The sequence below is a fragment of the Vagococcus sp. WN89Y genome, assembly GCF_052220145.1.
Classification (GTDB): domain Bacteria; phylum Pseudomonadota; class Gammaproteobacteria; order Enterobacterales; family Enterobacteriaceae; genus Kosakonia.
Genome location: NZ_JBQPOM010000061.1, coordinates 1 through 56,711, shown reverse-complemented (window position 1 = coordinate 56,711; position 56,711 = coordinate 1). Strand labels below are relative to the sequence as shown.

The 56,711-nt window shown below is 53.2% G+C and carries 56 protein-coding genes, 1 pseudogene and 1 riboswitch; of the genes and pseudogenes, 26 read left to right on the top strand and 31 right to left on the bottom strand.

What is annotated here, in order from left to right; genetic code table 11:
• Nucleotides 1-84: 84 nt before the first annotated feature.
• Together ACTU3N_RS17370 and ACTU3N_RS17365 are read right to left on the bottom strand one after the other, a co-directional pair.
• Nucleotides 85-744: a fumarylacetoacetate hydrolase family protein gene (locus tag ACTU3N_RS17370; protein ID WP_443087374.1), complete on the bottom strand. Its 660-nt coding sequence runs from the start codon at nt 742-744 to the stop codon at nt 85-87.
• Nucleotides 745-875: 131 nt separating this feature from the next.
• On the bottom strand, nt 876-1,151 hold the full coding sequence (locus ACTU3N_RS17365) for a YcgL domain-containing protein (RefSeq protein WP_443087373.1): 276 nt from the start codon (nt 1,149-1,151) through the stop codon (nt 876-878).
• Between the two features lie 107 nt (nt 1,152-1,258).
• On the opposite strand from ACTU3N_RS17365, the gene minC reads away from it, so the two are divergent.
• The 5 genes from minC to lanM all read left to right on the top strand — a co-directional run bounded on the left by minC (nt 1,259) and on the right by lanM (nt 6,391).
• On the top strand, nt 1,259-1,957 hold the full coding sequence (minC, locus tag ACTU3N_RS17360; protein ID WP_443087372.1) for a septum site-determining protein MinC: 699 nt from the start codon (nt 1,259-1,261) through the stop codon (nt 1,955-1,957).
• Between the two features lie 22 nt (nt 1,958-1,979).
• Entirely contained in the window at nt 1,980-2,792 is an 813-nt protein-coding gene (minD, locus tag ACTU3N_RS17355; RefSeq protein WP_443087371.1) for a septum site-determining protein MinD, read from the top strand.
• A 3-nt stretch (nt 2,793-2,795) separates the two neighbouring features.
• Complete coding sequence (gene minE / locus ACTU3N_RS17350) at nt 2,796-3,062, top strand: cell division topological specificity factor MinE (RefSeq protein WP_443087370.1); 267 nt, start codon at nt 2,796-2,798, stop codon at nt 3,060-3,062.
• A gap of 247 nt (nt 3,063-3,309) precedes the next feature.
• A complete protein-coding gene (locus tag ACTU3N_RS17345) occupies nt 3,310-3,495 on the top strand; it encodes a hypothetical protein (protein WP_443087369.1) in 186 nt (61 codons plus the stop codon).
• 115 nt (nt 3,496-3,610) lie between these two features.
• Entirely contained in the window at nt 3,611-6,391 is a 2,781-nt protein-coding gene (gene lanM, locus ACTU3N_RS17340) for a type 2 lanthipeptide synthetase LanM (RefSeq protein WP_443087368.1), read from the top strand.
• A gap of 39 nt (nt 6,392-6,430) precedes the next feature.
• Here the strand turns inward: lanM and rnd are convergent, their stop codons facing one another.
• From rnd to ACTU3N_RS17315, 5 genes are all read right to left on the bottom strand, one after another.
• Nucleotides 6,431-7,639 carry a ribonuclease D gene (gene rnd, locus ACTU3N_RS17335; RefSeq protein ID WP_443087367.1) on the bottom strand — a complete coding sequence of 403 codons (1,209 nt, stop codon included), beginning with the start codon at nt 7,637-7,639 and terminating at the stop codon, nt 6,431-6,433.
• Entirely contained in the window at nt 7,632-9,317 is a 1,686-nt protein-coding gene (gene fadD, locus ACTU3N_RS17330; protein ID WP_443087366.1) for a long-chain-fatty-acid--CoA ligase FadD, read from the bottom strand. The genes rnd and fadD overlap by 8 nt, the downstream gene beginning before the upstream one ends.
• Nucleotides 9,318-9,522: 205 nt before the next feature.
• The gene (locus tag ACTU3N_RS17325) at nt 9,523-10,104 is read right to left on the bottom strand and encodes a Slp/YeaY family lipoprotein (RefSeq protein ID WP_443087365.1); all 582 of its coding nucleotides are present in this window, start codon (nt 10,102-10,104) and stop codon (nt 9,523-9,525) included.
• 38 nt (nt 10,105-10,142) lie between these two features.
• The gene (gene tsaB, locus ACTU3N_RS17320; protein WP_443087364.1) at nt 10,143-10,838 is read right to left on the bottom strand and encodes a tRNA (adenosine(37)-N6)-threonylcarbamoyltransferase complex dimerization subunit type 1 TsaB; all 696 of its coding nucleotides are present in this window, start codon (nt 10,836-10,838) and stop codon (nt 10,143-10,145) included.
• 59 nt (nt 10,839-10,897) lie between these two features.
• On the bottom strand, nt 10,898-12,805 hold the full coding sequence (locus ACTU3N_RS17315; protein WP_443087363.1) for an ATP-dependent DNA helicase: 1,908 nt from the start codon (nt 12,803-12,805) through the stop codon (nt 10,898-10,900).
• A gap of 140 nt (nt 12,806-12,945) precedes the next feature.
• On the opposite strand from ACTU3N_RS17315, the gene ACTU3N_RS17310 reads away from it, so the two are divergent.
• The gene (locus tag ACTU3N_RS17310; protein WP_443087362.1) at nt 12,946-13,290 is read left to right on the top strand and encodes a RidA family protein; all 345 of its coding nucleotides are present in this window, start codon (nt 12,946-12,948) and stop codon (nt 13,288-13,290) included.
• Here the strand turns inward: ACTU3N_RS17310 and ACTU3N_RS17305 are convergent, their stop codons facing one another.
• Nucleotides 13,291-13,470 (bottom strand): YoaH family protein, encoded by a 180-nt coding sequence (locus ACTU3N_RS17305; RefSeq protein WP_443087361.1) that lies wholly within the window; start codon nt 13,468-13,470, stop codon nt 13,291-13,293. It abuts the gene before it with no gap.
• A gap of 83 nt (nt 13,471-13,553) precedes the next feature.
• Between ACTU3N_RS17305 and pabB the strand changes: the two genes are divergently transcribed.
• From pabB to sdaA, 3 genes are all read left to right on the top strand, one after another.
• Nucleotides 13,554-14,912, top strand: coding sequence for an aminodeoxychorismate synthase component 1 (gene pabB / locus ACTU3N_RS17300; RefSeq protein ID WP_443087360.1), 1,359 nt, complete (start codon nt 13,554-13,556; stop codon nt 14,910-14,912).
• Entirely contained in the window at nt 14,909-15,487 is a 579-nt protein-coding gene (locus ACTU3N_RS17295; RefSeq protein WP_443087359.1) for a CoA pyrophosphatase, read from the top strand. Before pabB ends, ACTU3N_RS17295 begins: the two co-directional genes overlap by 4 nt.
• A 220-nt stretch (nt 15,488-15,707) precedes the next feature.
• Entirely contained in the window at nt 15,708-17,072 is a 1,365-nt protein-coding gene (sdaA, locus tag ACTU3N_RS17290; RefSeq protein ID WP_443087358.1) for an L-serine ammonia-lyase, read from the top strand.
• A gap of 295 nt (nt 17,073-17,367) precedes the next feature.
• Here the strand turns inward: sdaA and yoaE are convergent, their stop codons facing one another.
• Nucleotides 17,368-18,930 carry a CNNM family cation transport protein YoaE gene (gene yoaE, locus ACTU3N_RS17285; protein ID WP_443087357.1) on the bottom strand — a complete coding sequence of 521 codons (1,563 nt, stop codon included), beginning with the start codon at nt 18,928-18,930 and terminating at the stop codon, nt 17,368-17,370.
• A 438-nt stretch (nt 18,931-19,368) separates the two neighbouring features.
• Between yoaE and manX the strand changes: the two genes are divergently transcribed.
• The 5 genes from manX to mntP all read left to right on the top strand — a co-directional run bounded on the left by manX (nt 19,369) and on the right by mntP (nt 23,525).
• Nucleotides 19,369-20,340, top strand: coding sequence for a PTS mannose transporter subunit IIAB (gene manX / locus ACTU3N_RS17280; protein WP_443087356.1), 972 nt, complete (start codon nt 19,369-19,371; stop codon nt 20,338-20,340).
• A 63-nt stretch (nt 20,341-20,403) separates the two neighbouring features.
• The gene (gene manY / locus ACTU3N_RS17275) at nt 20,404-21,204 is read left to right on the top strand and encodes a PTS mannose transporter subunit IIC (protein ID WP_443087355.1); all 801 of its coding nucleotides are present in this window, start codon (nt 20,404-20,406) and stop codon (nt 21,202-21,204) included.
• Between the two features lie 12 nt (nt 21,205-21,216).
• The gene (locus ACTU3N_RS17270; protein ID WP_443087354.1) at nt 21,217-22,068 is read left to right on the top strand and encodes a PTS mannose transporter subunit IID; all 852 of its coding nucleotides are present in this window, start codon (nt 21,217-21,219) and stop codon (nt 22,066-22,068) included.
• 57 nt (nt 22,069-22,125) lie between these two features.
• Nucleotides 22,126-22,584, top strand: coding sequence for a DUF986 family protein (locus tag ACTU3N_RS17265; protein WP_443087353.1), 459 nt, complete (start codon nt 22,126-22,128; stop codon nt 22,582-22,584).
• 197 nt (nt 22,585-22,781) lie between these two features.
• Nucleotides 22,782-22,955, top strand: a riboswitch (yybP-ykoY riboswitch).
• A 6-nt stretch (nt 22,956-22,961) separates the two neighbouring features.
• Nucleotides 22,962-23,525, top strand: coding sequence for a manganese efflux pump MntP (mntP, locus tag ACTU3N_RS17260; RefSeq protein ID WP_443087352.1), 564 nt, complete (start codon nt 22,962-22,964; stop codon nt 23,523-23,525).
• Here the strand turns inward: mntP and rlmA are convergent.
• The 5 genes and pseudogenes from rlmA to mgrB form a co-directional block, all read right to left on the bottom strand.
• A complete protein-coding gene (gene rlmA / locus ACTU3N_RS17255; protein WP_443087351.1) occupies nt 23,522-24,337 on the bottom strand; it encodes a 23S rRNA (guanine(745)-N(1))-methyltransferase in 816 nt (271 codons plus the stop codon). The two genes, mntP and rlmA, sit on opposite strands and share 4 nt — an antisense overlap.
• Nucleotides 24,338-24,479: 142 nt before the next feature.
• Nucleotides 24,480-24,689 (bottom strand): transcription antiterminator/RNA stability regulator CspE, encoded by a 210-nt coding sequence (gene cspE / locus ACTU3N_RS17250; RefSeq protein WP_443087350.1) that lies wholly within the window; start codon nt 24,687-24,689, stop codon nt 24,480-24,482.
• 56 nt (nt 24,690-24,745) lie between these two features.
• Nucleotides 24,746-24,843 (bottom strand): annotated as a pseudogene (locus ACTU3N_RS17245) (DUF2627 domain-containing protein); the annotation flags it as partial.
• A 727-nt stretch (nt 24,844-25,570) separates the two neighbouring features.
• Nucleotides 25,571-25,858 (bottom strand): YebO family protein, encoded by a 288-nt coding sequence (locus tag ACTU3N_RS17240; protein WP_443087349.1) that lies wholly within the window; start codon nt 25,856-25,858, stop codon nt 25,571-25,573.
• A gap of 71 nt (nt 25,859-25,929) precedes the next feature.
• On the bottom strand, nt 25,930-26,073 hold the full coding sequence (gene mgrB / locus ACTU3N_RS17235; protein WP_443087348.1) for a PhoP/PhoQ regulator MgrB: 144 nt from the start codon (nt 26,071-26,073) through the stop codon (nt 25,930-25,932).
• Nucleotides 26,074-26,233: 160 nt separating this feature from the next.
• On the opposite strand from mgrB, the gene ACTU3N_RS17230 reads away from it, so the two are divergent.
• Nucleotides 26,234-26,473, top strand: coding sequence for a YobH family protein (locus tag ACTU3N_RS17230; protein WP_443087347.1), 240 nt, complete (start codon nt 26,234-26,236; stop codon nt 26,471-26,473).
• A 61-nt stretch (nt 26,474-26,534) separates the two neighbouring features.
• Here the strand turns inward: ACTU3N_RS17230 and kdgR are convergent, their stop codons facing one another.
• Entirely contained in the window at nt 26,535-27,326 is a 792-nt protein-coding gene (kdgR, locus tag ACTU3N_RS17225; protein ID WP_443087346.1) for a DNA-binding transcriptional regulator KdgR, read from the bottom strand.
• 176 nt (nt 27,327-27,502) lie between these two features.
• On the opposite strand from kdgR, the gene ACTU3N_RS17220 reads away from it, so the two are divergent.
• A complete protein-coding gene (locus tag ACTU3N_RS17220) occupies nt 27,503-28,873 on the top strand; it encodes an MFS transporter (RefSeq protein WP_443087345.1) in 1,371 nt (456 codons plus the stop codon).
• 43 nt (nt 28,874-28,916) lie between these two features.
• Here ACTU3N_RS17220 and htpX read toward each other — a convergent pair whose 3' ends face one another.
• The 4 genes from htpX to ACTU3N_RS17200 all read right to left on the bottom strand — a co-directional run bounded on the left by htpX (nt 28,917) and on the right by ACTU3N_RS17200 (nt 33,355).
• Entirely contained in the window at nt 28,917-29,798 is an 882-nt protein-coding gene (htpX, locus tag ACTU3N_RS17215) for a protease HtpX (protein WP_443087344.1), read from the bottom strand.
• Between the two features lie 204 nt (nt 29,799-30,002).
• Nucleotides 30,003-32,054: a carboxy terminal-processing peptidase gene (prc, locus tag ACTU3N_RS17210; RefSeq protein WP_443087343.1), complete on the bottom strand. Its 2,052-nt coding sequence runs from the start codon at nt 32,052-32,054 to the stop codon at nt 30,003-30,005.
• A gap of 19 nt (nt 32,055-32,073) precedes the next feature.
• Nucleotides 32,074-32,760 (bottom strand): RNA chaperone ProQ, encoded by a 687-nt coding sequence (proQ, locus tag ACTU3N_RS17205; protein ID WP_443087342.1) that lies wholly within the window; start codon nt 32,758-32,760, stop codon nt 32,074-32,076.
• Between the two features lie 97 nt (nt 32,761-32,857).
• Nucleotides 32,858-33,355: a GAF domain-containing protein gene (locus tag ACTU3N_RS17200; RefSeq protein ID WP_443087341.1), complete on the bottom strand. Its 498-nt coding sequence runs from the start codon at nt 33,353-33,355 to the stop codon at nt 32,858-32,860.
• A 132-nt stretch (nt 33,356-33,487) separates the two neighbouring features.
• On the opposite strand from ACTU3N_RS17200, the gene yebS reads away from it, so the two are divergent.
• The 5 genes from yebS (at nt 33,488) to ACTU3N_RS17175 (ending at nt 39,541) form a co-directional block, all read left to right on the top strand.
• Complete coding sequence (gene yebS, locus ACTU3N_RS17195; RefSeq protein WP_443087340.1) at nt 33,488-34,771, top strand: membrane integrity lipid transport subunit YebS; 1,284 nt, start codon at nt 33,488-33,490, stop codon at nt 34,769-34,771.
• Entirely contained in the window at nt 34,740-37,373 is a 2,634-nt protein-coding gene (locus ACTU3N_RS17190; RefSeq protein ID WP_443087339.1) for an MlaD family protein, read from the top strand. The genes yebS and ACTU3N_RS17190 overlap by 32 nt, the downstream gene beginning before the upstream one ends.
• A gap of 78 nt (nt 37,374-37,451) precedes the next feature.
• Nucleotides 37,452-38,891 carry a 16S rRNA (cytosine(1407)-C(5))-methyltransferase RsmF gene (rsmF, locus tag ACTU3N_RS17185; protein WP_443087338.1) on the top strand — a complete coding sequence of 480 codons (1,440 nt, stop codon included), beginning with the start codon at nt 37,452-37,454 and terminating at the stop codon, nt 38,889-38,891.
• 113 nt (nt 38,892-39,004) lie between these two features.
• Entirely contained in the window at nt 39,005-39,244 is a 240-nt protein-coding gene (locus ACTU3N_RS17180; RefSeq protein ID WP_443087337.1) for a YebV family protein, read from the top strand.
• 105 nt (nt 39,245-39,349) lie between these two features.
• Nucleotides 39,350-39,541 carry a YebW family protein gene (locus tag ACTU3N_RS17175; RefSeq protein ID WP_443087336.1) on the top strand — a complete coding sequence of 64 codons (192 nt, stop codon included), beginning with the start codon at nt 39,350-39,352 and terminating at the stop codon, nt 39,539-39,541.
• On the opposite strand, the gene pphA is transcribed toward ACTU3N_RS17175, so the two are convergent.
• The 5 genes from pphA to yobA all read right to left on the bottom strand — a co-directional run bounded on the left by pphA (nt 39,542) and on the right by yobA (nt 43,542).
• A complete protein-coding gene (pphA, locus tag ACTU3N_RS17170) occupies nt 39,542-40,186 on the bottom strand; it encodes a protein-serine/threonine phosphatase (RefSeq protein WP_443087335.1) in 645 nt (214 codons plus the stop codon). It lies immediately after the preceding gene.
• Nucleotides 40,187-40,416: 230 nt separating this feature from the next.
• Nucleotides 40,417-41,226, bottom strand: a complete 810-nt coding sequence (locus tag ACTU3N_RS17165; RefSeq protein WP_443087334.1) for a CatB-related O-acetyltransferase — start codon at nt 41,224-41,226, stop codon at nt 40,417-40,419.
• Between the two features lie 712 nt (nt 41,227-41,938).
• Entirely contained in the window at nt 41,939-42,277 is a 339-nt protein-coding gene (locus ACTU3N_RS17160; protein WP_443087333.1) for a YebY family protein, read from the bottom strand.
• An 18-nt stretch (nt 42,278-42,295) separates the two neighbouring features.
• Nucleotides 42,296-43,165, bottom strand: coding sequence for a copper homeostasis membrane protein CopD (gene copD, locus ACTU3N_RS17155; protein ID WP_443087332.1), 870 nt, complete (start codon nt 43,163-43,165; stop codon nt 42,296-42,298).
• A gap of 2 nt (nt 43,166-43,167) precedes the next feature.
• Nucleotides 43,168-43,542 carry a CopC domain-containing protein YobA gene (yobA, locus tag ACTU3N_RS17150; protein ID WP_443087331.1) on the bottom strand — a complete coding sequence of 125 codons (375 nt, stop codon included), beginning with the start codon at nt 43,540-43,542 and terminating at the stop codon, nt 43,168-43,170.
• A 137-nt stretch (nt 43,543-43,679) separates the two neighbouring features.
• Between yobA and ACTU3N_RS17145 the strand changes: the two genes are divergently transcribed.
• Complete coding sequence (locus ACTU3N_RS17145) at nt 43,680-43,910, top strand: DNA polymerase III subunit theta (RefSeq protein WP_443087330.1); 231 nt, start codon at nt 43,680-43,682, stop codon at nt 43,908-43,910.
• A 2-nt stretch (nt 43,911-43,912) separates the two neighbouring features.
• On the top strand, nt 43,913-44,575 hold the full coding sequence (gene exoX, locus ACTU3N_RS17140) for an exodeoxyribonuclease X (RefSeq protein WP_443087329.1): 663 nt from the start codon (nt 43,913-43,915) through the stop codon (nt 44,573-44,575).
• Here exoX and ptrB read toward each other — a convergent pair.
• From ptrB to ACTU3N_RS17120, 4 genes are all read right to left on the bottom strand, one after another.
• Nucleotides 44,572-46,632: an oligopeptidase B gene (gene ptrB, locus ACTU3N_RS17135; RefSeq protein WP_443087328.1), complete on the bottom strand. Its 2,061-nt coding sequence runs from the start codon at nt 46,630-46,632 to the stop codon at nt 44,572-44,574. The two genes, exoX and ptrB, sit on opposite strands and share 4 nt — an antisense overlap.
• 77 nt (nt 46,633-46,709) lie before the next feature.
• Nucleotides 46,710-47,363, bottom strand: a complete 654-nt coding sequence (locus tag ACTU3N_RS17130; protein WP_443087327.1) for a tellurite resistance TerB family protein — start codon at nt 47,361-47,363, stop codon at nt 46,710-46,712.
• Nucleotides 47,364-47,452: 89 nt separating this feature from the next.
• Nucleotides 47,453-47,803, bottom strand: a complete 351-nt coding sequence (gene yebF / locus ACTU3N_RS17125; protein WP_443087326.1) for a protein YebF — start codon at nt 47,801-47,803, stop codon at nt 47,453-47,455.
• A 60-nt stretch (nt 47,804-47,863) separates the two neighbouring features.
• Nucleotides 47,864-48,196 carry a YebG family protein gene (locus ACTU3N_RS17120; protein WP_443087325.1) on the bottom strand — a complete coding sequence of 111 codons (333 nt, stop codon included), beginning with the start codon at nt 48,194-48,196 and terminating at the stop codon, nt 47,864-47,866.
• A 135-nt stretch (nt 48,197-48,331) separates the two neighbouring features.
• Between ACTU3N_RS17120 and purT the strand changes: the two genes are divergently transcribed.
• Nucleotides 48,332-49,510, top strand: coding sequence for a formate-dependent phosphoribosylglycinamide formyltransferase (gene purT, locus ACTU3N_RS17115; protein WP_443087324.1), 1,179 nt, complete (start codon nt 48,332-48,334; stop codon nt 49,508-49,510).
• A 46-nt stretch (nt 49,511-49,556) separates the two neighbouring features.
• Here purT and kdgA read toward each other — a convergent pair whose 3' ends face one another.
• The 3 genes from kdgA to zwf all read right to left on the bottom strand — a co-directional run bounded on the left by kdgA (nt 49,557) and on the right by zwf (nt 53,748).
• Entirely contained in the window at nt 49,557-50,198 is a 642-nt protein-coding gene (gene kdgA, locus ACTU3N_RS17110; RefSeq protein ID WP_443087323.1) for a bifunctional 4-hydroxy-2-oxoglutarate aldolase/2-dehydro-3-deoxy-phosphogluconate aldolase, read from the bottom strand.
• Nucleotides 50,199-50,235: 37 nt separating this feature from the next.
• Nucleotides 50,236-52,047 carry a phosphogluconate dehydratase gene (gene edd / locus ACTU3N_RS17105; RefSeq protein ID WP_443087322.1) on the bottom strand — a complete coding sequence of 604 codons (1,812 nt, stop codon included), beginning with the start codon at nt 52,045-52,047 and terminating at the stop codon, nt 50,236-50,238.
• Nucleotides 52,048-52,272: 225 nt separating this feature from the next.
• A complete protein-coding gene (zwf, locus tag ACTU3N_RS17100; RefSeq protein WP_443087321.1) occupies nt 52,273-53,748 on the bottom strand; it encodes a glucose-6-phosphate dehydrogenase in 1,476 nt (491 codons plus the stop codon).
• Nucleotides 53,749-54,090: 342 nt separating this feature from the next.
• On the opposite strand from zwf, the gene ACTU3N_RS17095 reads away from it, so the two are divergent.
• Nucleotides 54,091-54,960, top strand: a complete 870-nt coding sequence (locus ACTU3N_RS17095) for a MurR/RpiR family transcriptional regulator (protein WP_443087386.1) — start codon at nt 54,091-54,093, stop codon at nt 54,958-54,960.
• A 129-nt stretch (nt 54,961-55,089) separates the two neighbouring features.
• Nucleotides 55,090-56,532 carry a pyruvate kinase gene (pyk, locus tag ACTU3N_RS17090; protein WP_443087320.1) on the top strand — a complete coding sequence of 481 codons (1,443 nt, stop codon included), beginning with the start codon at nt 55,090-55,092 and terminating at the stop codon, nt 56,530-56,532.
• The last annotated feature ends 179 nt before the right edge of the window (nt 56,533-56,711 follow it).

The following is a 56,711-nucleotide window of genomic DNA, read 5'->3' as shown; positions in this document are numbered from 1 at the left end:
CGCCGTTGAAATCCAGGGTGCACCTTATAACCAGTCTGGCAGGCAGATGCAAGTTTTGCCGCCGCATCAGGGCGGCAAAAGCGCTTAAAGAACGCGCGTCGTGAGGGAAAGACCGTTAAAACTCACTTCCAGGTCGTCACCGCTCGCCAGCGGGCCGACCCCATCCGGCGTGCCGGTCAGGATAACATCCCCGGCTTTGAGGGTAAAAAAGCGGCTCATATAAGCAATCAACGGCACGATTTTGTGGATCATATCCGCCGTACTTCCCTGCTGGCGTTGCTGGCCATTCACCTTCAGCCCCAGCGTGGTGTTTTGCGGGTCGCTGTCAAACTCTGCCGCAGGAATAAACCCGGAAATGGGGCAAGAGTTATCAAAGCTTTTGGATTTTTCCCACGGCTGCCCGGCCTTTTTCAGCTTGCCCTGTAATTCGCGCAGGGTCAGATCCAGCGCCACACCATAGCCTGCAATGGCCTGGCGCACATGTTCTTCGGTCGCCTGACGCAACGTCGCGCCAATCAACACGGCCAGCTCTACTTCATGATGAACCGCACCAAAAGCCTGCGGCAGCGCCAGCGGCTGCTTGAGATCGCACAGCGCCGTCTCAGGTTTAATAAACAGCACAGGCTCGTCCGGCGTTGCGCTGCCCATCTCCTGAATATGCTTTGCGTAATTACTGCCGACGCAGACCACTTTACTTACCGGGTAATCGAGTAATGCGCCCTGCCAGTTATGATGTTGATACATGTGTTTCCTCAGAACATTAACCATGAGCGAAAAAATTGACTATCCGCGCCACCAGGCAGTTTGTCAAATGCCGGGGGAAGGTGGTATTTAAAGCAAAACGGCGGAAAAATCCGCCGTCGATAATCACCGCTTTATTGTTTGCCAATGCCTGCAAGATGCTGCTGCAATAAATTTTCCGGCGGCGGCGGCAATTGCAAATAATAACCCTGGGTGCTCAGCGCTTCCTTTACTTTATCCAAATCGGCGCCCGCCAGTTTTTTACGCCCATCGAGCGGCAGAATCATCGTAAGCTGCGGCTGACCGAAACTTTGCATTAAGGTCTCCGGTACGCGGGAGAAATCGTCTTTTTTTTCGACATACAGATAAGTTTGCTCACGACGCGTACTTCGATAGATCACACAAAACATACTTTTCCCCGGAATTAAGAGGTGGTTACTTGCCTGAATATAATCCTGACTATAACATGCCAGATAGTCGTCGGAATATTACTCCCCGTGCGGGGGATAATTGCAAAATGAGTAAGGTCAGGATGTCAAACACGCCCATCGAACTTAAAGGCAGCAGTTTTACCTTATCAGTGGTTCATTTGCATGATGCAAAACCCGAGGTTATTCGTCAGGCGCTGAAAGACAAAATCGCTCAGGCTCCCGCTTTTTTGCAGCATGCGCCGGTCGTGGTCAACGTCTCCGCGCTGGAAGGCCCGGTTCACTGGCCGCATCTGCAGCAGATTATTACCGAAACCGGTTTGCACATTGTCGGCGTCAGCGGCTGTAAAGAACGCGAACTTAAAGAAGAGATTGAGCGCGCGGGGCTGCCGATTCTGACAGAAGGTAAAGACAAAGCGCCGCGTAAGACTACACCGCCACCCCCCGCGGCACAGCCCACGAAAACACGCCTGATCGATGCGCCGGTTCGTTCCGGGCAGCGGATTTATGCACCAGATTGCGATTTGATCGTCACCAGCCATGTCAGCGCCGGTGCCGAACTGATTGCCGATGGCAATATACATGTCTATGGCATGATGCGCGGGCGCGCGCTGGCCGGGGCGAGCGGTGATAAAAACGCCCAAATTTTTTGTATGCATCTCACGCCGGAGCTGGTCTCCATTGCGGGAGAGTACTGGCTGAGCGATCAAATCCCGGCCGAATTTTTTGGCAAAGCGGCACGTCTGCTTCTCGCGGATAACGCTTTGACAGTTCAACCCTTAAATTAAGCCCTTTTAACAAGGAACTTCTATGGCACGCATTATTGTTGTTACTTCGGGTAAAGGGGGCGTTGGCAAGACCACCTCCAGCGCGGCCATCGCGACTGGTTTAGCCCAGAAGGGCAAGAAAACCGTCGTTATTGATTTTGATATCGGGCTGCGCAACCTTGATTTGATTATGGGCTGCGAGCGACGCGTGGTTTACGATTTTGTCAACGTCATCCAGGGCGATGCAACGCTCAACCAGGCGCTGATTAAAGATAAACGCACCGAAAATCTCTATATTCTCCCGGCATCGCAAACCCGTGATAAAGACGCCCTTACCCGCGAAGGCGTGGATAAGGTACTCGAAGAACTGAATAAAATGGACTTCGAGTTTATCATTTGTGATTCCCCGGCTGGCATTGAGACCGGCGCCCTGATGGCGCTCTACTTTGCTGATGAAGCCATTATCACCACTAACCCGGAAGTTTCATCCGTGCGAGATTCCGACCGCATTCTGGGGATTCTTTCATCAAAATCCCGCCGTGCGGAAAAAGGTGAAGAACCGATTAAAGAGCACCTGTTGCTGACCCGCTACAACCCAGGCCGCGTGAACCGTGGCGACATGCTGAGCATGGAGGACGTGCTGGAAATTCTGCGCATCAAACTGATTGGCGTTATTCCGGAAGATCAGTCCGTGCTGCGCGCGTCCAACCAAGGTGAACCGGTTATCCTGGATTCGGAAGCCGATGCAGGGAAAGCCTATGCCGATGCCGTGGAACGTCTGCTGGGAGAAGAACGTCCTTTCCGCTTCGTAGAAGAAGAGAAGAAAGGTTTCCTCAAACGCCTGTTCGGAGGATAAGTTATGGCATTACTCGACTTTTTTCTCTCCAGAAAAAAGACCACCGCCAGTATCGCGAAAGAGCGACTGCAAATTATTGTTGCTGAGCGTCGCCGCAGCGATACGGAACCGCACTATTTACCGCAGCTGAAGCGGGATATTCTGGAAGTCATTTGCAAGTATGTGCAAATCGATCCAGAAATGGTGTCGGTGCAACTGGAACAGAAAGGAGATGATATTTCCATTCTGGAGCTTAACGTTACCTTACCGGAAACGGAAGAAACGAAATAAGCTTTTCAAACGTTTAAGGACCTCATACTCGCATGAGGTTCTTTTTCATGCCTATTTTTTTCGCGCAGCTTCCTGCATGAAACATCTTAAATTATCTTAGCCCTTCCGGGCGTTATTCTTTTTTCTTCAATTGCTTGCCTACATCATTTTCGGCATCTGATACCCTCCGTTTAAAACCCTCTTTGACAAAGTTTAGCCACACAACTAATCATTAAATGGGTACCGCACAATAAAATGAGGATCTAATATGACCGACGACAAAGAAATATTAAATGCTGCTGGAGACGTCGAACAGGAGATGTTTTTTTTAGTTTCGGCTACACAGCTACGTAATAAAAAAGGCTCAAACCTGGTAATAACGGTAGATATTTGCACTATGATCGGCATTGATTGTGAGTCGCCAAATCAATCTACCCTTTTTGACTGCACCTAGTAAAATACATAAGGCCACGCTGTGGCCTTTTTTATTTTCACTGTTGATGATATTCTGCCCCCACCATGAGTAAACAGCCATGTATAAAAAAAATATCGATATAATAAAGAAATTCATGCCCGATATCGAGAAAGATATTTATCCGGTGCTTGGCTGTTCCATGGAAAAATTAATTAAAGAGAGCACTAAACGTCGCGTTATTCCGCAGCATATTTTAAAACGAATTGCCGCATATCCAACTAACCGTGGCGAATATTCGCTCATCGAAAAACTGACAAAATGGATTATGGACAGAGTGGATGTTTTTGCCAGTACAAAATCCTTCCCACTATTGGGCGAAAAAGCCATTCGCTCGGTAGAGCCGTATATCTATAAAACCCTTTATACCATTTGTTTTCGAACCTATACCTATGATTTCAACAAAATCAAAAACGCGTCGCCAGCAATAACCTTCGAACAATATGACCAACTATTTAACGACCCTGTTGAAGTTGAGAATTTCTTTCGCCGATACCCGGCTATCGCGGATATTATCACCCATCATCGAAATAAAATCGTCGCATTAGTTTCTGAAATTCTTATCGCTTATCATCGTGATATTAGCGCTATCAAAGACACTTTTAATCTGCGCAATAATACCATCACCCAAATCACGATGGGTATGGGCGACAGTCATAATGGGAAAACAGTCACCTTAATTCATTTAAAAGATGAAAAATTGCTATTTAAACCCTCTGCAGGTCATGTTAATACATTCTTCGCACACGTTGCGAAAAAATTTTCCGCCGCCAGCGACATCGCAATATATACGCCAAAAGTGATCCTGAGAGATACCTGGCACTGGTGCGAATTTATTCAACCTGAACCCTGTGCAAACGAGCATGATGTCGCCTCATTTTATGAAGCCATTGGCGCGCAAATTATGCTGGTCTACGCCTTAAACGGGCACGATGTGCATTACGAAAACCTGATTGCTATGGGTAAATTTCCGGTAATCATTGATCTTGAATGTCTTTTCTCGGCCATTCAACAGGAATCAAGCAACGGCCCCCTTGCCGACTCGGTGCTATCAACCAGTATGCTTCCCTCAATGCGCACTCACCCTGCCGGGCGTTATATCTCCGCAATCTCCGCGATTGATAACGAAAAATGCGCCTACCGGTATATTATTGAGGAAAACGATCGCGGTCTTGCCGTCGTCACTCGTCAGAAAGCGGCGTTTAAAACGCTCGCTAATCTGCCGGAACTTAACGGGCAGAAAGTTACCGCTGTTAAGTTTGGCGAACATATTCTGTCCGGTTTTGCTAAAGCGTGGGAATTTGTAAAAACGCACAGAGAATATCTTTTTAATTTGCTCGAAAACTACCCCTCAGGGTTAAAAGTCAGAACGCTTTATCAGGGCAGCGAAATTTATAATCGATTGCTGGCGCTGAGTTATCATCCTCGCTTCCTGCAGGATAAAGCCAGTCGCGCACTGTGTTTATTAACCGTGCTGGAAATGGACGAAAAATATGGTGTAGCCAGAAACAGCTATCAGGCATTATTGAATGGAGATATTCCCTACCACACCTCTACGCTGCGTTATCGAGGGCGTGACGAAAACACGCTTTTAAATAACCTCGCGCAGCGCCAGGACAGCCTGACGGAGGACAGTTTTCGCTTTCAGAGCAACCTTATTCGCCTGTCTATAGATTCACTCGCAGACGATAAAAAAAATGATACAGAGTCTCCTGAGACTGCTCCGTTAAGTTCCGCCGATGGGCTTGCAGCAGCAGAGAATATTTTCGCCGCGATCCTTAACACCCAGTTTCAGGGTAAATTTTTTTATTACCGCCGCGAATTGAAGCTTTTCTCTGAAATGCAAAACTCACTCTACTCCGGCACCGCCGGGCTGGCTTTTATTTCCCTGTGTTTATATATCGCAACCAAAAATAAGGACTATCTGGATAAAGCGATTACCCTGACAGATGGCACATTCACACCCGACAACGCGGAGTTTGGCGCATTCGTTGGGGAGGGTTCTTACGCCTGGATACTGGAATTTCTCTACACCCTTACCGGAGAAACACATTATTTGACCCGCGCCATTAATATCATGCAAGATAATCTCGATTGCGCCACGTCTGATAATATATTGCATGAATTTCTCAAAGGTCATGCAGGTTGCATGGTAATTGCTTTAAATCTTTTACGCCACGATCGGCATAATCCTCATTTACTGTCAGCCATTCATTCGCATCTGAACGCGATTATTGCGGGCTGTCAAAATGTCGACAATGAAAAAATAACCTGGGACAGCGGCCTGACGGGTTTTTCCCACGGTAATGCTGGCATCATTTATGCTCTCGGGCTTTATCTGGAGCAGTGCGGAATAGAAAGCAGAGAACAAATTACTGATATTATTCGCAAGGCGATTAATTACGAGAATCAATTTAAAACTGAAACAGGTTGGCAAGATTTGCGCGCCACTGACGAAGAAAAAAGTGACAGTCTGTTCTGGTGCCACGGCGCGCCGGGCATTGCCCTGTCGAGGCAGAAAGTGAAAGCGTTAGATTTGCCCTCAGTTGAGGAGGATTTGTCCCTGGCACGCAGGCTTATTAACCAACAAGAAAAAAATGGCGCGTTTTCGCTGTGCCATAGCAGGCTGGGTAATTTACTGATTGCCGATCATATTAGCGTCGGTGAATCGCGGGAGACGCTCACGCAAATGGCCGATGCACTGCTTTACTCACTCAACAGTGAAACCAGACGTCTGGATATCGCCCTGCTTAACACCGACATCAGCTTAATGACGGGTATCTGCGGCGTGCTTTATGCCTGGCTTTATGTGAACTATCCCGTGCCATTTATTCTGACGCTCGCGCCCTGCCCTGAATTGACAGATATGCCGCACTAAAACGACCCGCCCGGTAAACGATGCGCTACCGGGCGGCGCTTAGCGCGGATAATCCGCCAGCAGTGCTTTCAGGCTTTCGCCCATCAGTTCGCCGCGCCAGCCAGTGATAAGCTCCGGCAAGGTGGTTTGCGGCTTCAGTTTCCAGTGCCAGTTAAGCAACTGGTTAATCTGGCGACGGGACGCCAGCAGCTCGACGCTCACCTTGTGCGTTTCGCTAACCGTTTGCACCCGCGCCTTGATCGCTTTAAATGCCTGACGGTAGCCCGGCATATCCATCAGATTCAGTAACGGTTCTGGTAACGCCTCTTCCGGCAGCGCCTGGGCCTGAGCCACCAATGAGAGTAGCGTTTTACCATGAAAACGGATTTCGCTACCCGACAGACCAATGCTGTCCAGCTCCCCCATACTGCCCGGCATATAGCGCGCCACCGCCCACAGATGCTCTTCGCGCACCACAAAATTGACCGCCAGATCCCGCTCGCGGGCTTTGCGTAAGCGCCAGTCGGCAAGCAGTTGCAGGCAGGCAAGCTGGCGCGTGCGCAACTGCCAGGCGTTCCCTATCTCACGCCAGGCATCCTGTGGCGAGAGCACTTCCTGGCGCCGCTGCATCACCATCCGGCACTCATCCAGCGCGGCGTCCAGCCAGCCTGCCTGCTCCGTTTCCGCCAGCAGCTTGCTGGCAATCGGTAACAGATACCAGACATCCGCCGCCGCGTAATCACACTGACGTTCGGTCAAAGGGCGCGCCAGCCAGTCGGTGCGCGACTCGCTCTTATCGATAGTAAGGCCGGTGAAGGCTTCCACCATCGCCGCAAAGCCCCAGGAGAGCGGGCGGCCACAAAAAGCAGCCAGAATCTGCGTGTCGATCATCGGCTGCGGTTGTACGCCAAACGCGTTGAAAAAGACCTCCAGATCTTCGCTTCCTGCGTGGAGATATTTGGTTACCTGCATATTGGAAAGCAGATTGCGAAACGGCGTCCAGTCGGTAATGGTTAACGGATCGATCAACACGACGCGCTCACCATCATACATCTGGATAAGTCCCAGCTGCGGATAGTAAGTACGGGTGCGGACAAATTCGGTGTCCAGGGCAATGGCCGGAAACGCGCAGGCCGCTTCACAGCAGGCCGCCAGCGCATCGTTCGTCGTTATCATCTGGTAATTCAAATCATCTTCTCTTTTGTTTGCGCCCACAAAAAACGCCGGCTCTGCCGGCGTCGGGTCGACTAATGCATATGGCTCAGGCATTATTGTCCACTTTGCTGCGAGCTTCGTCACGTAATTCTCGTCGCAAAATCTTACCCACGTTCGATTTTGGCAACTCATCACGAAATTCGACCTGTTTAGGTACTTTATAGCCGGTCAGTTGACGGCGACAAAAGGTGATCAGCGCCTCTTCAGTTACCGCAGCGTCTTTTTTCACGACAAAGATTTTAACGGCTTCGCCGCTGTTTTCTGAGAGAACGCCCACGGCAGCGACTTCCCGCACCCCAGGGTGCTGCATCACCACGTCTTCGATTTCGTTTGGATAGACGTTAAAGCCTGAGACCAGAATCATATCTTTTTTGCGATCGACAATGCGTAAAAACCCTTGTTTATCCATCACCGCAATATCACCGGTATGCAGCCAGCCGTCGCGCATTATCTCATCCGTCGCATCCGGGCGCTGCCAGTAGCCCAGCATTACCTGCGGACCTTTAATGCACAGCTCCCCCGGCTCGCCGGGCGCCACTTCGTTATTATCGTCATCTACCAGTTTCGCCTCGGTGGAAGGCACCGGTAAGCCGATGCTGCCGCTGTGGTGATCGATATCGTGCGGGTTAACGCTCACCAGCGGCGCGCATTCCGTCAGCCCGTATCCCTCAAGCAGATACTGCCCGGTGAGTTTCACCCAGCGTTCCGCCACCGCCTGTTGTACCGGCATCCCACCGCCTGCGGAAAGATGCAGCGAGGAAAAATCAAGCTTGCGGAACTCGTCGTTATTCAGCAACGCATTAAAAAGCGTATTGACGCCCGTCATCGCCGTAAAAGGATATTTACCCAGCTCTTTCACAAGCCCGGGAATGTCGCGCGGGTTAGTGATGAGCAGGTTTTGCCCGCCAAGTTCAATAAACAGCAGGCAGTTCATGGTCAGGGCGAAGATGTGATAGAGCGGCAGCGCGGTGACCACCAGCTCTTTGCCGCGATGCAGCAACGGCCCGTAGGTGGCATTCACCTGCTCAAGGTTCGCCAGCATATTGCGGTGGGTCAGCATCGCGCCTTTCGCCACACCGGTCGTGCCGCCAGTATATTGCAGGAACGCTAAATCCTCTGCGACCACTTCCGGCTTCACGTACTGCATACGGTAGCCGGTTTGCAGCGCGCGGCGAAAAGAGATCGCATCCGGCAGATGGTACTTAGGCACCAGCCGTTTGACGTATTTCACGACAAAATTCACCAGCGTTCCCTTCGCCGACGATAACTGATCGCCCATGCGGGTAAGGATCACGTGCTGAACCTGGGTTCTATCGACCACCTTTTCCAGCGTGTGGGCAAAGTTGGAAACAATCACAATGGCCGCCGCGCCGCTGTCATTGAGCTGATGCTCTAATTCACGCGGGGTATATAACGGGTTAACGTTTACTACAATCATTCCGGCGCGCAAGATACCGAACAGCGCGACAGGGTATTGCAACAGGTTTGGCATCATCAGCGCAACGCGATCGCCCTTTTTCAGGCCAAGCCCTTGCTGAAGATAAGCGGCAAACGCCCGGCTACGCTCTTCGAGCTTACGAAACGTCATCACTTCGCCCATATTAATAAAAGCGGGCTGATCGGCGTAACGCGCCGCGGCATTTTCAAACAATTCAACCAGGGATTGATAACGGTCAGGGTTGATCTCCGCCGGAACATCGGCGGGATAACGGTTAAGCCAAACCTTCTTCAATGCATCACCTCTGAAATCACTATTCTTGGTCATCTCAACCCCAATCCATAAACATGCCGTTAACATTATATTAACTCAGCGTACCAGTTTATTAATTAAGCGAACTGAAGGTTGCGAAGCACGTCACTAATTATTTTTTTTATGCATAACAAAGCAAAGAAACAGCGGGCCAGCCGCTGTTTCTTTTAAATCAAATCATACGGAATTACGGAGTTACGACGGTCTCCACTCTCGCGGGGCCAGGGTTATACCAACCCCAACCACCGTAGCCGGGATACCAGGGATGCGGGCCCCAGAGCCAGGGATCTATCGGTTGCGGCGGCATGACCACTTCCTGCGTGACCTGCCAGCGTTTATAACCTGTGACCTGCATTACGAGGAAGTTGTACGGGGCGTTGCCGATTTTCCCCTCTTCCGTGCCGGTTATCGGACCGACGACGGTGACCAGCGCGTTGCGGAAATTCACCGGGTCGAGGAATCCGTTAACATCAGCATAGATGCGCCCGGTAGACGGTTCGTTCAGCCTCGGGCGGGCGCCGCTATCGAGCGGCTGCGCGGCGATTTCAAGCCGCGTCTTCCCTGGCTGATTCTGCACCTCAATCACCTTCCCGCCGAAGCGTGCTTCCTGGCCGACGTACAGCGAAGGCGCGGCCATAACGCGCACTAAATCTTCTTGCGGTGTTGGACTGGTGCCACGTATTGACGCCGGAATGGTGACACAACCACTTAATGCAACCGCTGCCAGTCCGACCAGCATCCGGCGCATTCCCCTTTGTTTATTTACCATGATGCACTCCTTTACTCAGTTGTGGTAATTACTGAGATTCATTCGCGACCCGGAAGTTTCTTCCACGCGACCTCATTTCGCAAATAAACGGGCTCAGCGTGCTCCACCGCAACCGTTTTATTGGCAGCCCACAGTTGCTGCGCGATCGGCAGCATATCTTCTGCGGCCGGCAACAGCGTCTCACCATCCGTTAACGTTACGGCGCTGCCTTTGGCCATCTCTGGCCAGGCCTGCCAGCCGGTACCGACCGTGGCCCACTCGCCTTCAAGCTGCTGTAACCGACGGGTTACGGCTTCCGGTTTTAGCACCGCTTCGCTCTCTTCGCCGTGCCAGACTCCCGCGGCATCACGCTGATATTCCGCCCAGTAAACTTCGCCCATGCGCGCGTCAATCGCCGCCAGCACGCGCGTGGCACCGGTTTTACGCCACGCCCCTTGCGCCATTGTCGCAAGCGTTGAAACGCCAATCATCGGCAGCGCTGCGCCAAGCGCCAGCCCCTGTGCAATACCGATGCCGATGCGCACGCCGGTAAAACTCCCCGGCCCGCGGCCAAAGGCGAGCGCATCCAGCCCGGTTAAAGTAAGGTCAGCGTCGCGGAGCACGTCCTGCACCAGCGGCAGAATGCGCTGGGTGTGCTCGCGGGGGCAAAGCTCGAAGTGAGCGAAGGTCGTGCCGTCATTCAGCAGGGCAACAGAACACGCTTCTGTGGCAGTATCAATAGCCAGAATTCGCATGGGTATAGCAGATCCACTTTCAACAATATGCCGCGTATCGTATCACACTTGCTGGCAAATTACTGCGCCGACGGTGCGGCAAGAAACTCGACCGCCCGGCGAATATCCCGGGTACGCGGCGTCGGCGGCAGGCTGGCAAGAAACACCGCGCCATACGGGCGCATAACCAGCCGGTTATCACAAATGACCAGCACCCCGCGATCGTCAATACCGCGGATCAGGCGGCCAACGCCCTGCTTGAGGGTAATCACCGCATCCGGTAGCTGCACGTCATCAAACGGATCGCCCCCGCGCAGGCGGCAATCCTCCATGCGCGCTTTCAGCAAAGGGTCGTCCGGCGAGGTAAAAGGAAGCTTATCGATAATCACCAGCGACAGCGCATCGCCGCGCACATCCACCCCTTCCCAGAAACTGCTGGTCGCCACCAGCAAGGCATTGCCCGCGCTGACAAACTGCTGCAACAGCTGCCCTTTGCTGGTCTCGCCCTGCAACAGCACCGGCAGGCTCATGGTGGCGCGAAACTGCTCCGCCAGCTCGCGCATCATTGCGTGTGAAGTACAGAGCATAAAGCAGCGGCCATTATTCGCCTCGATAATAGGTCGCAGCATGGCAGCCAGCTGGCGCGCCGCGCCGGGCTGGTTGGTTTGCGGCAGATTGCGCGGCACACAGAGCAGCGCCTGGCGCGCGTAGTCAAAGGGGCTTGGCAACAGCAGTGATTGCGCCTCTTCGATGCCCAGACGCGCGGTGAAATGGTGCAGATCGTCATTCACTGAAAGCGTTGCAGAGGTAAAAATCCAGCTGCCGCTCTTTTGCGCCATCACCTCTTTAAACTTGTCCGCCACCGTAAGCGGCGTCAGTGCGAGGGTGAAATGGCGCGAGGTGCATTCATACCAGTAGCTGTAACCTGGTTGATTTTCTTTTAAGCGCTTAAGCCTTGCGCGATAAAGCGTAGCGCGCTCGAAAGCGGCATCCAGCAGCGCCGAGCGGCCCAGCGAAAGTTTTGCCACGTCGTAACATAGCTCCAGCGCATCATCAAGCAACAGCAGCGCGCGCTGGATATGCGCATTGGCCAGCAGCTCGCGTAAATTGCCGCGATACCCCGGCTCGCCGAGCTGCAGGCGAAAATCCTGGGCGCTTTGCGCCAGCCTGTCGGCGCATTTCTGTAACTGCGCGGTGTCTTTAAGCTCGGTGCGGTAAGCGATGGTGAAATCCTTCGCCAGATCCTGCAACTGGCGACTGGAAAGCGACTGGCCGAAATACTGGCTGGCGATGTCCGGCAGCTGGTGCGCTTCGTCAAAAATCATCACTTGCGCCTCAGGGATAAGCTCACCAAAACCGCTCTCTTTTACCACCATGTCGGCAAGAAACAGATGATGGTTGACCACCACCACGTCCGCATCCATCGCTTTTTTACGCGCCTTCACCACAAAACAGTCTTTATACATCGGGCAATCGCTGCCCAGGCAGTTGTCATTGGTGCTGGTGACCAGCGGCCAGACCGGAGCGTCTTCCGCAACGCTCACGCAGGTGCTGATGTCGCCGTCCGTCGTCTGGTTTGACCAGGAGCGCAGCAGGATAACATCGCTGAGAGTTTGTACCGGCAAATCGCCACCCGCCAGCGCTTGTTGCTCCAGGCGTTCAATGCAGAGGTAGTTTGAGCGCCCTTTTAAAAGTGCGGTGCGCCCGGTAAATTCCAGCGCTTTCGCCACCGTCGGCAAATCGCGGCTGTAGAGCTGATCCTGAAGCGCCTTCGAGCCGGTCGAGATAATCACTTTTTTACCGGCGCGCAGTGTGGGGGCAAGGTAAGCGTAAGTTTTACCGGTTCCGGTTCCCGCCTCAACCACCAGCGGCTGCGTCTTATTGATGGCCTCGGTGACGGCGTGCGCCATCTGGCGCTGTGGTTCACGCGGTTTGAAACCCGGTATCGCTTTGGCCAGCTGGCCATCTGTTGCAAAATCGTCCGTCACACTACCCCCTGGTTAAATCGCCAGTGATTATGTCAGGGTGTGCGGATTTACGCCAGTCGGGTTTCTGTGGCACTCTTTGGCGCGTGTTGCCGCTTTGCTGGCTGCTTTTTTGAAGTGATATTAAAAAGAAGGAACCGAGTATGACTATTAAACGTATCGATGCGGCGGACCGCTGGTCAGATGTGGTTATTCATAACCATACACTGTATTACACCGGCGTGCCGGAAAACCTGGACGCCGGTGCGTTCGAGCAGACCGCCAATACGCTGGCGCAAATTGATGCGATGCTGGCGCGCGTCGGGAGCGATAAAACCCGCATCCTCGACGCGACGCTTTTCCTCGCCGACAGCGCTGATCTTGCTGAAATGAACAAAGCCTGGGACGCCTGGGTCGTCGCCGGGCATGCGCCAGTACGTTGCACCGTACAGGCGAAGCTGATGAACCCGCACTATAAAGTCGAGATCAAAATCATCGCCGCGGTGTAATTACTCGTCTTCATCCTCAAAGCGCGCCACAATCCGCTCACCGGTGTGACTGGCGCGCAGCTCCTCGGCCACCTGCGCAATCGCCTGCCCGCTGCTCATGCCGCCGGCCATTAACTCCTGGATGCGCTCAACTGCCTTTTGCTGCTGCTCATGACTCAGGGAAGGTAAACCTGCAAACATTGTCGACTCCTGCTAAATTGTTCACGCTAATTATTCCATGCGCCCGTGATATACACCAGCGGCGCGCACATGAGTCAGGATCAATGAAGACCAATTCCCCCGCCGTTATCTCTTTGCCGTGGCGTCAGGACGCCGCCGAACACTATTTTGCCCCGTTAAGCCATAACCCCTGGGCGATGTTACTGCACTCAGGCAACGCGCAGCATGTGCATAATCGCTTCGATATACTCGTCGCCGATCCGCGCATCACCCTCACCACGCGTGGTGATATCACCATGTTTAGCACCGGCGAGACCCGCCGGGATTGCCCGTTGCAGCTATTACAACATGCGCTTGAAAGCTGCGCGATGGCGTGTGAGCCATCAGACGATCTGCCTTTCCAGGGCGGCGCGGTGGGCCTTTTTGGTTACGACTTAGGTCGTCGCTTTGAAACGCTGCCTGAGCACGCACAGGCCGATATCGCTCTGCCGGATATGGCGGTGGGTATTTATGACTGGGCGCTGGTGGTGGACCATCAGTTGCAAAAAGTCACCCTGTTAAGCCACGCGGATGTTACGGCTCGCCTGGCCTGGCTTGAGGCGCAAGTTTCGCCGCCCCGTGAAGCGTTTCGCTTAACGACGCCCTGGCAGGCCAATATGAGTCGCGCCGGGTACGGCGAGAAATTTCAGCGCGTGCAGGCTTATTTACACAGCGGTGATTGCTATCAGGTCAATCTGGCGCAGCGTTTCCAGGCACATTATCAGGGCGATGAATGGCTGGCCTTTACCCGCCTGAACGCCGAAAACCGCGCTCCGTTCAGCGCGTTTTTACGCCTGCCCGACGGCGCGGTGTTGAGTCTCTCGCCGGAGCGCTTTATTCGCCTGGCGAAAGGCGCCATTGAAACGCGCCCGATCAAAGGTACGCTGCCGCGCCTCGCCGACCCGGTGGCGGATGCTGCCCAGGCGCAAAAGCTGGCTGCCTCGGCAAAAGACAGGGCAGAGAATTTAATGATTGTGGATTTGATGCGTAACGACATTGGCCGCGTGGCGACGCCGGGGTCGGTGCGCGTACCGGAGCTGTTTGTTGTTGAACCTTTCCCGGCAGTGCATCATCTGGTCAGTACCGTCACCGCAACCTTACCAGCCGATCGCCATGCCTGCGCGCTGCTGCGGGCTGCATTTCCTGGTGGTTCGATTACCGGCGCGCCGAAAGTACGGGCGATGGAGATTATCGATGAGCTGGAGCCACAGCGGCGTAACGCCTGGTGCGGCAGCATTGGCTATATCAGTTTCTGCGGCAATATGGATACCAGCATTACCATTCGCACCCTGATTGCCTGCGAGGGGCAGATTTATTGCTCTGCAGGCGGCGGAATAGTCGCTGATAGCCAGCAAGAAGCGGAATATCAGGAAACTTTTGATAAAGTTAATCGTATTCTGCGGCAACTGGAGAGTTCGTTTTGACACAACCTGCCTTAACCCTGGATGACTTTTTATCGCACTTTCAACTGCTGCGCCCCGAGCATCGCCCTGCCGCCCTTCAGGCGCGTCAGGCAGCAGTGCTGGTCCCGGTGGTTCGTCGCCCCGAGCCGGGCCTGCTGCTTACCCAGCGCTCCCCTTTGCTGCGTAAGCACCCAGGCCAGGTAGCGTTTCCCGGCGGTGCCGTGGATAAGAGCGATACATCGTTGATTGCGGCGGCGCTGCGTGAAGCGCACGAAGAGGTGGCTATTCCGCCCGAGGTGGTTGAGGTGATTGGCGTGCTGCCGCCGGTGGATAGCGTGACCGGGTTTCAGGTGACGCCGGTGGTCGGCATTATTCCGCCGGATTTGCCGTACCATGCCAGCGAAGATGAAGTGGCGGCGGTGTTTGAAATGCCGCTCGCCGAGGCGCTACGGCTCGGTCGCTATCACCCGCTGGATATCCATCGCCAGGGGAATGCGCATCGCGTGTGGTTATCCTGGTATCAGCATTATTTTGTCTGGGGCATGACGGCGGGCATTATCCGCTCGCTGGCGCTGCAAATTGGCCGCAAGCCCTAAGCCGCCAGGCTTTGGCAGCGGCTTTCAGCTCAGCGCTTTGATTTAGCGTTATACTTCTTACAGGCCACTTTTTGACTGCGCGCACGCTATTAGTTTAATCAGGGGGAATCATTAGTTTAATTCATGTGAATAGTTAAGCTGATAACGGCCTTCCCTCTTACACTATGCGCAGTTATTACATCGTTACCGGAAACCCGGTAACCCTGTCAGGAGTGTAAATGTGATTAGTATATTCGACATGTTTAAGGTGGGGATTGGTCCCTCGTCCTCCCATACTGTAGGCCCGATGAAGGCCGGTAAGCAGTTCGTCGATGACCTGGTCGAGAAAGGATTACTGGAAAGCGTTACCCGTGTTGTCGTGGACGTATACGGTTCACTCTCCCTCACCGGTAAAGGCCACCATACCGATATCGCTATTATTATGGGCCTTGCGGGTAACGAACCGGCAACGGTCGATATTGATGCCATCCCGGCATTTATTCGCGACGTGGAAACCCGCGGTCGCCTGCTGCTGGCGCAGGGTCGCCAGGAAGTGGACTTCCCCAAAGAAGACGGCATGCGTTTTCATAGCGATAATTTGTCGCTGCATGAAAACGGCATGCGCATTACGGCTCTGAGCGGCGAGCGCGTGGTCTACAGCAAAACGTATTACTCTATCGGCGGCGGTTTTATTGTCGACGAAGAACATTTCGGCCAGGATGCGACGTCGTCCGTAAACGTACCCTGGGCGTTTAATTCCGCCACCCAGCTGCTGGAATATTGCAAAGAGACCGGCCTTTCCGTCTCAGGCCTGGTGATGCAGAACGAACTGGCGCTGCACTCAAAGCAAGAGATTGAAGACTATTTCGCTCATGTATGGGCCACCATGCGTGCCTGCATCGATCGCGGAATGAATACCGAAGGCGTGCTGCCCGGCCCGCTGCGGGTGCCGCGCCGTGCTTCTGCTCTGCGCCGTTTGCTGGTCTCCAGCGATAAGTTATCCAGCGACCCGATGAATGTCGTGGACTGGGTAAATATGTTCGCGCTGGCCGTCAACGAAGAGAACGCCGCCGGTGGTCGCGTCGTGACCGCGCCGACCAACGGTGCCTGCGGTATCGTCCCGGCGGTACTGGCCTATTACGATCACTTTATTGAACCGGTAACGCCGGATATCTATATCCGTTACTTCCTCGCCGCCGGTGCGATTGGCGCGCTGTATAAAATGAACGCGTCCATTTCCGGTGCCGAAGTCGGTTGCCAGGGCGAAGTGGGTGTGGCCTGCTCGATGGCGGCGGCAGGTCTTGCCGAGTTGCTTGGCGCCAGCCCGGAGCAGGTTTGCGTCGCGGCAGAAATTGGTATGGAGCACAATCTTGGGCTGACCTGCGATCCGGTGGCCGGTCAGGTACAGGTACCGTGCATTGAGCGTAACGCGATTGCATCAGTAAAAGCGATTAATGCCTCGCGCATGGCGATGCGCCGTACCAGCGCGCCGCGCGTCTCGCTCGATAAAGTTATCGAGACGATGTATGAGACCGGTAAAGATATGAACGCCAAATACCGCGAAACCTCGCGAGGCGGGCTGGCCATCAAGGTGCAGTGCGACTGATATCCCCTCACGCGCCGTTCAATCGAACGGCGTTTTTTTTTGCCTGCAAATCTTCTGCAGGTTAAATTCCAGGCAATTTTCTCGTGATTTATCTGATTCACCACTACACTTGCTGTGTGTTGGCATACAACGCGCCAGGGAGAAGGCACATATGCAGACAGCGCAACGATCTCTCGTCCACTTTCCGCCTGGTTCCAGTTTCTTTCGCGATGGTACTTTGCACAGCGCGGCGGCAAAGCAGTGTGTCAATGAAACGTGGCCGGCTATGCGCCAGCCACGTCAGGTGGGATGAGGATCACTCCTCTTCGTCGTGAGCCGGTTGCTCTTTAATAATACGAACTAAATCGACACGGTAGTCGTTCGCTTCCAGCACGGTAATATGCAGCGGAGCCAGCTCAAGCATTTCACCCGGCTGTGGGATCTGACCTTTTGCAGAGATAACCAGACCCGCGACGGTGGCAATATCTTCGTCATCATTGACCAGGCTATCAAGGCCCAGCGTGTGCTGCAGGGCGTGCAGATCCGTGGTGCCTTTTACCAGCCAGCCGTCGCCATCCGACACAATTTCCGGCGTTTCGTCGGCATCCGGGAACTCACCGGCGATGGCTTCCAGCACGTCCAGCGGCGTAACCAGCCCCTGAACCACACCAAACTCGTTGGTAACGATAACAAAGCTGCCGCGCGCACGACGCAACACCGCCAGCAGTTTTATCGGGTCAAGCGTTTCCGGCACGACGATCGCCGGAGACTGCGCTGCAATCGCCGCGACATCGCCCCCCTCTTCCAGCGCCACCAGCATCTCTTTGGCGCGCACGATACCGATGACTTCATCCAGCTCACCACGGCACACCGGGAACAGGCTGTGCGGCGAAGAGAGCAGCTGTTGGCGAATTTTATCCACGCTCAGGCTTGCATCCACCCAGCTGATATCACCGCGCGGTGTCATAATGCTGCGCAGGGAACGTGAGGCCAGCGTCAGCACGCCGTTAATCATATAGCGCTCTTCTTCAGCAAACGCGCCTTCCGGTACCGGCACCGAGGACTGGCTGTCGGATTCAATTTGCGGGTTGCTGTTCTGGCGACGCCCGCCCATCAGGCGCAGAATCGCATCCGCAGTCCGTGCGCGCAGCGGCAGCGACGACTGGTTACGAATAAAGTTGCGTCGCGCCACCTGGTTAAAGAATTCAATGATGATGGAGAAACCGATCGCCGCGTACAGGTAGCCTTTCGGAATATGGAAACCGAAACCTTCGGCAACCAGGCTCAGACCAATCATCAGCAGGAAGCTCAGGCACAGCACCACCACCGTCGGATGCTGGTTGACAAAGCGCGTCAGCGGTTTCGAGGCCAGCAGCATCACCGCCATTGCGATAACCACCGCGGCCATCATCACCGGCAGGTGGTTTACCATACCGACCGCGGTTATCACCGCATCAAGCGAGAAGACGGCGTCCAGCACCACGATTTGCGTCACCACGACCCAGAAGCTGGCGTAGCCTTTCCCGTGACCGCCATCGTGCGCGCGGTTTTCCAGCCGTTCGTGCAGTTCGGTCGTCGCCTTGAAGAGCAGGAAGATACCCCCAAAGAGCATTATCAAATCACGCCCTGAGAAGGTGAACTGCCAGAGGGAAAACAGCGGCTGTGTCAGCGTCACCATCCACGAAATCAGCGACAGCAAACCAAGGCGCATCACCAGCGCCAGCGACAGACCAATCAGGCGCGCTTTATCACGCTGTTTCGGCGGCAGTTTGTCGGCGAGGATTGCGATAAACACCAGGTTATCAATACCCAGCACAATTTCCAGAACGACCAGCGTCAACAATCCGGCCCAGATAGAGGGATCCATTAAGAATTCCATGACAGGCTCCTGAAAGCATGACTAAACGATGCGCGATAACGCACAGACGTATTGAGAAAGAATGAAGAGGTAACGGGAAAATGTGTGGCGCGAGATGGCCATAAAGTGAACTGACGTCGGTGACGGTCCATACAGCGGGCTGTAGCCCTATACTCCTGAATAATTAAACGGAGGGTAAACATAACAGAGACACTTTGTGTTTGGCAAAGATTTACCTGAATTTGCAATCAGTGGAGATATTTTGCGCAACAAAATTTCTCCTGAAGGAAAGATAAATTACGGAACTTCATCACATAAATTATTTTTTCACTCTCTAAAATAATTCAGGCGAGTTATGGGTGTTCTCTTGAACCTTTATCTGAATCGATTCCGTATATCGATGAAGATTCACAATACATCATTTGCTGATGTGTTTACGACAAGAAGAAGGAGGTAGCAATGTCAATTGCTATTGTTTTAGGCACACATGGTTGGGCTGCTGAGCAGCTACTCAAAACCGCCGAGATGCTGCTGGGCGAGCAGGAAAACGTCGGTTGGATTGATTTCGTTCCCGGTGAAAACGCGGAAACGTTAATCGAAAAATACACGGCACAACTGGAGAAACTGGATACCAGTAAGGGCGTGCTGTTTCTCGTTGATACATGGGGCGGCAGTCCGTTTAACGCTGCCAGCCGCATTGTCGTCGATAAAGAGCATTATGAAGTGATAGCTGGCGTCAATATCCCGATGCTGGTCGAAACACTGATGGCCAGGGATGACGATCCTTCCTTCGATGAGTTGGTGGCACTGGCTGTTGAAACCGGGCGCGAAGGGGTGAAAGCATTAAAAGCCCAACCGGCTGAAAAACCGGCACCGGCACCAGCAGCGGCAGCTACGCCAAAAGCCGCTGCACCGGCGAAACCAATGGGGCCGAAAGACTACATGGTGATTGGCCTTGCGCGTATCGATGACCGTCTTATCCACGGCCAGGTTGCGACCCGCTGGACCAAAGAGACCAACGTCACGCGCATCATTGTGGTCAGCGACGAAGTGGCTGCTGATACCGTGCGTAAAACCCTGCTGACTCAGGTCGCACCGCCGGGCGTGACGGCGCATGTGGTTGACGTGGAGAAAATGATCCGCGTGTATAACAACCCGAAATACGCCGGTGAACGCGTGATGCTGCTGTTTACTAACCCGACCGATGTGCTGCGTCTGGTTGAGGGGGGCGTGAAAATCACCTCCGTCAACGTTGGTGGTATGGCGTTCCGTCAGGGCAAAACTCAGGTTAACAATGCGGTTTCGGTGGATGAGAAAGATATCGAAGCGTTCAAAAAGCTCAACGAACGCGGTATCGAGCTGGAAGTTCGCAAAGTGTCCAACGACCCGAAACTGAAAATGATGGATTTGATCAGCAAAGTGGCGAAGTAATCGCGGCTCTCTGATTGACTCAGTTTTCACACTTACGTCTGATTTAGCTATAGGAGAAGTACAATGGAGATTACCACTCTTCAGATTGTGCTGGTGTTTATCGTTGCGTGTATCGCCGGTATGGGGTCGATACTTGACGAGTTCCAGTTCCACCGGCCACTGGTAGCGTGTACGTTAATCGGTATCGTGCTGGGTGATATGAAAACCGGCATTATCATCGGTGGTACGCTGGAAATGATCGCGCTGGGCTGGATGAATATCGGTGCAGCGGTCGCACCGGATGCCGCACTGGCGTCGATTATTTCAACCATTCTGGTTATCGGCGGCCATCAGAGCGTTGGTGCGGGTATCGCGTTGGCTATTCCGCTCGCGGCCGCAGGTCAGGTACTGACAATTATCGTGCGTACCATTACGGTTGCCTTCCAGCACGCGGCGGATAAAGCGGCTGAAAAAGGCAATCTGACGGCGATTTCCTGGATCCACGTCTCTTCCCTGTTCCTGCAAGCAATGCGTATCGCTATCCCGGCGGTTATCGTGGCAATCTCTGTCGGTACCAGTGAAGTACAGACCATGCTGAACGCTATCCCTGAGGTGGTGACCAGCGGCCTGAACATCGCCGGTGGCATGATTGTGGTCGTCGGTTATGCGATGGTCATCAACATGATGCGTGCAGGCTACCTGATGCCTTTCTTCTATCTCGGCTTCGTGACCGCGGCATTCACCAACTTCAACCTGGTGGCCCTGGGTGTCATTGGTGCAGTGATGGCCATTCTCTATATTCAGCTCAGCCCGAAATATAACCGTTCAGCAGGCGGCCCTGCTCAGGCGGCGGGTTCTAATGATCTCGATAACGAACTGGATTAACAGGTGAACGACATGGTTGATATGACTAAAGCAACGACTGAGAAAAAGCTTACTCAGAGCGACATTCGGGGTGTGTTCCTGCGTTCTAACCTGTTCCAGGGGTCATGGAACTTTGAACGTATGCAGGCGCTGGGCTTCTGTTTCTCCATGGTACCGGCCATCCGCCGTCTCTACCCGGAAAACAACGAAGCACGCCGCCAGGCAATTAAACGCCATCTGGAGTTTTTCAACACCCATCCGTATGTTGCCGCGCCGGTACTTGGCGTAACGCTGGCAATGGAAGAGCAGCGCGCGAATGGCGCTGATATCGACGACGGGGCGATTAACGGTATCAAAGTGGGTCTGATGGGACCGCTGGCCGGTGTGGGCGACCCGATTTTCTGGGGGACTGTGCGCCCGGTATTTGCGGCGCTCGGTGCCGGGATCGCGATGAGCGGAAGCCTGCTTGGACCGCTGCTGTTTTTTGTCCTGTTTAATATTGTGCGCCTGGCAACCCGCTATTATGGGGTGGCCTACGGTTATCGTAAGGGTGTGGATATTGTTCAGGATATGGGCGGCGGCTTCCTGCAAAAACTGACAGAGGGGGCATCCATTCTTGGCCTCTTTGTCATGGGGGCGCTGGTCAATAAGTGGACGCACGTGAATATACCGATGGTGGTGTCGGAAATTACCGACCAGACCGGTAAAGTTCAGGTGACGACGGTGCAGACCATTCTTGATCAGTTAATGCCAGGCCTGGTTCCGCTGCTGCTGACCTTTGGCTGTATGTGGCTGCTGCGCCGTAAAGTAAACCCGCTGTGGATTATCATCGGGTTCTTCTTTATCGGTATCGCGGGCTACGCGGTCGGCTTCCTCGGCTTGTAATTCGTTCTGTCTCAACCGGGGGCCTTTGCTCCCGGTTTTTTATTTTAAGGAGGAAGAATGACCCTTACGGACATGGTACTGGTACTGTTTATTGCCGCCCTTCTCGCTTTTGCCATCTATGATGAGTTCATTATGCCCAAACGCCACGGCAAGACGCTGCTCAGCGTTCCTCTGTTGCGCCGCAGCCGTGTTGACGGGGCGATTTTTGTCGGTCTGCTGGTAATTCTTATTTATAACAATGCCTCTTACGGCGGCTCACCTTTAACGTTGTGGTTATTATCGGCTCTGGTCCTGCTCGGCATTTATCTGTTCTGGGTACGCGCGCCGAAAATCATCTTTAAATCTCAGGGCTTTTTCTTCGCCAATGTCTGGATAAAATATTCCCGCATTAAAGAAATGAATTTATCCGAGGACGGCGTACTGGTCATGCAATTAGAGCAGCGGCGCCTGCTCGTCCGTGTGCGAAATATCGACGACCTTGAAAAAATATATAAAGTTATGGTTAAAACTCAATAAGTTGCGATATAGCACTGTCTATATTTTTCTGCGCAAATAATAAGCACATATATAGCCATGGCTATATTCCCGGCGAAAATGTGCTTATATTTATTAACGTAATTATCACCAATAAATCTAAATGCAAATCGTTATCACCAATTCACTAAAATAATATTCCCCGATTGTTGTTTTATATTCATGATATATGTTAATGTGCGTCCGTCGTTGGGGAGTAGCCGATTTCCACAGGCTGGAAATGTACGTGTCAACATACTCGTTGCAAAACGTGGCGCGTACGGACTGAATCGTTCAGTCAGGCGAGACCATTGACACACCTGCTGCTGTTTACTGGGGGCAGAGGTGTGTTATATGGAACCCCCGGTCAGGACGCACACATGAATTTATCCGCCACACTTCTTCTCGCTTTTGGCATGTCTATGGATGCCTTTGCTGCTTCTATCGGCAAAGGGGCCACGCTGCATAAACCTAAATTCTCTGAAGCACTGCGCACCGGTCTTATCTTCGGCGTGATTGAAACCCTGACGCCGCTGATCGGCTGGGGGCTTGGCATGCTGGCCTCGCAATTTGTGCTTGAATGGAACCACTGGATTGCGTTTATATTGCTGGTTTTTCTTGGCGGGCGCATGATCGTTGAAGGCGTGCGCGGCGATGATGATATGGCAGACACGCCGCACCGCCACGGCTTCTGGCTGCTGGTGACAACGGCCATTGCCACCAGCCTGGATGCGATGGCTGTCGGCGTAGGCCTTGCGTTTTTGCAGGTTAATATCATCACCACTGCGCTGGCGATTGGCTGCGCGACGCTGGTAATGTCCACGCTGGGCATGATGATTGGCCGTTTTATCGGCCCGTTGCTTGGCAAGCGGGCTGAAATTCTCGGCGGCATCGTGCTTATCGGTATCGGCTCGCAGATCCTCTGGAGCCACTTCGCGCCTTAAGCGTCCCGCTGTAAACAGTGAATACTGAAATCGGCCTGGCAGCGGAAATTTTCCGTTGCCGCTAACTGCTCCCACACTTCAGGCTTTGCCCGCCACGCAAAAGGCGTCATCTGTAATAGTGCGACGGCCTGCTCGCCTGTTACGCTGAGTTCATAGCTTAGCGAATGCTCTTCAACCACTTTAAAACCATCGATTTCGCCTGAATTTGGCGCGTGCAGCTGCACGTCGTCATAAATCAGCCCTTTTAGCTCCAGTAAATGGCGCGGCCCAGGTGCTGCGGTGAAAACCATCCCTTCCTTTTTAACGACTCGCGCCAGCTCCTGCGCTTTGCAGGGGGCGTAGATACGTACCAGCGCATCGATGCTGTTATCGTTGAAAGGCAGGCGATGGCTCGACGCCACGCAGAACATTGCCTGCGGATAGCGCCTGGCCGCCGCGCGGATCGCGGCTTTCGAGACATCAAGCCCATAGGCTTGTGCGCCATGCTGACCAGCAATTTCGGCAAATGCGTGAGTGTAATACCCTTCCCCACAGCCAATATCCAGCAGCGCATCGGCCTGCGTCGGTAAGTGCATTTGCAGAAGTGTCGCCAGCATGTCGCGCAGCGGCTGGTAGTGCCCGGCATCTAAAAAAGCACGGCGCGCCTGCATCATCTGCGCGTTATCTCCCGGATAGCGTGAACGTTTATGCTGCACGGGCAGCAAATTCACATAGCCCTCTTTGGCGATATCAAACTGGTGTCGCTCCGGGCAGACAAACGATCTCTCCTGACGGCTGAGCGGCGCGTGGCAGAGGGGGCAACTGAAAGACATAAAAACTCCGGCGGGCAATTCCTGAAGGGCGAAAGTTTACCGCTAATTACCGTATCGTGGAAATTAAAAAGCCCCGCACAAAGGCGAGGCTTTTTGCTGACATTGACGCGCGCAAGGCGCTTCAAGTTCAGAGGTGTCGAAATCAGATAGCAGTTACGTTGACTGCAGCCGGGCCTTTCTGACCGTCCTGAATTTCAAACTCAACGTTCTGGCCTTCGGCCAGCGTTTTGAAACCATTACCCTGAATTGCAGAGAAGTGTACGAACACATCTTTGCTACCGTCATTCGGAGTAATGAAACCAAAACCTTTGGATTCGTTGAACCACTTAACTTGACCTTTAATCTTTGCCATTTGCAAAATTCCTTAATGTATATACTTCGCCCGCAGGCATTGACTGAGAAAACTGAGACATTACTGCTTGAGGCACTAATATAAGGTTCGGCAGAGAAGCTGTATTCAACGAAAAGTGTTTACTCAGGACTTCTTTACTGAAAATGCCACACATAAACAGAACTGTACCTCGTTTGACCCAAAACGTGTTATCACATAATACGTAAATTATGGCAAGCCATTTTTAAACGTGTCTCGATCCGTCGCACAAATTCCATGGTTATAAGAGCATCTTCTGCACTTTTATTCACTACGTTGAACGTTATAGCAGCCGATCTGTAGCATCAGAAAGCGTTGAATAAAGCGTAATTTTTCGCCTTAGCTCAACGACTTCCGTCTTTTTACCGTACCGATAAAAGGCATATGATCCTTTATAACATTTTTCGCATAGATATGCTTTTTCTTGCACCAGGACAATTCTTAAACAATATCTTAAAATGCAAAAACTATTACGCCAGTTAACTATCGGATAGTTGCTGCGTAAATAAGCAAAGCTTGCACCAAAATAATGAATTTATGATGACAATGCTTCATGAGTGGGCAATAAAAACGTTTCGCTACAAATAAGCGAGATCATTTTTATAACAATATGCCTGGATAATGTCCGGAGCAAAAATTTAATAGAAAAAATAGTCGCCAACAATCAGCTTACTAGACCAGGCATAATCTCCACTCGTTTCGCTTATTGTGCATTACCCTGGGTTTACAGAGTAACAACAACCCCACCGTATGTTTCCGGCGCTGCATTAAGTATAGTTTATATAAAGCGAGACGGTAGACGCACAGAGAAGAAATGATGATGCCCGACAACGTCAAGATATGCCGGGCCATTTTGCGGTGAGTTAGCGCTCAGCGACCAGACGAATAAAATCATCGTCTTCTTTTTCTTTCGCTTTCGTAGGTTGCGAAGCCTCTTCCTTTTCAGGTTCGTTCGCTTCACACAGACGGCGCAGCAGCGCGTTCTGGCGTTTTTGCTGGTCCAACAGCGCTTCAAGCAGCTCAATCTGCTCATTCGTTCGCGAGCTGGCGCGGTTAATAAAGAACCACAACACCAGACCCACTACCAGCAACACTAAAGAGACAACCAGAGACATCAGATTGAGTGCGCCTGAATTTATAACGTCGTTCATTTTACCACCTCAAAGTAGACGCCACATTTTACCACCGGCATCAGAGAAGGGTATCAATTACTAATATGAATTTACCAGGGAATGAACTTATTGATTATACAAACACCACTGTAAAACCTGACATCCTGATCGCACATCACGTTAAGCATTTGAATCCAGAGCAGCAAGCAGACAGCCAGCACGGCAATCAGCAACAGCCATCTAAATCGTCTCACTCATTTCTCCGATAAATTGCAAAGGCATACACATTAGCATGACTTACTTAAACCGCGACTAACCGCAGCCTTTTTCACGCTCTTTTAGGAATGGTCAACTTGTTGCGCGGCGTAAAGTTAGTAGGATCATATATAGTTTACCGATATGCAAGGAGCTAACATGCGAACACTCATTCGCTTTGTCATCGTTGTCGCACTGCTGTGGATTGGTCTCTTGCTGAGCGGTTATGGTGTGTTGATTGGCAGCACGCAAAATGCGGGCGGGCTGGGTTTGCAATGTAGCTATCTGACAGCACGGGGCACCAGCACCGCACAATATATACACTCAAGTAATGGTTTGTTTGGCCTGACCAACTGTCCGCTGTTGCGTAAAAGCAGCACGGTCATCGATAACGGATAACAGTTACCAATGATAAAGCCCCCGGTGGGGTAATGCCGGGGGCTTTATTTAACGTAAAGAATTAAAACGGATAGTCGTTATAACCCATCTGTTCGGAAATTTTACGCGCGGCGTTATGCAGCATATCAACGTATTCGTGCAGTCGCTCTTCCGAGAAGCGCAGCGTCGGGAAGGAGATGCTAAGACCGGCAATCACCACGCCGAAACGGTCGAAAACAGGCACGCCAATGCAGCGCAGCCCCTCTTCCTGCTCTTCGTTATCTTCGCCATACCCTTGCTGGCGGACAATATCCAGCATCGGCAGCAGATCTTCCGTACTGGTTATCGTGCGATCGGTGCTGCGTTTATATTCTACGCCTTCCAGGATTTGCAACACTTCGTCACGATCGCGCCACGCCAGCAGCACTTTACCGATTGCCGTGCTGTACAGCGGGTTGCGACGACCGATGCGCGAGTACATGCGCAGGTTATACATTGAGTCAATTTTATGGATGTAAACGATGCTGTCTTCATCCAGCGCCCCCAGGTGAATCGTCTCTTTGGTCAGGCGAGAAAGTTCACGCATCTGGATATCCGCGCTACGGATAAGATCAACGTTTTGCAACGCGCGCGCGCCCAGCTCAAAGAGTTTCAGCGTCAGGGAGTATTTTTCTGATTCGCCTTCCTGTGCCACATAGCCCAGCGATTTCATCGTTTGCAAAAAGCGATAAACGGTGCTTTTTGACATCATAACGCGCTGCGATAACTCCGTGATACCGATTTCGCGTTCCTCGCCAAGCGCCTGCAGAATGCCAAAAACCTTCAGTACTGAAGAGACAGAATCTGGCTGTTTGTCCAAATCTGCGATTGCCATTAATCACCTCATCGCCGTGTTTTATAAAATTCAGAATTGGTTTTTATTATAAATTCGTCGCCCGGCTGCCGCAATCAACGTTTGTCAACTTCGTTACAAATCTGCGACATAAAGCCGGGTAAGCAGTGGTAGAATTACGCCTTCCTTTATCGTGCAATTATCAATCTGACATCCAAATGGATAAAACGAACCCGGACGGGTTGCCTGTCCCTGCGCGCTACGGCGCTATTCTGACTATTGTTATCGGCCTGACCATGGCGGTGCTGGACGGGGCGATTGCCAACGTCGCGCTGCCCACGATTGCACAAGATCTTCAGGCTTCGCCTGCAAGCTCCATCTGGATTGTCAACGCGTATCAAATTGCCATTGTGGTATCGCTGTTGATCCTCTCTTTCCTTGGCGATATGTTCGGCTACCGCCGTGTCTATCAGTGCGGCCTGGTGCTTTTCACCCTCACCTCGCTGTTTTGTGCGTTGTCTGATTCGCTGTTTACGCTCACCCTTGCGCGCGTGGCGCAAGGGTTTGGCGGTGCCGCGCTGATGAGTGTCAATACTGCGCTTATCCGCCTGATTTATCCGCACAGTAAACTCGGGCGCGGCATGGGGATTAACTCGTTTGTGGTTGCTGTGGCTTCGGCTGCCGGACCGACGATCGCAGCGGCCATTCTCTCTGTTGCGTCATGGCAGTGGCTATTTTTAATCAATGTGCCGCTGGGGATTATCTCCCTGCTGCTGGCGCTGAAATTTTTACCCGCCAATGCTGCGCGCGGTACGAAACCGAAATTTGATTTACCCAGTGCCGTAATGAATGCCCTGACCTTCGGCCTGTTGATAACCGCCCTGAGCGGTTTTGCCCAGGGGCATTCCGCGTCGCTAATCGCTGCTGAGGTGATAGCGCTGCTGGTCATTGGCTGGTTTTTTGTGCGCAGGCAGTTGCGTTTGCCGGTGCCGTTGTTACCGGTAGATCTGCTGCGCATACCGCTTTTCTCGCTCTCCATTGGCACGTCTGTCTGCTCGTTTTGCGCCCAGATGCTGGCGCTGGTTTCGCTGCCGTTCTTTTTACAATCTACGCTCGGGCGTAGCGAAGTGGAAACCGGACTGCTGCTCACTCCCTGGCCGCTGGCCACGATGGTGATGGCGCCGCTGGCCGGTTATCTCATTGAACGGGTTCATGCAGGATTGCTCGGTGCGCTGGGTCTGGTGATGTTTGCCGGTGGGCTGTTCGCGCTGGCGATGCTGCCTGCGACCCCGACGGATAGTGATATTATCTGGCGTATGGTGCTGTGCGGCGCAGGTTTTGGCCTCTTTCAGTCACCGAATAACCACACAATTATTACCTCGGCACCGCCTCAACGCAGCGGTGGAGCAAGCGGTATGCTGGGCACCGCGCGCTTGCTTGGGCAAAGCACAGGGGCGGCGCTGGTGGCCTTAATGTTTAACTTTTTTGCCGACAGCGGCACGCATACATCGCTGCTGGTGGCAGGTTCGCTGGCGACGCTTGCCGCCATTATCAGCAGTTTACGTATAAGCCAGCCCCGCACGGCGTAAAAAAAAGCGCGTCGACCGACGCGCTTTTCTTTCTTCGTAACAATTACTTCAGGTACTCCCCGCTGCGCAGGGCTTCAATACGTTTATCCAGCGGCGGGTGGGTCATAAACAGCTCGCTGAGTGATTTCGATTTACCGTTAATGCAGAATGCCATCATGCTGCTGGCTTCCTGCGGTTCATAACTTGTTTTCAGGCGTTGCAGCGCAGCAATCATCTTCTCACGACCGACCAGCTTCGCCGAACCGGCATCGGCGTGGAACTCACGATAACGGGAGAACCACATGGTGATGATGCTTGCCAGGATGCCAAACACCAGCTCCAGCACGGTTGCCACCGCGAAATAGATAAGCGGGTTGCCGTTGCTCTCTTCGCCATCGTCACGGTTCCCGCCGAGGAAACCAGCGGCAATCTGCGCAATGATACGCGAGATAAAGATAACGAAGGTGTTCACCACACCCTGGATAAGCGTCATGGTCACCATGTCACCGTTGGCGATATGGCTGATTTCATGCGCAATGACCGCTTCGGCCTCATCACGACTCATGTTTTGCAGCAACCCGGTGCTGACTGCGACCAGTGACGCGTCGCGACGGGCGCCGGTGGCAAAGGCGTTGATATCCGGCGCATGGTAAATGGCGACCTGCGGCATAGCGATCCCCGCCTGGCGAGACTGACGGGCTACGGTATCGACCAGCCAGCGTTCCATATCGTTACGCGGCTGCTCAATCACCTCGCCGCCAACGGATTTCAGCGCCATCCATTTCGACATTAACAAAGAAACGAATGAGCCACCAAAACCAAACAGCAGCGCCATAATTAACAAACCCTGAACGCTGCTCGACTGAATGCCCGTCAGGCTAAGCACCAGCCCGAACACCAACATGACGGCCAGGTTAGTCAACAGGAAGAGCGCGATTCGCATCATAATGTTCTTTTTACCTCTGTTTAACAAAACGCACTAAGCGATTACCCACATCGTATGGGTAGAAATGCTATTTTCAAGTATCCAGGCCGCGTAAGTCATGAGAAAGACACAACTTTACATTTTGTAGCATTATGCTTACGCCACCAGAAAAATGTAAAAAAAACAGGCACAATCTCTTGTGCCTGTTTTTAGCTTGCGCCTAACTTACTGTTTTGCAGCAGCAGGTTGTTCCGCCGGTTTCTCTTTCTCAAGATGGGCCAGGTCGAGCGCTATCTTGACGGTTTCATCAAGATACGGATCCGGTTCCTGATAATCCTTCGGCAAATCATCCAGTTTTTTCAGCAGCGGTTTACCTTCACGCTTCAGGCGATCGTTTAAACGAGAGAGGCGAATGGCATCCTCTTCGGCGTTCTCTTTTTCACGCTGCGCGAAATTCAACGACACAATGTTGCGCTTGTCCTTCATCGCTTCAAAGCGTGCAATGTCTTTCGCAATATACTGGAACTCCGGATCGTCAGCGATGCGCGCTTCGTGGTTTTTCAGCAGCTCAGGGCCAAACGGCTTCAAATCGCCGGTTCGCACGAAAGTCGCCGCGTTGATGCTGTCCCACGGTAAAGCGTTATCTTCGAATTTCTCACCCGTTTCCGTAACCTGCGTCCCGGTAGGCATAATGATATCCGGCTTCACGCCTTCACGCTGCGTACTGCCGCCGTTCACGCGATAGAATTTCTGGATGGTGTACTGCACCGATCCCAACGCTGGCCATTCCGGGCGCAGCATCTGATCGTAAATACGGTTCAGGGAGCGATATTGCTGAACCGTGCCTTTACCAAAGGTCGGTTCACCCACAATCAGCGCCCGGCCATAATCCTGCATGGCGGCAGCAAAAATCTCAGAAGCAGAGGCGCTAAAGCGGTCAACCAGCACCACCAGCGGGCCTTTATAATAAACCACGCCGTCCGTGTCGCTGTCTTCGCGCACTTTGCCGTTATTATCACGCACCTGCACGACCGGCCCGGAAGGAATAAACAGCCCGGAGAGCGAAACCGCTTCGGTCAGCGCCCCGCCGCCGTTCGTGCGCAAGTCGATAACCACACTGCTGACGTTCTGTTTTTCCAGCTTCTGCAACTGGACTTTCACATCATCTGTCAGGCCAACGTAGAAACCTGGAATGTCCAGCACGCCGACTTTTTCTTTGCCCACAGTCTTCACGGACATTTTCACCGCGCGGTCTTCCAGGCGGATACGCTCACGGGTAAGCGTAATCACGCGCGTTTTCGTTCCCTTACCTGCTGGCAGGATTTCGAGACGCACTTTACTGCCCTTCGGCCCTTTGATCAGCGCAACCACGTCATCGAGACGCCAGCCAATCACATCGACCATATTCTGACCAGGCTGGCCTACGCCAACGATACGGTCGCCGACGCTTATCGCTTTGCTCTTCGCCGCAGGTCCGCCCGCCACCATCGAATTGATGACGGTGTAATCATCATCCATCTGCAAAACCGCGCCAATACCTTCGAGCGACAGGCTCATTTCTGTATTGAACTGCTCGGTGTTGCGCGGTGAAAGGTAATTGGTATGCGGATCGATTTCACGGGCAAACGCGGTCATTGCCAACGAGAAAACATCTTCGCTGTTGCTTTGCGCCAGGCGGCGAATCGCAAATTTATAACGCCGGGAGAGCGTCTCGCGGATCTCTTTTTCGTCTTTGCCCGTCAGTTTGAGGCTCAGCTCGTCATACTTAACTTTGCTGTCCCACAATGCATTCAGCTCCGCTTCATCTTTTGGCCACGGCGCTTTGCTGCGGTCAAGATTAAACGTATCCTTGCCGGTGAAATCCATCGGGCGCTCAAGCACTTTTAACGCGTACTGGTAACGCTCAAAGCGACGTTTTTGCGCAAGATTATAGAGATCGTAAAACACATCCAGCTTGCCGCTGCGCAACTCATCGCTTATCTGGTCTTTCTGTTTGGAGAACTGCTCAACGTCGCTGCCTAACAGCACGTTGTGGCTGTAATCCAGCAGGTTCAGATAACGATTGAAGATCTTTGCGGAGAAAGCCTCATCTAAATCAAACTGCCGGTAGTGTGAGCGCGTAAAACGAGAGGTAACCCGCTCGCTCACCGTCGCGTGCTGCGTCTCTTCCTTAAGTACCGGAATCTGATCAACGCGCGTAATATCTTCCACGGCAAAAGCATGGCCTGTTACGAATAACAGGCCAGCCAATACCGTGCGCTTAAACAAAGTGTTCATGCCAGGCCAGGCCTCCGTTTCAGAACAATAAATGTTCTGCGCGTACAATCATCGACATACCCGAACCAAGCTGTACGCGAACGCCATCTTTCGTCACTTCCAGCACCGTGGCGTCCATCGCATTGTTTCCCGCTTTCACCTTCAGGCTTTGGCCCACGCTTAATTCAGACAAATCTGAAACCGGCGTACGACGTTCTTCCTGCTGTGGTGCACGCTGGGTTTTCGCTGCAGGTTTGTCCTGACGCGGTTTACGCTCACCGCCCTCTTTACGGCGCGGTGCCGGGCGTGCTTTGCGCTCGCGGCGCGGGGTTTCTTCCTGACCAGCTGCAGCGGCCGCTTCGCGTTTTTTCGCCTGCTGTTCAGCGCGTTGCGCCTGAACGCGAGCTTTTGCTTCTTCCAGCTGTTTACGCGCGTGCTCCACATGCTGCTCGTCCAGCACACCGCAAGGGTTGCCATCAAGATCAACACGCGCCACGCCAGCTTTGATACCGTACAGGTAGCGCCAGCTGGAAGTATAAAGACGTAAAGCGGAGCGAAGTTGGGTTTTGCTGAGATTCATCTCACCCTCAACACGCTCAACCAAATCCTGAAAAATACCAATTTTCAGCGGGCGTGCCTCACCTTCAGCACTGAAACAGTGAGGAAAGCGTTCGGCCAAAAAAGCGATAACTTCTTTACTGCTATTCAACTTAGGTTGATTTTCCATGAAATTTCCTGATTACAACGGACGTAGCCAACTAGCCGCAGGCATGAACAGGCGTCATTATAATGACGCTATCGGTAAATGCCACGTTATCCGTTGATTATCCTGCTACGGAATGGCAGATTTTTTTATAATCGGTGGCTGCAATAACATCCTCAAGATGCGAAACCAGCTCGCGCAGCCCCTTTTCATCCTCAGCGGTAAAACGAGAATACTCGACGCTGTCGATATCCAGCACACCAATAATCAGATTATTCACCACCACCGGTAATACGATTTCAGCATTGCTGGCCGCATCGCACGCAATATGCCCGGAGAATTGATGCACGTCATCCACGCGCTGTACGCGATTTTCCGACACGGCGGTGCCACACACGCCGCGACCGACAGGAATACGTACGCAGGCGATTTTTCCCTGAAAAGGTCCTAATACCAGCGTATCCTTTTCAAGCAAATAAAAACCGGCCCAGTTCACGCCTTCAAGACGTTCAAATAAAAGCGCGCTGGTATTTGCAAGCGTCGCTAAAAAACTGGTTTCACCTGTCATTAACGCCTGAAAATCGCGGTTCAGATCCGCGTAAAATTCTGTTTTGTTCATTATTCAACCATTTTGGTGTCTTGCTTTGAAAAAATACATAGCCTATTAAAATAAGCATTAAATGCCTTGATGCTCAAGATGTTCTGGTGATGAGTTAATATAGAACTATTCATACTTTTTTTGATACACGCGATGGCCCTTAAAATTCGACAAATTACGCCAGCAAAAAAAATTACCGTGAGCACAGTGGGCGCAGCCCTACCCCGCGCACATTATCAGCGCTGCCCGCAATGCGATACGCTTTTTGCGTTACCGGTTATGAAATCGCATCAAAGTGCATTTTGCCCCTGCTGCGATGCCAAAATCCGCGATGGCCGGGACTGGTCACTGACGCGTCTGGCGGCCATGGCGGTCACCATGTTGTTACTGATGCCCTTTGCCTATAGCGAACCTTTGTTACATTTTTATTTACTTGGCTCGCGAATTGACGCCAATTTGCTGCAAGGTATCTGGCAAATGAATGCTCAGGGTTCACCGCTGACCGCCGCGATGGTGCTGTTTTGTACCGTTGGCGCGCCGGTGGTATTGGTCGTGTCAATTGCTTATTTGTGGTTCGGTAATATTCTCGGCATGAATTTGCGACCGGTACTGCTGATGCTCGAAAGGCTCAAAGAGTGGGTCATGCTGGATATTTACCTGGTTGGCATCGGCGTGGCATCCATCAAAGTGCAGGACTACGCCTGGTTAAAGCCCGGCATGGGGCTGTATGCTTTTGTTGCGCTGGTTATTCTCAGCGTATTAACACTTATTCATCTCAACGTAGAACAGCTCTGGGAGCGCTACTACCCGCAGCGCCCTGCACGGCGCCCCGACCCGAAGCTGCGTGCGTGCCTGGGCTGCCACTATACCGGCCTGCCGGATGCGCGCGGGCGCTGCCCCCGTTGCCATATTCCTTTGCGTGAGCGCCGCCGCCACAGCCTGCAAAAATGTTGGGCCGCGCTGATTGCGTCTATGATTTTCCTGTTTCCGGCCAACCTGATGCCTATCTCGGTGGTTTACCTCAACGGCGCGCGCCAGGAAGACACTATCTTGTCGGGCATTATTTCTCTGGCAGACAGTAATATCGCCGTGGCCGGAGTGGTTTTTATCGCCAGTATTCTGGTGCCGTTTACCAAAGTCATCGTACTGTTTACACTGCTTATTAGCGTCCACTTCAAATTCCAACGAGGCCTGCGTGCGCGTATCCTGCTGCTGCGTCTGGTGCAATGGATTGGACGCTGGTCGATGCTTGACCTGTTCGTTATTTCGTTGACGATGTCGCTGATTAATCGCGATCAACTTTTGGCTTTTACAATGGGCCCCGCTGCGTTTTATTTCGGCGCGGCGGTCATTTTGACTATTCTTGCTGTGGAATGGCTGGACAGTCGCTTACTCTGGGATGCACATGAGTCACCAAACCCCTGCTTCGCCGACTGAAGCGCGAATTAAAACGAAACGGCGTATTTCGCCATTCTGGTTATTGCCGGTTATTGCAGTGCTGATTGCCGGCTGGCTTGTCTGGAGCAACTATCAGGATCGTGGCAATAGCATCACCATCGATTTTATGTCTGCAGACGGTATCGTCGCCGGACGTACGCCCGTGCGTTATCAGGGTGTGGAAGTGGGTACGGTGCAGGATGTTCGCCTTAGCGACGATCTGAACAAAATTGAGGTCAGCGCCAGCATCAAAGCCAATATGAAAGATGCGCTGCGCAGCGAAACTCAGTTCTGGCTGGTCACGCCGAAAGCGTCGCTGGCGGGGGTGTCGGGGCTTGATGCGCTGGTCGGCGGTAACTATATCGGCATGATGCCGGGTAAAGGCGAACCGCAGGAGCACTTTACTGCGCTGGATACGCAACCAAAGTATCGTCTGAATAATGGCGAGCTGATGATCCACCTGCACGCGCCCGATCTTGGCGCGCTGAACAGCGGGTCGCTGGTCTATTTTCGTAAAATCCCCGTTGGTCGCGTGTATGACTACTCAATTAATACCAATAAACAGGGCGTGACTATTGATGTGCTGATTGAGCGCCGCTTTACCCACCTGGTGAAAAAAGGCAGCCGTTTCTGGAATGTCTCCGGCCTTAAAGCCGACGTGGGTCTCTCCGGTGCGAAAGTGGAGCTGGAAAGCCTGGCGGCGCTGGTCAACGGGGCTATCGCCTTTGACTCGCCGGACAACTCCAAACCCGCCGACCAGGAAGATGAGTACGGTTTGTATGAAGATCTAGCCCACAGTCAACGCGGCGTCCTGGTGAAGCTTGATTTACCTGGCGGCCAGGGGCTGAAAGCTGGGTCGACGCCACTGATGTACCAGGGGCTGGAAGTGGGACAGTTGACAAAAATCGACCTCAATCCTGGCGGCACGGTCACGGGCGAGATGACGGTGGACCCCGGCGTGGTGAATTTGCTGCGCGACAATACGCGTATCGAGATGCACAGTCCCAAAATTACGCTCAATAACCCCAGCATCAGCTCGCTGCTCACCGGCAGTACGCTGGAGCTGGTGCCGGGCGAAGGCAAACCGCGCAACCAGTTTGTGGTACTGCCTGCCGATAAAACCCTGTTGCAGGAGCCTGGCGTGCTGACGCTGACGCTGACCGCGTCTGAAAGCTACGGTATCGATGCCGGGCAACCGCTGGTGCTGCATGGGGTGCAAATTGGCCAGGTGCTGGAGCGCAATCTCACCAGCAAAGGCGTGACGTTTGCCGTCGCCATCGATCCGAAATACCGTGACCTGGTGCATGGCGACAGCAAATTTGTGGTCAACAGCCGGGTGGATGTCAAAGTCGGTCTGGATGGTATCGAATTTCTGGCGGCCAGCGCCACGGAGTGGGTCAGCGGAGGCATCCGCATCCTGCCCGGCGGTAAAGGCGAAATGAAAAACAGTTATCCGCTGTTTGCGAACCTCGATAAAGCGCTGGAAAACAGCCTGAGCGACCTGCCCACCACCACGCTGACACTGACCGCCGATACCCTGCCGGATGTGCAGGCGGGTTCTGTGGTGCTCTATCGCAAGTTTGAAGTCGGAGAAGTGATAACCGTGCGCCCACGCGCGGATGCCTTTGATATCGATCTGCATATCAAGCCTGAGCATCGTAACCTGTTAACCAGTAATAGCGTGTTCTGGGCCGAAGGCGGCGCCAAAGTGCAACTCAACGGTAGCGGTCTGACCGTCCAGGCCTCTCCTCTCTCACGCGCTATCAAAGGTGCAATTAGCTTTGATAACCTCAGCGGCGCCAGCGGGCGCTTGCGTAAGGGTGACAAGCGCGTGCTCTATGCTTCCGAAACAGCCGCGCGGGCCGTGGGTGGCCAGATAACACTGCATGCGTTTGATGCAGGAAAACTGGCAGCCGGTATGCCAATTCGTTATCTCGGCATTGATATCGGGCAGATTCAGGCGCTGAAACTGATGACCACGAAAAATGAAGTGCAGGCCTCAGCCGTGCTCTACCCGGAGTATGTGCAGACCTTTGCCCGTGCGGGTACGCGTTTTTCCGTGATAACACCGCAAATCTCTGCGGCTGGCGTCGAACATCTGGATACTATCCTGCAACCCTATATTAATGTAGAGCCAGGTCGTGGCCCGGTGCGGCGAGATTTTGAGCTGCAGGAAGCGACCATTACCGACTCTCGCTATCTGGATGGCTTAAACATTGTCGTCGAGGCGCCGGAAGTGGGTTCCATGAACATCGGCACCCCGGTACTGTTCCGCGGTATCGAAGTCGGGACCGTGACCGGCCTGACGCTCGGTTCGCTCTCAGATCGGGTAATGGTGGCCATGCGCATCAGTAAACGCTATCAGCACCTGGTGCGTAACAACTCCGTGTTCTGGCTGGCTTCAGGCTATACGCTGGACTTCGGTTTAACCGGCGGCGTGGTGAAAACGGGCACCTTCAACCAGTTTATTCGCGGCGGTATCGCATTTGCCACGCCGCCGGGAACGCCGCTGGCGCCGAAGGCACAGCCAGGTAAGCACTTCCTGCTGCTGGAGAGCGAACCCAAAGAGTGGCGTGAATGGGGCACAGCCCTGCCGCGCTAAGCCTGTCGGCTCCGGCGTGCCTGCGCCGGGGCCTTTATGCTACACTGCGCGCCTGTTTTTTTGCTTGTGGTACGCTCCGTGGCTCAAACCTCTGCCTATCTTCCTGATGAATTTCTCGCGCAAATGCGCGAGGTCATGCCAGACCATCTCTCATTCGATGATTTTATCGCTGCCTGCCAGCGCCCGCTGCGCCGCAGTATTCGCGTCAACACGCTAAAAATTTCTGTCGCTGACTTTTTGGCCCTGGTTGCGCCCTATGGCTGGCAGCTGACGCCGATTCCCTGGTGCGCCGAAGGGTTCTGGATCGAGCGGGATGATGAAGACGCGCTACCGCTTGGCAGTACCGCGGAGCACCTGAGCGGGATGTTTTATATCCAGGAAGCCAGCTCGATGCTGCCCGTTGCGGCGCTCTTTGCCGATGGCGAATCGCCACAGCGCGTGATGGATGTGGCCGCAGCGCCGGGCTCCAAAACGACGCAGATAGCGGCCAGAATGGGTAACCGGGGCGCTATCCTTGCTAATGAGTTTTCCGCCAGCCGGGTAAAAGTATTGCACGCCAACATCAGCCGTTGCGGTATCAGTAACGTGGCGTTGACCCATTTTGATGGCCGCGTGTTCGGCCAGGCGCTGCCGGAAATGTTTGACGCGGTGCTGCTGGACGCCCCCTGCTCCGGCGAAGGCGTGGTGCGCAAAGATGCCGGCGCGTTAAAGAACTGGTCGGTTGCCAGTAATCTGGAGATCGCCGCCACGCAGCGCGAACTTATCGACAGCGCGTTTCATACGTTGCGCCCAGGCGGGGTGCTGGTCTATTCCACCTGTACCCTTAACCGTGATGAAAACGAAGCGATTTGCCACTGGCTTCAGGCGCAATATCCTGATGCTGTCGAGTTCCTTTCGCTGGATACACTGTTTGACGGCGCATCGGACGCGCTCACCGCAGAGGGCTTTTTGCATGTCTTCCCGCAGATCTACGATTGCGAAGGCTTTTTCGTGGCGCGCATCCGTAAAACAGCAGCGATCCCTGCCCTACCAGCGCCAGGCTATAAAGTCGGCAATTTTCCTTTCGCCCCGCTGAAAGCGCGCGAGGCCGCTCAGGTCGTCGCTGCCGCCGCCGCAGTTGGGCTGCAGTGGGGCGATGAACTGCACGTTTGGCAGCGGGATAAAGAACTCTGGCTGTTTCCGGCGCAGATTGAAGCGCTCATCGGAAAAGTCCGTTTTTCACGCCTCGGTATTCGCCTCGCTGAAACGCATAACAAAGGTTATCGCTGGCAGCATGAGGCGGTTATCGCCCTTGCCGGGCACGATAATCCGCTGGCGTTTCCGCTGACGCTTGCAGAAGCCGAAGAGTGGTATCGCGGGCGGGATATTTACCCGCAGGCCGCACCAGCCCGCGACGACGTGCTGGTCACTTTCCAGGGGCAACCCCTGGGGTTGGCCAAAAAAGTCGGTTCACGCATAAAAAATAGCTATCCGCGCGAGCTGGTACGCGACGGGCGTTTGTTTGCCGGGCTTGTCTGAGCGCTTTTTAAAAACAGCATCTTTTGACTGGCGGCTTGCTCTATGTTGTACCAGGCTGAAATAGGGAGTGCTTTACTGGTCATACCACATTTCAGTAATCAACGGAGAGCATTATGACGAAAACCAGCGTACGCATCGGCACGTTTGAAATTGATGATGCCGAGCTGCAAGGAGAGACGCAGGGAGAACGCACGTTACATATTCCATGCAGTTCTGACCCGGATTTATGTATGCAGCTTGATGCATGGGACGCGGAAACCAGTATTCCGGCGATCCTGGATGGCGAACACTCTGTGCTTTATCGCGACCGCTACGACGAGAAAAACGATACCTGGATTATGCGTCTTGCCTGATCCACTCGAAACCCGTCCACGAGACGGGTTATTTACCTGCCTGATTTCCCTTGCTTAAATTCATCTCCTACACTTAACGTTACAAAGTACGGTAACGAGGATGGCATGTACGCGCTGGTTTTATTCGTTTGCTACCTGGATGGTGGATGTGACGACATTGTGGTTGATGTGTTTAATACGGAACAACAGTGCGAATATGCAATGCGCGACCAGCGTATGCGGCACGGTGGTTGTTACCCGGTCGAGGACTTTATTGATGGTTTCTGGCGCCCGGCCAGCGAATACAGCGATTTTTGATTATTGCAGTTGCACCAACGTCAGCTCGCCGCTGAACACCGCGCCGGTATCAATGTAGTGTAAGTTGAATCTGTTGAAGCGCTGCTTAAGCGGCGTGTGACCAAACCAAAAGTGATCCGCGCCGGAAATCCCCTCTCCCTTTCCATCAAGTAACTGATTCAGCCGGTCGCGGCGCCACAGCACGGATTCACGGTCTACCGCTTTCCCCCACTGATATTCAGCTGATGGATAATCCGCATGCGCAATGACGTGCACGCTCTCGCCGCAGTGTAACTCCATGATATAGGGTAGCTCATCACAGTGGTGCAGTGCCTGTAAGGCCTGCTGCTGCTCTTGCTCATCCAGCGCGGTAAACCAGTTGCCGCCATTTAACTGCCACATCCCCCTGTCGCGATCGCGTAACGCATCGAGAGCCATCTGCTCATGATTGCCGCGAACCGTTTTAAACCAGGGTTTTTGCATTAATTGCAGGCAATGTAAGCTGTCGGGCCCGCGATCGATTAAATCCCCGACGCAGAGCAGCAGGTCACTGTAAGGGTCAAAATGGCGCTCGCGTAAGCACTGCATTAACAGGTGATGGCAACCATGCAGATCGCCCACAACCCAGATATGCCGCCAGTCTGAGCCATCAATACGTTTGTACATATTATTCCCCCTGCTTTTAGTATAGCGAAAAGGGGGCCGGAAGCCCGACCGTTCCCGAAAAAATACGTGAAACTGTTGGGGGGACAGACGCTCACAAATGTTTCGAACAACAATATAACCCCGCCCTTATTTATAATATTCTTTAGCTGTTCATATAAACATTTAATACCAGAGCTACACACTAGCCGTTAATAAAAAATCATAAAGCTTCCCTGCTCCCCCCAAACAAACTAAAGTGCCAAAAACACCTCTGATAAATTAAATTTTTTATATGTTTTTTCTTTGATAGCTCCAGTTGATATCATGTCATTCATTTCCTGCACAAAATAATTAATATCATCGCATTTATTATTATCAGGCAGATCGACGTAATTATAATCCCACCATTTTATTTTCAGTAGCTCATCAATGATTTCAGGCCCAAATCTATACCTGATAATTTTTGCAGGAACTCCTGCTACAATCGCATAGGGCGGTACATCTTTAGTAACGACGGAATTAGCCGCAACCACAGCTCCATCGCCAATGGTAATTCCACCTTTCAATACAACGTCATTCCCGATCCAGACATCATTTCCTATAATCAGTTTTTTAGGTCTGGTTATAAATTTTTTCAATACCCATGGGCGGTTAAACTTCTCCATAGCAAACTTATCGAACTCACCATTATAAGTAAGCATGTGCGTTGTGAAGCGATCCATTGGATGATCGCCACCCATGACTTTTACATTAGATGCAATGCTACAAAACCGACCAATAACAACATTGCCTGAGAAATGACATGTTGGAAATGAAAAAGCACCAACGCTACAGAAACTTTTGACCGGCATCGTTGAAAATTGCTCAACGATGACATTATTTTCAATTCTAACTTTATCCCCCTTCGAAAGAAGCACTCTATTTCTTTCTTTATAAGGCTTTTCCCCTCGATGGTTCAAAAAAATATCGTTGTCCTGACAAAATTCATAATGCTTTTTCGTCCATCTAAAAACATAACTCTTATTTTTATCTTCCGTAAAATTGAACAACTTAGTTTTCATATTATTAGATTTAAATTTCAAACAAAAACAATAAAGATTTTATTTTATCATTTCAACCATTCATTATCAAAGGCGTATCTTACTCTGAACTTATCTCAAATAATATATGCTATATATGTTAACGTAATTTTACCAGGGTGATACTCATGCTCTAAGCAACCCTGATATTTATAAAAGTCCGGGCACATGAACATGTCGTTTCACCTTAAACATGTCCCGGATAATATAGACGAGAACGCCTGAGGTCTGCGGCCTCGGCAGAGAGCTTTATGAAGCGGCCCCACTCCCTGAGAAAATGCCTGAAATGTACCAGGGCAAGCGCCGAAAGGGTACGCTGTTATTGAAATTTTGCATGTAAAAATGTTATGTATGTTTTTGGTGTGATATAAAGAGAAAAGGTCAGAACGCAGGATTTCGGGTCTTGCCTTAAACCCATTGATTTAAAATGAGTTTAAAAAAAGACCGAATACGATTCCTGTATTCGGTCCAGGGAAATGGCTCTTGGGAGAGAGCCGTGCGCTAAAAGTTGGCATTAATGCAGGCTAAGTCGCCTTGCCCTTTAAGAATAGATGACGACGCCAGGTTTTCCAGTTTGCAGCAAAAGAGGCGGGGAAATTTAGGTTATCGTTACGCTCAGAAATGCTAAAACCGCAAGACTTGTTGTTACAGGCTTGCGGTTTTTATCTTTATATCAAGTGGTTAGAAAAAATTCTTAACAAAGTTTTTCTGCCCGCTCAATAAAAGGCGCGAGGCTCTTCTTTTCACCCGGGCGGTTCGGATCGTCAATTTGAATAACGCTGATCGGTTGAGCGTTGCTTTGACCACTGGCCACCTGCTGTTCAGCCACCTCATTAAGCGGATATTGCACCAGCGTGCCCGGATTTATGACAAATAGCGCCTTGCCCGGACGGCAGGTCAGCATCACCTCTTCGCGGTTAAACGCCCACTTATCTTTCCCGATTTCAAAACGGCTGACGGTTATCACCTGTGGTGCCGCCAGCGCAGCACCTGAACATGTCAGCATTAACAATACTAATAAACTCTTTTTCATTCTTTCCGCCAGGTTCAGTCAAAACGGCTCCCAGGTCGCAAACAGGCTGACCGTAGCCAGTACCAGCGCACCGAGACCCATTTCAGCCCATGTCATATAAAAAAAGAAACGCCGCGCGGTCGCGCTTTTGAGGCTCAAACGAGGCACCAGAACATACCGGTTCACCAGCGCAATTACCACCATCAGCGCCACAAGCGCACATTTCACCAACAATAAACGCCCCCATGCGCTATGCCAGGGCAGCATCAGCCCCTGAATCAAAAGCGTATTAACCACACCGGTTAGCAGAACGCCTGCGACGGCAAAATGGCCGTACAGAGAGAAACGCATCATGGTGTAGAGGGCTGCGGTCTGCCATTGTCCCCGTGCCAGGCGTTGGCATAACAGCAGCGGCAACAGACCGCCCAGCCAAAACGCCGCGCATAATAAATGCACAAGCTGATTACCCCGTTGCACTACGCCAGGCATACCGTCACGCATGGCGGCATGGCCGATGCCTGCCGCCAGAACAAATTGTAGCGTCACCAGCAACAGGACTCGTTTTTGCTGCTGCGATTGTAGCAAGGCCGCCACCAGCGTCAGCAAGGCGATAATGATTTGCCACGCCAGGGCTGTACCCGTTTGCGTACCCACAACAGCCATCCAGGTGACCGGTCGCCAGATATCGTTCCAGCCGTCACCCATCATCCCGCCCTGCCAGGCATACATCAACGCCGCACTTAAAACACAGACACATAAACAGGATTTCTGCAAAATAAGAGAGCGTTGAATAAGCACGGGGCGCAAGTTGCGCGGGGCGAGCCACGCGCTGAATAGCGCGCTGCCAAAAATCAGCATCAGGGCTGCGAAATGGATAAACCGAAGCCCGACATATCCAGCGGCCAGCATTGTCACTTCACGGTAAAATGATACTGGCCGTGGGTTTTGTGCCCGTCGACAGAAACAACGTGCCATTTCACGGCATATTTACCCGGCGTCAGCGGCTGCTCCAGCGGGACGATCATCTGCTTTTTATCTTTCTCGTTGCGCTTTGCGCTGCCCGTGCGAATAACTTGCTGTTGCGGCCCCGTTAATGTCAGCCCGCTGAACGTTGGTTCGATACCTTCTGAGAAATTCAGCGTCAAAGCCTGGGGTGCTGCGACGACTTGCGCATCGGCTGCAGGGTACTGACCTTGCAGGTGCGCATGAGCGAAAACAGAGGTGGCGATGAACAGACCGGAGAGAAGTGTCGCTGTTTGCAGGCAACGTAGGGAAAAAACAGGCATATACTGCATTCCTTTTTGTTATGCATAATGCCAGAAGAATAACGCTGTATACCTGGTGCGTCGAGTATCATCGCTGCGGCACTTGTCTTTCTGCGACAGGCTTAGTAACTTTTGCCGCATAAATCGAGGAGAATGTCATGATTACCAATCTTGCCCGACTGGATCAGGCTGAAATGGACAAGGTCAACGTTGACCTTGCCGCTGCGGGTGTTGCCTTTAAAGAGCGTTACAATATGCCGGTGATTGCCGAAGCCGTTGAGCGCGAGCAACCGGCGCACCTGCGCGACTGGTTTCGTGAACGCCTGATTGCTCATCGTCTGGCCTCCGTCTCCCTTTCCCGCCTGCCTTATGAGCCGAAAGCGAAATAATCATGCTGCGTGTGATAGATACAGAAACCTGCGATCTGCATGGCGGCATTGTGGAAGTCGCCTCTGTGGACGTGGTTGACGGGCAAATCGTCAACCCGATGAGCCACCTGGTGCGCCCGGACCGGCCCATCAGCGCACAGGCTATGGCGATCCACCGCATCACGGAGTCAATGGTCGCCGATAAGCCCTGGATAGAAGAGATCGTGCCGCATTATTACGGCAGCCAATGGTATGTGGCGCACAATGCGAGCTTCGACCGCCGCGTGTTGCCGGAAATGCCAGGCGAGTGGATTTGCACAATGAAGCTGGCGCGTCGCCTGTGGCCTGGGATCAAATACAGCAATATGGCGCTGTATAAATCCCGCAAGCTGAGCGTGCAGACGCCTGCGGGCCTGCATCATCACCGCGCGCTCTATGACTGCTATATCACCGCTGCGTTGCTTATCGATATTATGCAGGTTTCGGGCTGGACGCCGGAGGAGATGGTGACCATTACAGGCCGCCCGGCGCTGATGACCACCTTTACGTTCGGCAAGTATCGCGGCAAAGCCGTTGCTGAAATAGCCGATCGCGACCCGGGGTATTTGCGTTGGTTATTTAATAACCTTGAGCGTATGAGCCCCGAGCTGCGTCTGACTCTCAGGCATTACCTGGGAGAAGATTAAGGCATGTCTGGTCTGGGCAGCGTTCCCTGGGCCAGGGCAATAAGGAATGTGTACTCCAGCGCAACGCCTTCGTAAGATTTAAACCGCCCGGACTTCCCGCCATGGCCGGTATCCATATCCGTACACAGTAGCAGCAGATTGTCATCGGTTTTGTATTCGCGCAGCCTGGCAACCCATTTCGCCGGTTCCCAGTACTGCACCTGCGAATCGTGCAAGCCGGTGGTCACCAGCATATGTGGGTAATTCTGCGCCTGAATATTATCGTACGGGCTGTAGCTTTTCATATAGTGGTAGTAAGTTTCATCCTGTGGATTCCCCCACTCCTCAAACTCCCCGGTCGTCAGGGGGATAGATTCATCCAGCATTGTCGTCAGCACGTCAACAAACGGAACCTGAGCAACCACGCCATGGAACAGCGCAGGACGCTGGTTAATCACGGCACCGATGAGCATCCCGCCAGCGCTGCCGCCCATGCCATAACAGAAGAGCGGCGAGCCGTAGCCCTGCGCCAGCAATGCATCGGTGACGTCAATAAAGTCGTTGAACGTATTTTTCTTATTGAGGAATTTACCGTCTTCATACCACGACTGCCCCAGATCGCCCCCACCGCGCACATGCGCAATGGCACAAACGAAACCACGGTCCAGCAGGCTAAGACGGCTGCTGCTGAAATCCGCATCCTGGCTGGCACCGTATGAGCCATAGCCGTAAACCAGCAGCGGGTTTTCCCATGCGCGAAAATGCTTATGGTTATAGACCAGCGACACCGGCACTTCGACGCCATCGCGCGCCGTGATCCACAAGTGCTCGCTGCGATACAGACTTGCGTCAAAACCCGGCACTTCCATCTGTTTGAGCACGCGCCGCTCGCCGGTATCCATATCCAGTTCAAACAGCGTGTCCGGCGTGGTCATTGACGAGTAGCCATAGCGCAGGCGCGAGGTTTCCGGTTCCGGGTTGTAGGCAAGCCAGGTCACATAGGCCGGGTCATCAAACGCGATACCGGTGACTTCGCGGGTTTTACGGTTAATCTGACGCAAGCTCGTCAGACCACGCTGACGTTCTTCCACCACCAGCCAGTCGGTAAACAGGGTAAAACCTTCCAGCATGATGTGTTCCCGCGCCGGGATGAGCACTTCCCAGCGACGCTCGTCACGAACTTTGGTGCGATACAGACCAAAATTCTTCCCCTCGCGATTCGAACGCAGGTAAAAGGTGTGCTGGTAATGATCCAGGCTGTATTCATGATCCCTGCGCCGGGGCAGGAAGCAGAGCGGCTGCGCATCCGGTAATTCCGCATCAAGCAGCAGAACCTCGCTGGTCGTGGCGCTCGACAAATGGATGGTGATGTAATGCTGCGACGTCGTTTTGCCAAGACCAACGTAAAAGGTTTCATCCAGCTCTTCATAGACCAGTTCATCTTCCTGCGAAGGCGTCCCGACGGTATGACGCCACACCTGGTAGGGAAGTAAGGTGGTGGGATGCTTGCGCACATAGTAGAGCGTTTCGGAATCATTCACCCAGACAAAGCCGGGCGAGACATTATCCAGCAATTCCGGATACCAGTTCCCCGTGGACAGGTTGCGAAAGCGCAGACCATACTGCCGACGGGAGAGGAAATCTTCCGCAATCGCCATAATGCAGTTGTCCGGCGAAACGGCCATACCGCCAAGGGTGTAAAACTCACTGTGCGCGGCACGCTGGTTTTCATCGAGCAGCACCTGCCAGTCGTCCCACTCAGCGCTCAGTACTGACTGGCGCTGATAGATGGCGTATTCACAGCCCGGCTCATAGACGTGCCGATAGCGGTAGCCGTTTTTGACGTAAGGCGCAGAAACTTCACGCTGCGGGACGCGCCCAACCAGTTCTTGCAGTACCTGATCCTGTAACGCCTGTTGTGACGCCATCACTTCGCGCCCATAGTCGTTCTCTTCATGCAGGTAATCAAGGACATCTGGCCGCGAGCGCGAGTCGTCCCGTAGCCAGTAATAGTTGTCGATGCGCGTATCGCCATGCATGGTCATGGCGTGCGGGATTTGTTTTGCTTTTGGCGGCATAGCACTGTTCTTTTTTTGTTGCACACCACTTAATGGTGGCAAAACCCACGCGTGATGCAAGCGAAACGCCAGTTATCTTATTGTGGCAAAGCGCTTTTCTGCTGCTTCAGATCCTGTTCAATGCCGTCACGCACATCCTGCGGAATGTTCAGCGCATCGCCGAGCGCATTCAGATAACTGCGTTCCATAAAGTGATCAATATCGATAGCCGCACAGCTCAAAAAGTAGAGTTCCAGCGCCTCTTCTTCGTTCTGCACGCCTTGCGCCAGGCGCTGCGGATCCAGCGGTTGCTCAATAGCCTGTGCGATAAGCGCCCGCCCCTGCTCTTCAACACCCGCGTCGCGCAACTGTTGTTCGATAGCCGCGCGCTCCTGGTCATCAATATGCCCGTCGCTTTTCGCCGCAAAGACCAGCGCCAGGATTAAGCGCTCGGTGCGCACGTCCAGCGGTGAACTGTGCTGACCGAATTGCGGCTCGCCCTGATGCGCGGCACGCACGCGATCTTTGTATTTGTTCCACAAAACGGTGCCCGCCAGCGCCCCGCCGCCCACCAGCAACGCGCTGGTGCCATATTTGGTCAGCAATTTACGCGAAGATTTATTGGCAACGAGCAGCCCGGCGAGACCACCCAGCGCGCCCGGCAACATTTTCTCCAGCCCCTGCCCGCCGGACGATGCAGCTGCTCCGCCTTTCTGACCGAGCAGCGACTGTAATTGATTTAACCAGCTCATATTCCCCTCGCTTAATGATGGTAAGTCTTTAGCTTAAGCGAAGGGAATGTCAGGAAATGTCTGCGACTGCAAAAGATGGGAAAATAGCCTCACTGAGCAGACTGATAGGTTGCGCTTCCCGCTTTGCAGTCAATAGCAACGCGATAATGGATATCGGTATTTTTACCGCGCACGGTTAAAGGAACCGTCCATTTATCGTCCTTACCGACTATCTCTTTCGCATTTATCCATGCCACCGGATCCGCCTGCCCCAGCGTTTTTTGATCGTCTGCCCAGCGCACGATGCGATTTTGCAGATAATCACGCTTTACGCTGGCAGCAATACCTTCGCTGTCCAGCCCTTCACAGGTGGGGAATTTCACCGTTTTTTCTGCGGCGGCCTGCGCGACCATACTGCCTGCCAGCAAAAGCAGACCCGTGCAATATCCTGCTAAATTCATGCTTTTTCTCCTGGTCCATAGCCCACACAAAGCATGGTACAAATTGCTGGCAGTGCAAGGTCAGGCGGCTTTCTCGCGTTTCGTTGCGCGTTTGATATCGACGGCGTCGCCTTCGGTTTCATCGCCTGACGCCGCGAGTTCGCTGGCATCCTGCGCGCCGGGCAACTTGCCCGATTTCAGAATAGTACTGAGTGCATCTTTATGCTCAGCAAGCCACAACGCCATGCTATCGCGATGCTCATCTTCCAGCGCGACCGGCGCACTACCCAGCCACTCGCCGAGAACGTCGGCCAGATCGAGCATTTTGTCGTAAGCGTCTGCTTCCTTTTTGCTGGCAAAAGACATTTTTTCCTCACCTTCGCGAATGACTACGTATTTAACTTCTACCGCCATGATACAGCCTCATTTAACTGTGTATTTATACAGCATAATAGCGCGATGAAAAAACGACCGCAAGTGATAAAAGACATACGCAAACGTTTTCGTATATACTGCGCGCAGTTTTTTTTGCCAACGGTAAGATGCTCTATGACTCTTTTAGGTACAGCGCTGCGTCCCGCAGCAACCCGCGTAATGTTGTTAGGTTCCGGTGAGTTAGGTAAAGAAGTGGCCATTGAATGCCAGCGGCTGGGCATTGAAGTGATTGCCGTCGACCGTTACGCCGACGCGCCAGCCATGCATGTGGCGCACCGCGCACATGTCATTAATATGCTGGATAGCGATGCGCTAAAAGCGCTGGTTGCCGAGGAGAAGCCAGACTTTATCGTGCCGGAAATCGAAGCTATCGCCACCGACGCATTGCTGGAGCTTGAGGCACAAGGCCAGCGCGTGGTGCCCTGCGCCCGCGCAACGCAGCTGACGATGAACCGCGAAGGCATCCGTCGTCTCGCCGCTGAAACATTGCAGTTGCCAACGTCATCCTACCGTTTTGCAGATAGCGAGGCGGCTTTTCGCCAGGCGGTCGACGCGATTGGCTTCCCTTGTATTGTGAAGCCGGTGATGAGTTCTTCCGGTAAGGGGCAGAGTTTTATTCGCCGTCCTGACGAGCTGGAAAAAGCCTGGAACTATGCCCAGCTTGGCGGTCGAGCTGGTGCCGGGCGCGTGATTATAGAAGGCGTCGTGCCGTTTGATTTTGAGATAACCCTGCTGACAGTCAACGCCGTCGATGGCGTGCATTTTTGCGCACCTGTCGGGCATCGGCAGGAAGACGGCGATTACCGGGAGTCGTGGCAGCCGCAGCAGATGTCGCCGCTGGCACTCGCCCGCGCCCAGGAAATCGCCAGCAAAGTGGTGCTGGCACTCGGGGGATATGGCCTGTTTGGCGTTGAATTATTCGTTTGCGGCGATGAGGTTATCTTTAGCGAAGTCTCCCCGCGCCCGCACGACACGGGCATGGTGACGCTGATTTCACAGGATCTGTCTGAGTTCGCACTGCATGTTCGCGCATTTCTCGGCTTACCGATTGGCGCAATCCGCCAGTACGGCCCTTGCGCCTCTGCGGTGATTTTGCCACGGCTGAGCAGTCAGAATGTGACGTTTGATAATCTGCATAATGCGCTTGCTGCGGATGTTCAGCTGCGTCTGTTTGGTAAACCGGAAATCGACGGTTCGCGCCGCCTGGGCGTGGCGCTGGCAAGGGCAGAAAGCACAGACGCCGCGGTAGCGCGCGCGGTTGCCGCTGCTGCTGCGGTGAAAGTCAACGGGTAAAAAAAGCCCGGCGCGCTGGCCGGGCGATAAACGTACAGAAAACGCGTTACTGCTTCGCGCCTTCTACGGCTTCACGAGCCAGTTTGGTGATGCGATCGTAATTGCCCGCTTCCAGCGCATCTGCCGGTACCAGCCAGGAACCGCCGATGCACAGCACGCTTTTCAGCGCCAGGTAGTCACGGTAGTTCGCTGGAGAGATGCCGCCGGTCGGGCAGAAACGCACCTGCGAGAACGGACCGGCAATCGCCTGCAGCGCTTTTGTGCCGCCATTTGCTTCCGCCGGGAAGAATTTGAACTCTTTCAGGCCGTAGTCCATACCCAGCATCAGTTCAGAAACGGTGCTGATGCCCGGGATCAGCGGAATGGTGCCTTCGGTTGCGGCTTTCAGCAACGGCTCGGTCAGCCCAGGGCTTATCGCAAACTGGGCGCCCGCTGCGGTGACTTCGGCCAGCTGCTGAGGGTTCAGCACCGTACCGGCGCCCACAATCGCGTCCGGCACCTCTTTGGCGATAGCGCGAATAGCGTCGACGGCACAGGCAGTACGCAGGGTCACTTCCAGTACGCGAACACCACCTGCAACCAGCGCTTTGGCCATCGGTACGGCGTGTTCCAGTTTGTTCACTACGATAACCGGGACTACCGGGCCTGTGGTCAGGATTGCTTCTGCACTCGTTTTCCAGTTTTTCATCAGAGTTTTTCTCTCGCCAGAACTAAATCTTGTCGTCTTAAAAAGTGATACAGGTTGCGCCCTGCTCCGCACCGGAGAGTTTTTCCCGCAGTGCACCAAACATTTCACGCCCTGTGCCAACGCGCATCGCACTCAGGTCAGGGATATGCGGTTCGCGGGCGGCCAGTTCGCTTTCATCTACCAGCAGCGTTAACTCGCCTGTTTGCCCATTGACGCGAATGATATCGCCGTCGCGCACTTTTGCCAGCAGCCCGCCATCCCAGGCTTCGGGGGTGACGTGGATTGCCGACGGCACTTTTCCTGATGCGCCTGAAAGCCGTCCATCGGTGACTAAAGCAATTTTGAAACGGCGGTCCAATAATACACCAAGTGGCGGCATGAGTTTATGTAATTCTGGCATTCCGTTCGCTTTTGGTCCTTGATGGCGAACAACAACCACGCAATCCCGGTCCAGAAGCCCGGCTTCAAAAGCAGGCAAAACGTCATGCTGGCTTTCAAAAACCACCGCTGGCGCTTCAATAACCTGGTTTTCGACCGGTACCGCAGAGGTTTTCATCACCGCGCGCCCCAGATTACCACTCAGTACTTTGGTGCCGCCATGCGGTGAGAACGGGGAGTCGATGCTGGCAATGACGTTGGCATCCAGCGAAGCCGCTGCGCCCTCACGCCAGTCCAGCTCGCCATTATTCAGCCACGGTTCCAGGGTGTAACGCTGCAAACCGAACCCGGCGACAGTGTCAACATCTTCATGTAGCAGCCCACCTTTGAGCAACTCACGCATCAGCACCGGCACGCCACCCGCCGCCTGGAAGTGGTTAATATCTGCCGGGCCGTTCGGGTAAAGTCGCGCCATCAGCGGCACCACATCAGAAAGATCGGAGAAATCATCCCAGTTAATGATGATACCTGCTGCACGCGCCATCGCGACCAGATGCATGGTGTGGTTCGTTGAGCCGCCGGTCGCCAACAGAGAAACAATACCGTTGACCACTACTTTTTCGTCGATCATTTTGCCAAGCGGCATCCAGGTGTTGCCGTTACCCGTCAGGCGCGTTACCTGGCGGGCCGCCGCTTCAGTCAGCGCCTGGCGCAGCGGTGCGTCCGGATGCACAAACGAGGAGCCGGGTAACTGCATACCCATAAACTCAATAACCATCTGGTTAGTGTTTGCGGTGCCGTAAAAAGTGCAGGTGCCCGGCGCATGGTACGAGGCTGCTTCGGACTCCAGCAGCGCCATGCGGTCGACTTTCCCTTCCGCGTACAGCTGGCGGATGCGCACTTTTTCTTTATTAGCAAGGCCGCTGGACATCGGGCCGGATGGGACAAAAATGGCCGGAAGATGACCAAACGAGAGCGCAGCCATCGCCAGACCAGGGACAATTTTGTCGCACACGCCCAGATACAGCGCGCCATCAAACATATTGTGCGACAGCCCAATGGCAGCCGACATGGCAATGACTTCACGGCTGAGCAACGAAAGTTCCATACCATCCTGCCCCTGCGTCACGCCGTCACACATCGCCGGTACGCCGCCCGCCACCTGGCCGACCGCATTCACCGAGTGCAGCGCTTTGCGGATTATCGCCGGGTAGGTTTCGTACGGCTGATGGGCTGAAAGCATGTCGTTGTAAGACGTAATGATGGCAATATTGTTACGCAGCATGCTTTTCAGCGACGCTTTATCGTCAGGCTGGCAGGCGGCAAACCCATGCGCCAGGTTACCGCACGCCAGCGTGGAGCGGCGTACCGTATCGCTTTTCGCCTGTTCAATCCGCGCAAGGTAGGCTGAGCGTGTTTCACGCGAACGTTCAATAATGCGTTGTGTTACGCGTAACATTGTCGGGTTCATAGAGGCTCCTGAAATTTATCTGTCCGGGGAGAATAATCGCCCATTGACTGACATCATCTTCGCAGGTCAATGCGGCGTTCCCCGTAGTGCAAAATCGCTTCAGCCAGTGTAATAAAAAAAGCCCCGCTGGTGAATCCAGTCGGGGCCAGAAAGATGAAAAATTGTGCAGATATCTGTGTTAGATCATGTTACCGGTAAAATAACACGTCGTTTGGCAGAGGCTGGCTATTCGAACTCGTTCCATGAACGCCCGTCGCGGGTGATCATCGCAACCGACGCAACAGGCCCCCAGGTACCGGCCTGATAGGGTTTTGGCGCATCGTTATCTGCCGCCCAGGCTTCGGTGATGGAGTCCACCCACTTCCACGCTTCTTCCACTTCATCGCGGCGCACAAACAGCGCCTGGATGCCGCGCATCGTCTCCAGCAGCAGGCGCTCATACGCATCCGCCAGATGGGTCTGATTGAAGGTTTCTGAGTAGCTGAGGTCGAGTTTGGTGATTTGCAAATTATGTTTGTGATCCAGCCCCGGCACTTTATTCAGCACCTGAATATCCACCCCTTCGTCCGGTTGCAGACGAATAGTGAGTTTGTTCTGCGGCAGATCCTGCCAGGACTCTTTAAACAGGTTCAGTTCCGGCGTTTTGAAATACACCACGACTTCAGAGCACTTGGTCGGTAAGCGCTTACCGGTACGCAGGTAGAACGGTACGCCAGCCCAGCGCCAGTTATCGATATCCACACGGATAGCGACGAACGTTTCGGTGTTACTGGACTTGTTAGCGCCCTCTTCTTCCAGGTAGCCCGGCACTTTTTTACCCTGGGCGAAACCGGAGGTGTACTGGCCGCGCACCGTTTTCTCGCGCACGTTGGTGCGATCGATACGGCGCAGGGATTTCAGCACTTTTACCTTCTCATCACGGATGCTGTCGGCGCTCAGATCGGACGGCGGCGACATCGCAATCATGCAGAGGATCTGCAACAGGTGGTTCTGGATCATATCGCGCATCTGCCCGGCCTGGTCGAAATAGCCCCAGCGCCCCTCGATGCCCACCTCTTCGGCCACGGTAATCTCTACGTGATCGATGGTGCGGTTATCCCAGTTGTTAACAAACAGTGAGTTGGCAAAACGCAGCGCCAGCAGGTTAAGGACCGTTTCTTTGCCCAGATAGTGGTCGATACGATAAACCTGGCACTCTTCGAAGTATTCGCCCACCTGGTCGTTGATTTCACGCGAGGTCGCAAGGGATGTGCCGAGCGGCTTTTCCATCACCACGCGCGCCGGTTTCGCGTTCAGTTTCGCTTCGCCAAGCCCCTTGCAAATCGCGCCGAAGGTGCTCGGCGGCATGGCGAAATAGTTGATAGTCGTGCGGTTCTCCTGGTCGAGCATATCGCCAAGACGGGTGAATGCTGCCGTATCGTTGACGTCCAGATTGCAGAAATCCAGGCGCCCGCTCAGCGTATCCCAAAGCTTCTCGTCGATTTTTTCCTTCATAAAGGTTTCGAGCGCTTCGCGCACCACTTTGGTATAGGCTTCTTTATCCCAGTCAGCACGCCCCACACCCAGGATGCGCGTATCCGGGTGGATCTGGCCTGCTTTTTCCAGTTGATACAGGGAAGGCAGCAATTTACGGCGTGCGAGGTCACCCTTCGCGCCGAAAATGACCAGGTCACATGCCTGGGCTGTTTGCGTTACCGCCATGTCATTCTCCTCAGTTGGCTATCCTGGTGCTTCAGCCAGGCTTTAGTTGTAATTTTATTACAATACACTGTACTGCTTTTACGTTATTACCGAAACCGCTACGCCTTATCAGGATGTGCGTTCTCAAGTGTTGTGAGAATTTCTGTCTTTTCGCCCTAAAATCGCCGGGGATTTGCCCGACCCGCAGGGGGGTAAAATCCGACTCTGATCATGTTATGAAAAAAAACAACAACATTTTTCGTTGCGCCTTACTTTTCTATGCTGCGCAGAGTTAATATCTCAGCATCGCATCACGATTCCATCTATTGATGAAATCGCTTTACCATGAGCGCCCTATTACCCATGAATATGCTGGAAAAAATCCAGTCCCGGCTGGAACACCTGAGCAAATCCGAACGTAAAGTCGCGGAAGTGATCCTTGCCGCGCCTGAGCAGGCTATTCACTCCAGTATCGCGGCGCTGGCGCAAGACGCGTCGGTTAGCGAGCCAACGGTAAACCGTTTCTGCCGCAGCCTTGATACCCGTGGATTTCCCGATTTTAAACTGCATCTTGCGCAAAGTCTCGCAAACGGCACGCCCTATGTTAATCGCAATGTCGATGAGGATGACAGCGTCGAAGCCTACACCGGCAAAATTTTCGAGTCGGCGATGGCGAGTCTTGACCATGTGCGGCAATCGCTGGATATGACGGCGGTTAACCGCGCCGTTGACCTGCTTACCCAGGCTAAAAAAATCGCCTTCTTTGGCCTGGGATCGTCTGCGGCCGTTGCCCACGACGCCATGAACAAGTTTTTCCGCTTCAATGTGCCGGTTGTCTACACTGACGACATTGTGCTGCAACGCATGAGTTGTATGAATTGTAGCGATAATGACGTGGTTGTGCTGATTTCACATACCGGGCGCACCAAAAGCCTGGTGGAGCTGGCGCAACTGGCGCGGGAGAACGACGCTATGGTGATTGCATTAACATCGGCAGGCACGCCGCTGGCGCATGAAGCAACGCTTGCGATTACCCTTGATGTCCCTGAAGATACAGATGTGTACATGCCGATGGTATCAAGGCTTGCGCAATTGACGGTGATTGACGTGCTGGCGACGGGTTTTACCTTACGCCGGGGGGCAAAATTCAGGGATAACTTGAAGCGAGTCAAAGAAGCGCTGAAAGAATCGCGCTTTGATAAGGATCTCCTTATCAAAAGTGATAACCACTAATAGTTAATAACAAAGCTGTACTTATTACGCTGTTCGGCCAGGCGCTTACGTTTCACCGCAGCGCGGTATATGACCGAATTTACTTTTAGTTCACACAACACCTGGTTGTTTCAGTCAACGGAGTATTACATGTCCAGAAGGCTTCGCAGAACCAAAATCGTTACCACGTTAGGCCCGGCAACTGACCGCGATAATAACCTTGAAAAGGTTATCGCTGCTGGCGCGAACGTAGTACGAATGAACTTCTCTCACGGCACACCGGAAGATCATAAACTGCGCGCAGATAAGGTGCGTGAAATTGCGGCAAAACTGGGACGTCATGTTGCTATCCTCGGCGATTTACAAGGGCCTAAAATTCGGGTTTCGACCTTTAAAGAAGGCAAAGTTTTCCTTAACGTCGGTGACAAATTTCTGCTTGATGCCAACCTGGGTAAAGGCGAAGGCGATAAAGAACAAGTCGGTATTGATTACAAAGGGTTGCCCGCCGATGTGGTGCCGGGCGATATCCTGTTATTAGATGATGGCCGCGTCCAGCTAAAAGTGCTGGAAGTTCAGGGTATGAAGGTGTTCACCGAGGTGACCGTCGGCGGGCCGTTATCGAACAATAAAGGCATCAACAAACTGGGCGGCGGCCTTTCCGCCGAAGCGCTGACCGACAAAGACAAAGCAGATATCGTCACCGCCGCGCTGATTGGCGTGGATTATCTTGCCGTCTCCTTCCCGCGCTGTGGCGAAGATCTGAACTACGCTCGCCGTCTGGCGCGCGATGCAGGCTGTGATGCAAAAATCGTCGCCAAAGTGGAGCGTGCCGAAGCGGTATGCGATCAGGACGCGATGGATGATGTGATCCTGGCCTCCGACGTGGTGATGGTTGCCCGTGGCGATCTTGGTGTTGAAATCGGCGACCCGGAGCTGGTCGGTATTCAAAAAGCGCTGATCCGCCGCGCCCGCCAGCTCAACCGCGCGGTGATTACCGCCACCCAAATGATGGAGTCGATGATTACCAACCCGATGCCGACCCGCGCAGAGGTGATGGATGTCGCCAACGCCGTGCTGGATGGTACCGATGCGGTGATGCTCTCGGCAGAAACCGCGGCGGGCCAATACCCTGCCGAAACCGTTGCCGCCATGGCGCGCGTTTGCCTGGGCGCAGAGAAGATCCCGAGCATTAACGTGTCTAAACATCGCCTGGATATTCAGTTCGATAATGTGGAAGAAGCGATTGCGATGTCGGCGATGTACGCGGCCAACCACTTAAAAGGTGTCACCGCCATCATCTCCATGACCGAGTCGGGCCGTACTGCGTTGATGACCTCACGTATCAGCTCCGGCCTGCCGATTTTTGCCCTCTCCCGCCATGAACGCACCCTGAACCTGACCGCGCTGTACCGTGGCGTGACGCCGGTGTTCTTCGACAGCCCGAATGATGGCGTCGCGGCGGCAAATGATGCGGTTAATCTGCTGCGTGATAAGGGTTATCTGGTCTCGGGCGATCTGGTGATTGTTACCCAGGGCGACGTGATGAGTACCATTGGCAGCACCAATACCACGCGTATCCTGACCGTCGAGTAATCAGGCGGTTGAATGCAAAAGGCCTCTCATGCGAGAGGCCTTTTTTTATTTCTTGACCCGTCCTGAATAGCGTTGACACATTCCTGACTCAAACCCGGAGAACGTGATGATGACTGAGTTCAAACGCACCCAACGCGATTATCCTCTATCCTTTAAAATAGCCGTTGTTGAGCAGATCG

Bases quoted from the DNA above. Each gene is read 5' to 3' on its own strand.
- ACTU3N_RS17370 (WP_443087374.1), bottom strand. From the start codon at position 744: ATGTATCAACATCATAACTGGCAGGGCGCATTACTCGATTACCCGGTA.
- ACTU3N_RS17365 (WP_443087373.1), bottom strand. From the start codon at position 1,151: ATGTTTTGTGTGATCTATCGAAGTACGCGTCGTGAGCAAACTTATCTG.
- minC (WP_443087372.1), top strand. From the start codon at position 1,259: ATGAGTAAGGTCAGGATGTCAAACACGCCCATCGAACTTAAAGGCAGC.
- minD (WP_443087371.1), top strand. From the start codon at position 1,980: ATGGCACGCATTATTGTTGTTACTTCGGGTAAAGGGGGCGTTGGCAAG.
- minE (WP_443087370.1), top strand. From the start codon at position 2,796: ATGGCATTACTCGACTTTTTTCTCTCCAGAAAAAAGACCACCGCCAGT.
- ACTU3N_RS17345 (WP_443087369.1), top strand. From the start codon at position 3,310: ATGACCGACGACAAAGAAATATTAAATGCTGCTGGAGACGTCGAACAG.
- lanM (WP_443087368.1), top strand. From the start codon at position 3,611: ATGCCCGATATCGAGAAAGATATTTATCCGGTGCTTGGCTGTTCCATG.
- rnd (WP_443087367.1), bottom strand. From the start codon at position 7,639: ATGCCTGAGCCATATGCATTAGTCGACCCGACGCCGGCAGAGCCGGCG.
- ACTU3N_RS17325 (WP_443087365.1), bottom strand. From the start codon at position 10,104: ATGGTAAATAAACAAAGGGGAATGCGCCGGATGCTGGTCGGACTGGCA.
- tsaB (WP_443087364.1), bottom strand. From the start codon at position 10,838: ATGCGAATTCTGGCTATTGATACTGCCACAGAAGCGTGTTCTGTTGCC.
- ACTU3N_RS17310 (WP_443087362.1), top strand. From the start codon at position 12,946: ATGACTATTAAACGTATCGATGCGGCGGACCGCTGGTCAGATGTGGTT.
- ACTU3N_RS17305 (WP_443087361.1), bottom strand. From the start codon at position 13,470: ATGTTTGCAGGTTTACCTTCCCTGAGTCATGAGCAGCAGCAAAAGGCA.
- pabB (WP_443087360.1), top strand. From the start codon at position 13,554: ATGAAGACCAATTCCCCCGCCGTTATCTCTTTGCCGTGGCGTCAGGAC.
- yoaE (WP_443087357.1), bottom strand. From the start codon at position 18,930: ATGGAATTCTTAATGGATCCCTCTATCTGGGCCGGATTGTTGACGCTG.
- manX (WP_443087356.1), top strand. From the start codon at position 19,369: ATGTCAATTGCTATTGTTTTAGGCACACATGGTTGGGCTGCTGAGCAG.
- manY (WP_443087355.1), top strand. From the start codon at position 20,404: ATGGAGATTACCACTCTTCAGATTGTGCTGGTGTTTATCGTTGCGTGT.
- ACTU3N_RS17270 (WP_443087354.1), top strand. From the start codon at position 21,217: ATGGTTGATATGACTAAAGCAACGACTGAGAAAAAGCTTACTCAGAGC.
- ACTU3N_RS17265 (WP_443087353.1), top strand. From the start codon at position 22,126: ATGACCCTTACGGACATGGTACTGGTACTGTTTATTGCCGCCCTTCTC.
- mntP (WP_443087352.1), top strand. From the start codon at position 22,962: ATGAATTTATCCGCCACACTTCTTCTCGCTTTTGGCATGTCTATGGAT.
- rlmA (WP_443087351.1), bottom strand. From the start codon at position 24,337: ATGTCTTTCAGTTGCCCCCTCTGCCACGCGCCGCTCAGCCGTCAGGAG.
- cspE (WP_443087350.1), bottom strand. From the start codon at position 24,689: ATGGCAAAGATTAAAGGTCAAGTTAAGTGGTTCAACGAATCCAAAGGT.
- ACTU3N_RS17240 (WP_443087349.1), bottom strand. From the start codon at position 25,858: ATGAACGACGTTATAAATTCAGGCGCACTCAATCTGATGTCTCTGGTT.
- ACTU3N_RS17230 (WP_443087347.1), top strand. From the start codon at position 26,234: ATGCGAACACTCATTCGCTTTGTCATCGTTGTCGCACTGCTGTGGATT.
- kdgR (WP_443087346.1), bottom strand. From the start codon at position 27,326: ATGGCAATCGCAGATTTGGACAAACAGCCAGATTCTGTCTCTTCAGTA.
- ACTU3N_RS17220 (WP_443087345.1), top strand. From the start codon at position 27,503: ATGGATAAAACGAACCCGGACGGGTTGCCTGTCCCTGCGCGCTACGGC.
- htpX (WP_443087344.1), bottom strand. From the start codon at position 29,798: ATGATGCGAATCGCGCTCTTCCTGTTGACTAACCTGGCCGTCATGTTG.
- prc (WP_443087343.1), bottom strand. From the start codon at position 32,054: ATGAACACTTTGTTTAAGCGCACGGTATTGGCTGGCCTGTTATTCGTA.
- proQ (WP_443087342.1), bottom strand. From the start codon at position 32,760: ATGGAAAATCAACCTAAGTTGAATAGCAGTAAAGAAGTTATCGCTTTT.
- ACTU3N_RS17200 (WP_443087341.1), bottom strand. From the start codon at position 33,355: ATGAACAAAACAGAATTTTACGCGGATCTGAACCGCGATTTTCAGGCG.
- yebS (WP_443087340.1), top strand. From the start codon at position 33,488: ATGGCCCTTAAAATTCGACAAATTACGCCAGCAAAAAAAATTACCGTG.
- ACTU3N_RS17190 (WP_443087339.1), top strand. From the start codon at position 34,740: ATGAGTCACCAAACCCCTGCTTCGCCGACTGAAGCGCGAATTAAAACG.
- ACTU3N_RS17180 (WP_443087337.1), top strand. From the start codon at position 39,005: ATGACGAAAACCAGCGTACGCATCGGCACGTTTGAAATTGATGATGCC.
- ACTU3N_RS17175 (WP_443087336.1), top strand. From the start codon at position 39,350: ATGTACGCGCTGGTTTTATTCGTTTGCTACCTGGATGGTGGATGTGAC.
- pphA (WP_443087335.1), bottom strand. From the start codon at position 40,186: ATGTACAAACGTATTGATGGCTCAGACTGGCGGCATATCTGGGTTGTG.
- ACTU3N_RS17165 (WP_443087334.1), bottom strand. From the start codon at position 41,226: ATGAAAACTAAGTTGTTCAATTTTACGGAAGATAAAAATAAGAGTTAT.
- ACTU3N_RS17160 (WP_443087333.1), bottom strand. From the start codon at position 42,277: ATGAAAAAGAGTTTATTAGTATTGTTAATGCTGACATGTTCAGGTGCT.
- copD (WP_443087332.1), bottom strand. From the start codon at position 43,165: ATGCTGGCCGCTGGATATGTCGGGCTTCGGTTTATCCATTTCGCAGCC.
- yobA (WP_443087331.1), bottom strand. From the start codon at position 43,542: ATGCCTGTTTTTTCCCTACGTTGCCTGCAAACAGCGACACTTCTCTCC.
- ACTU3N_RS17145 (WP_443087330.1), top strand. From the start codon at position 43,680: ATGATTACCAATCTTGCCCGACTGGATCAGGCTGAAATGGACAAGGTC.
- exoX (WP_443087329.1), top strand. From the start codon at position 43,913: ATGCTGCGTGTGATAGATACAGAAACCTGCGATCTGCATGGCGGCATT.
- ptrB (WP_443087328.1), bottom strand. From the start codon at position 46,632: ATGCCGCCAAAAGCAAAACAAATCCCGCACGCCATGACCATGCATGGC.
- ACTU3N_RS17130 (WP_443087327.1), bottom strand. From the start codon at position 47,363: ATGAGCTGGTTAAATCAATTACAGTCGCTGCTCGGTCAGAAAGGCGGA.
- yebF (WP_443087326.1), bottom strand. From the start codon at position 47,803: ATGAATTTAGCAGGATATTGCACGGGTCTGCTTTTGCTGGCAGGCAGT.
- ACTU3N_RS17120 (WP_443087325.1), bottom strand. From the start codon at position 48,196: ATGGCGGTAGAAGTTAAATACGTAGTCATTCGCGAAGGTGAGGAAAAA.
- purT (WP_443087324.1), top strand. From the start codon at position 48,332: ATGACTCTTTTAGGTACAGCGCTGCGTCCCGCAGCAACCCGCGTAATG.
- kdgA (WP_443087323.1), bottom strand. From the start codon at position 50,198: ATGAAAAACTGGAAAACGAGTGCAGAAGCAATCCTGACCACAGGCCCG.
- edd (WP_443087322.1), bottom strand. From the start codon at position 52,047: ATGAACCCGACAATGTTACGCGTAACACAACGCATTATTGAACGTTCG.
- zwf (WP_443087321.1), bottom strand. From the start codon at position 53,748: ATGGCGGTAACGCAAACAGCCCAGGCATGTGACCTGGTCATTTTCGGC.
- ACTU3N_RS17095 (WP_443087386.1), top strand. From the start codon at position 54,091: ATGAATATGCTGGAAAAAATCCAGTCCCGGCTGGAACACCTGAGCAAA.
- pyk (WP_443087320.1), top strand. From the start codon at position 55,090: ATGTCCAGAAGGCTTCGCAGAACCAAAATCGTTACCACGTTAGGCCCG.